Source organism: Bacillus sp. M6-12, from assembly GCF_002860285.1.
Classification (GTDB): domain Bacteria; phylum Bacillota; class Bacilli; order Bacillales; family DSM-1321; genus Peribacillus.
On record NZ_PGVF01000003.1, the window covers coordinates 230,686 to 288,356 of the forward strand.

Genomic DNA, 57,671 nt, shown 5'->3' on the forward strand with positions numbered 1-57,671 from the left:
TTTCGTATGCCCTTTTTCAGTTTTTATTTTCATGGGAGTTTAAGTTCACCTTTTCACATTTTTGTTTTTTAGTGAGGAATTTGGAGGTCTCCCGATGAAATATTGTTCAATTAGCGAAGCTGCAGCAAAATTCCATATTACAGAATCAACGTTACGTTATTATGAAAAAAAGGGACTGCTGCCACTAATTGAGCGGGATGAGGCAGTATTAACGATTTAACTGTTGTGGTTCACATTATAATCTCAATTTAAAGAAATGCTGTTTTCCTTTGATTTACCTTTTGTGACGAAATGTCTGAATTCATTAACTGGTACAGAATTTAAAATTTTTTAGTTTTTTTGTTGACTTAAACCACGGTTTAAGTTGTATCTTAATCCTGTCGACAAGGAAAGATAGTTTCGTTGGACCTTATCGTTAATCTCACGCAAAGAAACACCCATTAAGCTCCCTTTAGTCATTGATGCAGCGCATGCGCCAAGAATTTGTTGAAATATCTTCAGAGAATTCAACGTTTATTTCACGAATAAAAGATCGATTATTTTCCAAAAAGTTCTCAGGTAATTGTCTTTTCTTTTATGTATAATGAAAACTGTATTTATATTTACAACATGTGAAGGACGTATGGGACAAGAAGTTATAAGCTGAATATTACAGCTTTTTAGCAGTATTATTCTTACTTATTCTATCTGGATGTAATACGAAGCAGGTAAGTAGCGAGAAACCTAAAAAAAAGGGACTAGGGAAACCATCAACCACAAACAAGAAGTAATAGGATCGACGCATGAACACTTGTCACATAAATAGCGGGTAGCTGGAAAGCCCTAGAATATGGACGGAAATGCTTTAAAGCAGATGCACCTCCTGCTAATGATTCTGCGGAGTCAAACTGATGAACAAGTGCGGATCAGGGCCCGATAATTCCATATTTATCATGAATATCTATTAGTAAGTTAGTAACCAGATATTATTACTTAAGGAGTTGATATATTATGACATGGGCTATTGCAATTGCGATTATTGGAATTATTATTAAACTTTTAACGGCTCTTCCAAGTGTAGGTGTGGAATGGCTTGAAAGTAAATTTGCACTTCATCCTAAACTTAATCCAATTGATGTTACTGTAACGTTTAAGGGAAAGAGCTTAGAAGAAGAAGACAAACTAAGATTTATTGCCTATTTTAATGAAGCTTCATTTTTACAAAAATATTTTATGATTAAAGGTAATGAAAAATTTTTTCTAGAACCTGAGACTAATGTTATTCCATTTGTTATCAACCTAAAAAAAGGAAAAAAAGATGTAAATTTCTTTGTTTATAGTTATGATGACCACGTTGATGTAGTAAAGCAGTACAAGAAGAATGTTAATGCTTATAGTCTTAGTTCTGATTGTTTACAAAAATTCACTGTATCAACAAGGGATTTAGTATCAATGTAATAAAAGAACTGGCTTGATGATGTGAGAAAGGCTACTCTAATTTGGTCGGTAGTCTTCATTCCGCATTTGTGTGAAGGGATGTTTATTATACTAAATTGAGGGACACTTATTCTTATATATTTAGATGTAGGAGATGAAAGAAGGCTTTAAACGAAAAGGCAGCACTTTAAAAGGTTTTAATTGAAGTCGATGAAAATAGGAATATAGAACCCAGCAAAGAGGCATTTTCCTCCTACATTATGTATTAGTTTACATCACACTATCAAAAACGCCGCATCTCTCAGTTGATCGGCGATTGCTTCAATTCCCTTCGTTCGGCCCAAAACATGGTGTAACAACAAAACTTCTGCCATCGTTTTTCCCTCCAATTTAATGAATTTCATATATCTAAGTTTCGACAAGAAAGCCTGTTTCACCTGCCAGAACTTTACCATTTGGAAATGTCTACCTAATAAAACCTATCCCCCTTGTTTATTCACTAATCCTGCCCCGTTAGTTTAAACAATTCAAGGCCATCAGGGTCTTGAAACTGTACATAGGTTTCGCCAAAGCGTTGTAAGGATTTGAACTCCACTCCAAACTTTGCAAGACGTCTTTCCCAGAAAGGGCGGGAGCCAGGAGGAACCATATAACTTGTCACTCCTACCTGACCCCTGCCAATCCGGCCCTTTAGTTGTTTCGCCCATGGGAAGAACGTGATGACACTGCCAGGGTGTCCGGTGCCATTCCCAAAATAAAGATGGTATACTTCCGGACGGTCGAATTGATGGTTTTTTTTACCAACCGTTACCCCAGTACCCCTGCATAAAAGTCAATGTTTCTCTTTGCGTCATTCACCATCGAGGTAATATGATGGATGCCTGCTGTTTTCTGCATGTCTATCTCCCCTTTCCTGGACTAGTTATTTTGGTCGTTCGATGGCAAAAATGTCGCCTATTTTTGCATAATTCTGTCCTGCAAGCCTGCTTACGGCAGCTATTCCGTTCGGATCGATCCTTCCGTTTTCATATATGTCATCATCAATGTGGAAGTGGACAACCTTCCCTATCAACAGATCGCAGCCAGGTGAATCTGTGCCTCCCAGTTGAATGGCATGTTCCAGTGTACATTCCATCCGGATTTTCGCTTCTTTTACACCTGGGACGGAAACCTTTACGCTTTCTACCGGCGTCAAGTTTGCCTGTTCGACTTCACTTTGGTCCGGAGGCAGGGAAGCAGCTGTCTCATTTATTTTCTCGACATTCTGTTCATCGACGATATGGACGACAAATTCCTTTGTATCCAGGATGTTCTTCGCCGTATCCTTCATTGTTCCATTTTTCCGTTGGACCGATAAAGAAATCATCGGCGGATTGGACGAAACGATATTAAAATAACTAAAGGGGGCACCGTTCAGAACTCCTTCTTCAGAAAGCGATGTGACGAAAGCAATGGGCCTGGGTATGATGCTTCCTATCAGGAACTTATAATTTTCTCGTTCTGTATTGGTAGAAGGGTCAATGGAAAGCACAGACATCATTCCTTTTTTAGTTAGTCTAATTCCCTTACTTCAATCGGAATTAAAGTTCGTTCTAGACGCTCTCTGTATTGTTCAAAGGCGACTAATCCTTTCTGGATTGACGCACCCGTTACTTGAACTAATTTGTTTATATACTATTACTGTTGTTTACACTTGAAATTTTTAAGTGCTTGTATGAGTTCATTTATGTTATTTAACATTTGATCTGGTTGAACACCAAACTCTAATGTCTGATAATTTGGCAACCACTGTACTACGATAGTATGTACATTAGCTTGTTTACCAGCCAAAATGTCAGCGTCACTATCTCCTAAAAAATAGCACCGGTGTTTTTTATGTTAAGCTGTGCCAATGCCTTGTTCAATCCTTCTGGATGAGGTTTTGGTATAGAAACATCATCACCAGTGATTATCACATCAAATAAGTTATTCATACTAAGGCAATCTAAAGAGATAAGCAAACTTTTGCTAGCTTTTCCTGTTACAATCCCCAATTTATAACCTTCTCTTTTTAAAAACAGGAGTAAATCGTTAATCTCCTCATTCTCAAGAACAAGTTCTTGCTGTGTTTTTCACTATACTTCTCATAATATAATTCAATTGCTTTGTCATGATTTGAATCCATAAGTTTCTCTGATGATTCCAGTCTCAGATGGACCGAACATAGCCTTTATCTCATCTGGAGTAACCTCTTTGTTGTCAAAGTCCTTAAATACAGCTTGAAATGCATAAAAACAAACTGGCAAAGTATCAGCAAGAGTACCATCAAAATCAAAAATTACGGCTTTAATAGTAACACGACCTTTTCACTTTATTAAACCACAAATTACAATTAAAGGAGGAAATGCTAATATTCAATATTGATATATAGAGACTTCTCAACTTCTGGAAGGAATGTGTAGATACTCTTACCAAGTAATGTTTCTAATAGTTCCTGACCAAATCACTCTATTTATAAAATTTTTTCTCACTTAGCCTTCCGCTCAAAATGATAATGGAGCCTATACTCACATATCTCCCTTGTCCAGTCATACAAAATTTCCTCATCTTCCGGCATTACATCAAAATTCAATTCAAAGATCCCATTTTCAAATGTAACAAGGCCATTTGAACTGCCGCCCCATTTGCTCATCGGCATTTTTGAAATAAGTGAACTTACACCGTTTTCATCATAAGCCCATAACCTTCTTGACGTCTTGTCTGAGAAATCAATCCGCTTTCGAAACTCTTCTTCTGTTAAGTATTCGTGAAAAAACGGTGCCGCCTCAATTGGCGTTATCGGTTTATTCCAATCAGAGACTCCTCGGTTCAGCATCGCAAGCAAAACTACCATTTTATAGCTCTTTGCCATTCCGGTCTTTTCTACTTCCTCTAACCAGGCTCGATAACGATCAAAAACTTCCTGCTCTCTTTCTGAAAGCTCCCCCGCCCATTTAAGGAATCCCGTGTACGATTTAAATTCCTGGCGATATTGAATCGATTCCGACCGGCCTTTTAAGTGAAGCTCCAGATAGGATGGCCTTCTTCCCAGCTCCTGCTTTAGGAACAAATAATCACTCAGCAGTTTGTCTTTTCGGGGGTGCTTCTTTCTGGCCATTTCCTGCAGCAAATCTATAACCCGCAGTTCCAAATCAATTTCACAAGATGCTGGAACTGACGGCTCGATCTTTTTTGATCCGGAGGCATCTCGCATTGTATCAAACAGACTCAGCTTGATATCTGCATTCCGATAGTTCCCTATCAAGTCGATAATGGTGCAGTATTCTTTTTCGGGATAAAGCCTCAAACCACGCCCCACTTGCTGGGTAAAAACAGCCAGCGATTCTGTGGGTCGAACGAAAAGAAGCGTGTCGACGGGAGGTATATCAACACCCTCGTTAAAAAGATCCACTGTAAAAATAACATCAAGCTCACCTATTTCAAGCTGCTTGATCGCCTCGCTCCTGCTCACACCAACCTGCTTGGAATGCAGGCTGACCGTTTTATACCCATGCTCATTAAAGTAATCTGATAAGAAGATAGCTTGCCTGATCGACGAGCAGAAACCGATTGTGCGGGTTTGTTTTTTCTCTTTCCATGCCTGCAATATCCGTTCTGCCAAATCCTCGCGTAATTGCGCCTCCAGCAGTTCTGCTTCATCATATCTATTCCCCAGCCAGGTAATCTGGCTGTAGTCAGTCTCATCATAAACACCGTAGTACTTAAAAGGCGCCAGCCATTCTCTGCTGATAGCTTCCAGAAAATCCATCCTATAAGCTACATTTCCATCACAGATTGCATAAACATCCTTATTATCATTTCGGTCAGGTGTAGCCGTAATTCCCAATAAAAAAGCAGGATTAAAGTAATCGAGAACACGTTTATAAGAGTCTGCTGCTGCATGGTGGAATTCATCCACAATTATTAAATCGAAATCTGCAGGATCAAAAGAGTGCAGATGTCTTTGAGAGCTAAGGGTATATATGGATGCGAAAATAGTGTCCGCTTTTTCTTCCTTTACTTTCCCATTATATACACCGTAAGTTTTCTCGGCCATAATCATTTGAAAAGAACGCCTTGCCTGGTACAATATTTCTTCCCGATGGGCAATAAATAGTACTCGCTTGAACTTCTGTGCAAAGAAACCCGCTAAGTACGTTTTGCCAAGACCAGTTGCCATTACCACTAACGCTTTGCTGTAACCCTCTTCCAGTGTCTTATTCATTTCTTCCAATGCTTCCGGCTGGGCAAAACGAGGCTGGATAGATCCATACGGAAGCTTAAATTCCATTACTACACCTACTGAAGAATTGCTTTCCTCCTCAGAAGGCAGCATTAAATTTAGTTCTTCTGTTTCGGTCCAATTATGAACCAAGCCGGGGTTCTTCCTTTGACTCTCTTCATACCTGGCTTTGTATTCTTTAAGAGTTTCTTTATTTAAAGGAATAGTTTGAGAAGAATAAAAAGTCTCTAAGAAAAGTTGAAAACCCTCTTGAAAGACATCTTTCTCGTCACTTATACGGATATTCCATTCTACTCCATTACCCAATGCGGATCTTGATAGATTAGAAGAACCTACAAACAAACACTCGTGATCTTCCGATTCAAAGAGATAAGCCTTCGGGTGGAAGGATACTCCATTGCTCCTCCAAATCCTCACCTCTATCCGGCTGTCAATCTCTAAAAGCAATTCCAGCGCTTCAGGCTGGGTAACAAACAAATAATCTCCGGTACAAATCTTTATCTCAGCTCCACGATCGGCCGCTGCCTTTAAGGAACTCTTTAAATAATCAACACCAGACTTCATAACAAATGATATAAGAATGCAAATTGATGAAGCCGACTCAATCTGCTTTTTAATATGCTGGCCAAGCTGGTGTGTGACTAAGTGAATATTACTCATCTTCAACCTCTATTAAAAAAATCTTTTCTTTAAATCCGCCGCGTTCTGCTGCTTTCCTGCTGCGTACTTGTTCAACCTCTTGGATGGAAGAACCATGATATTCAGCAAATGCATGGATGATCTCCAGTAAATCTGCCAGTTCTTCAATTGCTTCATCCTTATTTGTAGTAGCCATATATTCCTCTAGTTCTTCATAACTCTTCTTTTTCAATTCTGATATGTATTCTTTCTCATCTAAGATTCTAGTAGTGAACCGCTTACCTGTATTTTCAATAACCTTTGGTATTAGATCTCGAACTAATTTGTTGTAAATTGGCATTCGTTTTCCTCCTGGTAAAGATTTTTTTATAGATAGCCGCTAAGAAATGTATAAGCACTTTAGACCGCATCCTCTATTTCTTTCATCTAACAAATGTTTTATATTTTCAATAAATATTCATCTACCGTTTGTAACACCATAAGAATGCTACAAAAAATATTAGCGCAATTAATTCTTAATTTAAAAAAGACTCTAAGACCTACCTTGTTTTTTCATAAATGATATTATAATTAATAGTACTATATTTATCGGAGGACAACATGAAAAAAACAGTAAAAGTTGTGGCAGCAATTATAGAAAATAAGCAAAAGGAAATCCTTTGTGCCTTGCGTTCACCGGAAATGGCGATTCCAAATATGTGGGAATTTCCAGGTGGGAAGGTGGAACCCGATGAGGATCTATATTCAGCTATAACAAGAGAGATAAAAGAAGAACTACATTGCCAAGTCGAACCTACAGAATTACATAACGACATCACTCATGAATATGAATCATTCATCATTAATCTCATATCCATAAAGTGCAGAATCATTCAAGGAACACCCATTCCTACCGAGCATTCTAAATTAATTTGGCTGAAGCGAGAAAATCTCAACTCCCTAGTATGGGCACCTGCAGATGTACCAGCAGTTGAAAAGTTGATAAAAGAAAAAGTATAGTCAGCAGAGACTATACTTTTTTTGTGAATTCGATATATAGGTTGTATGGAAGTTCATGTTCCAATTCCATTTGAACAGTGATTGGTTTGTTACCTTCAAAACTAATGCTGTGTCCTTTTCCGATATAGATAAACGGTTCGTTTTTGCCATCAATGACTTTATATTTCCTGATGAACAAGTGAAGGTTAATATCGCGAGCCTCGTTATAGATAATATTCTGCCCGGTATTCGTGTGCTGGGCCGTTGTGTGAGGAGTTTGCCACTGAAAATGCCGGGTGTCTTTGATCTCATCTTTATACGCGAGCCTTTCCTCAACGTCAGCCTCCTTGTGCAGATCAATATATAAGAAGTAGTCATTCCCGTTGGTAAGCAGACCTGAACCTCGAAAGGAACTATGACTTTTCCGAAAATTCGAAAGCAGGGCTGCGTCTGCCATTTTATACTGCTCATACAGTTTGAAATGAGGCACGCCGTAGTACTCATATTTAAATTCTTTTTCATATCGGAAAATACCGTACATGATAATGTCTTCGATGTACTTTCGGTATTCTTGATGAGAGAGTATCCTCTCGAAGACAGAAGTTTTAATAAGAATACCGTTTTGCAAATCGAACAACTTCACATTCCGACTCAATTCCCCGCTGTCGTAAAAATCTTGGTTTAAGGTTTGGAACGCATGAAGGACACTATCATCATCAACAAACTTAATACACTTCAAAATCTCATTTTTCGCCGATTCTAATGAAATATGATCATGTTCAAGCAAATACTTGATTACAACAAATTCATACACCCGTTTAAGAGGGAGTTTGTTTGAAAGTTCCTTCAGCGCCCTTTCAAAGATATCATCGCTCAATAAGGTTTTCAGCCGTTCCGTTTTCTCTACTTTGGCCACAAATTGTAAATATGTTTTCTCTTTGTCGATAAATTTTACCGGATCAGGCGCCCCATCATACTTTAAATAATCCAATAGGAAGTAAGGAATCCGCCCCTGATTAAGCTTTTTAAATTCAAAGTACTCTTCCTTTAAATACTTCATTGAATTGAAGTTTTCCTGGTCAATTTGCACGAGGATTCGTTCCTGCGAAATCTTGTCCATTTGGATATGGGTACTGCCAGGGATATTAGCAAAACCCGTTGCTACCGCAACCTTCAAGCTTTCCTTGTCATAATAGCGGCTGCCATTAAGAGCTAGGGCAATCAAGAACGTTTTATTATGATTGCCGATAAAATCTAGCACCGTTAAAAAGCTCTTATTGGCATGCTTCCGTAAGCCGCGTCCAAGCTGCTGGATAAAGATAATAGGCGAGTTTGTTGGCCTTAACATGAGAACTGAGTTCACTGAAGGAATGTCGACCCCTTCGTTAAAAATATCAACGGTAAAAATAAACTCCAGTTCATCATAGTCATTTTCCAAACGGTTAATCGCTTTTTCACGAGTATCTGCTGAATCTCCACCATGCAGGCAAATACTCTTGTAGCCCCTGATGTTAAACTCGGCAGCCATAAACTGGGCATGCTCAATGCTCGCGCAAAACCCGAGGCATTTGCGCTTCTCCCCGTCATGACCGTAAAACTCCATCTTCTCAATAATAAAATCGACACGCTCATTTACCTTAAGCCGCTTCGTCACTTCCGCAATGTCATCAAGCGAAACATCACTCAAATCAATTCCGTCAATATCGGTTATGCCAAAGTAATGAAACGGAATGACCAGCTCATCATCAAGCGCTTCATGCAGGCGAACCTCAAGAGCTACATTATTATCAAAAAGATCGAATACATTGTATCCGTCGCTCCGTTCAGGTGTAGCCGTCATTCCAAGCGTGAACTTAGGTTCAAAATAGTTTAAAACTGCTTGATAGGTTGAACTTGTTGCGTGATGGGCTTCGTCGATAATAATATAATCAAATTCATCTCTCTTAAATTCTTGATAGCAATTAGAGATTGTAAGGTTAGTAGTAAATATATAATCAGCGTTCTTCTCTTTGTGATTACCAGTTAATAAACCAAATGTAAACTTATCATTTGGCAGCAGCTTTTCAAAAGTTTCTTTCGCTTTTCTAAGAATCTCTTCCCTATGTACAATAAATAGAAGCCGCTTTGGCCGGAAGCTTTTCACATCAAATGCGGACATATACGTTTTTCCGGTTCCCGTTGCCGCGATTACAAGCGCTTTTTTTTCTCCAAAACCTCTGAGCCTGGCAAGATTATCAGTTGCCCGCCGTTGCATTCGGTTAGGTGTGATGTATTCCGGTTTTTCAAAGATCAGTTGCTGCTTTCGTTGGGTTGATTTAAGAGTTTTTAAGAATTCCTCATATTCAGCAATCAGTTTCTCATCTGCAATCTGAGATCTATCCCAGAGACTATCATATTCCTTTAAGACTTCCTTTATAAAAGAAGTATTACTCTTAGAAATGACCTCCACGTTCCATTCAACATTACTTTTCAGCGCACTCTGGGTAATATTGGATGAACCGATGATAACCTTATAACAATCTTCATACTCAAAAATATAAACCTTCGTATGAAAGCCAATCTCCTTATCCGTCACAAACACCTTTAAATCAACATTTTTGAACTCTGTGATTTTCTCCAATGCTTTCGCATCTGTAAAATTGAGATAAGTTGAGGTAATTATCTTCCCCGTTACCCCTTTTTTCTCCGCCTCACGTAACGGATCTAGCATCAGTTGAAGTCCACTGAAGTTAATGAATGCCACACTGAAATAAAACCGCCGGCATTCATTCATTGAATCTATTAACTCATTCAGCAAATTTCCTCTATCTGAATTTACAATTAACCTTTTTTCAACCTGCATTGATTCTTCCCCTGTCGACAATTCTTTGATGATAAAATCTTACTATATGAATAGATATTAAGGAAGATCAATTGCAAGAAAAAAAGGGTCAGTCCCCCCGGTAACGTAAGGCACCAAGGGACTGATAGGAATCCGTTAGCAAAATGTTAACATGATGTTAGTAGTCACCGATTTGCCAATAAATGGAAGTAAATTATAATAGAAGCGGTACATATTCTATTTGCATCGCTTTTAAACCGCTGTTTTACAATACACATATGCAGAGTTTTGGCTACACAAGGGCGCTGGTGGGCTTATTACAATCTTAAGACATTTTTCTTATAGATACAGACTTTATCAAAACAAAAGTTGCCGGCTACAAAAAAAGTACACATGAGTAGCTGTGATTTACATTTTCTTTAACTTTTTGAGAGTTACATCATTTTGCTGTCCCCGTCCCATCAACAGTCTTTTCCAAATTTATCAAGCAATGCACGCACTTCATCTTTTGATTTCGTTTTCATCAATTGATTTTTTATGCACCAGCTCCACGGAATCCTTTGACATAAATTTGAAAAAGCGATGAAGCCCTTTGATTAAGTTGCAATCCTTCTTGAATCCACGGCCGATTAGCTTTTTACAATACTATCGAAATGGGTATAATACTCAGGATAAAACTAAGTTTCTAAACTCCTCATTATCTTTCCTTTTGCATTGTTTTCTTTCACAAAACCTGATCTTTTTTTGAAGCAGTCAAGATTGATCGTAAACAGCTTTAATTGCACATATTGCTGTAAATTTTTTTACCATCTAAAACAAAAATGTAACTCTAAATTCCCTTATCTAACTTCTGTCTCAAAACAACTGGAGTGCCGCCCAAGGGGTTTGGGCGATAATTACATCATGCCGCCCAAATCAACAAAAAGTATCTTTTATATAAAAAGATAATAAGAGTTCAACTATTTATTTAATAAATCGAGTGTTATTTCCTGTCTCCCACTTGTTTGATAACTGCCTGATTTGGTGATAATCTAACTTTCAAGTATGCCATTAATATTTTCTTGTTCCCCTCCTCGTAAAGGGTATGCGATACCATAGTTAGCTTCAAGAGTTCTTCCACGATCGTCAAACACTAAAAACGAAGATTTTCTTTCGTTTAATGCCTTTAAATCTTGAATCAATCCATTGAATATTTTTGGTTGATTGCAAATTTCTTCTCGAAGTGTTTCCTTTGTTAGAGCGTTAATAAACATAACTTTATACATTATAAGCCCCCCTATCAAGTTAATTTTATGATAGCTTAAAAAAGATGCCCTACTACATGTTGCATGTGAACAAAGATTGAAGGTTCATGAGAATTTCCTTATTTTCTCTAAATTTATTATCCTAAGGATTAGGGACCAAAATGATAAGAATGAAAAGGTGTTACCTTTATGCGATTCTAAGATGTTTGATTTAAAGTTACACTTCTACCTCAGTTCCATCATTTTATTTCGTTACAACAAGGATGACTCCACTGTGCTTAGATAATCCCTTCAGCAACGTCTTCATTTCTTTTCTTTCAATTACCAGAAAGATGAATTTGCTGTGAACCTTTTAATTGCTTTATTTATTAAGAGGGATGATCCTTTTTGATGTAATAATCAAACTAACCAAATTTAAAACCGAATAGGGAAAGGGAATGGTGGACCTCTTATCGTAACTGAGAAGGAAAGTTATGTATTTCAATTAAATCATAGTAAAATATATTCATTTCAAAAACCTGAAATAAGGACAGGACCCAGCTGCTTGGCTTCAATGTTCTAGCGCTGCCTTGTCGTTCACCCTAAATCACACTTCACCAAACCTCCCATACTCCTTCTCAAATCCCAGCTTCACTGTCCCAATCGGGCCATTCCTTTGCTTGGCAACAATGATTTCTGTGATGTCCTTGTGTTCCGTGCCCTTTTGATAGTAATCCTCGCGGTACAGGAAGGCGATTACGTCTGCGTCCTGTTCGATTTGGCCGCTTTCACGCAGGTCAGAGAGAATCGGGCGTTTTTCCTGACGGACTTCCACTCCCCTGCTGAGCTGGGAGAGTGCCAGCACGACCACGTCCAGTTCTTTGGCCATTTGTTTTAGGGAGCGGCTGATTTCGCTGATTTCAGCGTAGCGGTTTGTGCATTGCTTTCCTTCTCCTGATATAAGCTGAAGATAGTCCAGCACAACCAGGATTCTTTTCTTCTCTCCGTATTCCCGCTTCACTTTTCTGACCTTTGCCCAGATATAGCTGACAGTGATTGCTGCCCGGTCGAACATGTGCAGATTTGCCTTTGATATTTTTCCCATTGCTTCGGTGAGCTTGGTCCAGTCCTCCTTGGACAGGTTCTTTTTTGGATTTCTTAATTTCAGGCCATTGATTTTGCCGGTTGCACTGATCGCCCGCTTCATTAATTGCTTCACCGGCATTTCCAGTGAGAAGAAGATTGCAATATCCTCCTTGGCCGCTGTAAGGGCAAGGTTCAATGCAAATGCAGTTTTCCCCATGCCTGGCCTTGCGCCAATGATCACCAAGTCTGACGCCTGAAACCCGCCTGTCAGTTTGTCCAGCTGGGTAAAACCGGACGGGATGCCGCTAAGTTCCCCGATATCGTTTTCACAATCATAATAGAAGTCGATCAGTGAAGCTTGTATTTCCCCGAGGCTGTCTTCTGTGCTTTGGTCTTCGATTTGCATCAGGCGATGGATTCCGTCGCGCAGCGTTTTCCGTATTTCGTTGGTTTTTGCCTCTTCCATAAGAAGAGTGGCTGCCTGGATGGTTTTTCTTTTTTGGTCATATTCCTTAACGATGTCCTGGTAATAATGAAAGTTGGCGGTGGTTGGCACGCTCCCGGCAAGGTCTGTTATGAAGCCAATACCCCCAATGTCTTTAAGATTATTGGGGCCGATTTGTTCGACAACAGAAATCACGTCTATTGGCTTTTCCATATCATGCAGCTGCTTCATCGCTTCCAGAAGCTTGCGCAGCTGCCAGGTGTATAATTGATTAGGCTGGATCGTACATTCCTGGATCAGCCCAACCTCCAGGAAAAGGGACCCAACCAGCGCCTGTTCCGCCTCGACATTGGCAAATTCGAATTGCATCCAATTAGTTCATCCTTATCCTTAATATTTGTCTCAGCCGCTGCAATTCCTCTTGAATGTCTTGTTCCACTGCCGGTTCCCATTCAAATTCCAATGGCTGTTGTTCGCCTGCCAGATTTTGCTTCACAAGGTCTGAAACCTTCGGTGGTGCCGGAGATTGGGTTACAAAGCAAACCAGATTTTGTTTTATCTGCTGAAAAGAGTATGTCTTCAATGCCTCATGCCAGGCATCCAATTTTTGCTGGTCAACAGTAAACTGCCCATAATATTCGCCAATCAATTTCAGGATTTCGAATGTTTCCCTCTTAGTCATCGAGATCAAAGTCCTCCTCGAGAACCTTGTTGCTCCCAAAGCCTCTCTGGTTTAAGTACGACTCAAACTTTGTCCCGAATAACGTTTCCGGCCTCAAGTACTTGCTCCATTGCGGATTTTTCCACTCTGTAGCCTTTAGGTCTATCACTCTCTTAAAATCCTCCAGTGTAAAACCTTCCTTCCATCTTTTCCGGATCAGATTTCTGGTTTGTTGTGTACTCGCCTTATAACAGGAATTTGTCTTTTCGTTCAGGTAAGCGATGATTTCGGCATAGGGGATTTTATTCTCTGCAGTAGTCTCTTGGGTAATCTCTGGTATTGCTTGGTCCAAGCCGGGCTCCTCCATGTCTGCATTTGGTGCGTTCAATGGCTCATTTTGGGCAGCTGGATGTCCCATTAGCTCCTCTTCCAAATTCATTAGCTTTTCATAATCGATTGTGTACCATTTCGTTTTATCCATCTTGGACCGGTTCCAATTACCCGAGATCAGGTAGCCATCCTTTTCAAGTTCCTTGATCGTTCGCTTAATCGTACTCTCCGACCAAAATGGCAGCTGGTTTTGCCAATTCTTATACGTATTGTAAATCCACTTTCTCCCGTCGAATTCATGCTTGCTTGATTTCAGCCAATAATGCACCTGCTGCAGAATAACCGCCTCACTCAACCCAATTTTCACAGCCAAAGAAGGAATGATCATTAATGGACTTTCCTTGATTAATAATCCGCTCATAAAACCTGCCTCCCATTCGTTCAATTTTTGTTGCATGTGCGAGCTGCCGCGTCAAAAATCCCTCTGCCGAAGCTTTAAACATTGCTTTCAACTTTTATATATATCGATTGGAGCAAAAAGGATCATCGAGGAGGCAAATTTTTATAATCGCGTGAAAAAAACTATCCTCTAATAAACCGCCCTAAGGGAAAAAAGCATCTCTAATCGTTTGAAAGTAAAAAGGGACGATCCAAAAGTCACATACAGTGAGTTATTGGATCGTCCCTATTTCTATATCAATTTAAGTTCTATTAATTTGAGAAGATACTGTTCAAAAATGTAGACTAGCAAAATAATGCCACTCCAGCGCTACTGACCATTTTAAAAGTGTTTACTGAGTCCTTAACAGAAACAGCTAGCATTTCACACCAAGAAGATTGAGCTTACAATTGCTTTTTTGAATTGTTGTAAATAAACCAACGTGTTACCAAGCATGCAAGAAGAAGCGGCAAATCAGATTGATGTTTTGTTCGCAAAATCTAATTAATTACTACGTCACAAAAATGACAGCACTCCCGCTTGATATGCCATTTTAAGTGCAGTCAGTAAAAAACAAAACCCTTTAACCAATAGGTCATCCGGGGGCAGCCAATTCCGGATGGAGAAAATGTAATCCCATCATATGTTCCCGTAAATCCTGTTCCAGTTTAGCCTTTTCCTGCCGCTCTGGTTCCTTTGCCTTCCACTTATAGTAACTTGATCGCTTAATACAAGCGATTTCCAATAACCAGGTGATTGGATAGGCACCTTTTAATTCTTCGATTATTTCATATTTGAGTGGCTGTGGGATATCGTCTCCTCCTTTACTAGATTTGGATATTGCTTTTTTAGATAATCAACCTGCGCTTTTAAATAATCTCTTTCTTCTTCTACTGACTTGAATTTAGTGCGCGGGCGCCCCATTAATGGATTGGATGCCCCTCCACTTCGTTTATCAAATGGCTGCCCGTTTTTTCATTTCCTTAACCATACTTTTAGTTGTCATTTGTGTAGCTTTGAAACGTTTGCCCCTTTATAGCCATAGAAAAATCCCCTTTAAGTAAAGTGTAATACCCACATACCACATGGGAGGTTTTTTACACTGTCTACTTAAAGGGGATAATATCAGATGTCCAGCTCTTTTTTATTATTGACCCTCTTCTTCAGTACCTTCTTCTTCAGTGCCTTCTTCATTGGTCTCTGTTTCTTCAGTGTTGGTATCATCTGTTCCATTATCTTCGTTGGTGCAACCTGTGGCAATACCTGTTAACATGAAAGCCGCCATTAATAATAAAAACCATTTTTTCATTTCTTTCATCCTCTTTGCCTCCATGATTGGTCCAATTTCGATTACAAGATAATCATACAGGCTTTTCAGAAAAAAAGAATATGGTTTCCCCATTCTGAACCTTTATTTACCTATTCTTAAATATCGCTTAATTATTTATCTAATTATTTAAAAAGTGTTAATTTTCCATTAATATAGAGGCAGCTTACGAATTTTGAAATGGTTACAGCAAACGATGACTTGCAAAACCATTTACACACCCTAATCGGTCAAGGTGCCGAAAGGTAAAAACAATAAAGTTTCGAAACATACTTACTCCTCTACTTAGAAGCGAATCATCATAGATTGCACTGTCATCCACTTTTTTACCTTGATCGATTCCTGCCTTTTTCCAGGCATCGCTGTTTGATGTTGCATAGGCTGTCGTTTCAGGCGTAGCGGCAAAAAATGTTACCGTCAGCAAGCAAGCAATAAGCCTTCATCAGCTGAAATCTTAGTAAACAATGCAACATCTTCTGCTGTGAAAGTCCGTTCAAATGTAATAATATCGCCTACTTTTAAAGACAATATCATTCCCCCCGATTTTTTTATTAAAGGGTTCTTTTATTAATCTCCACCGCCACCGCAGCTGGAGCAGGAACTATCGGACGAGCAAGAGCTACAGGAGCTAGCTGACCCGCAACTTGTACAACTTGATGAAGTTGCGCTCCTTATTTTCATGTAACTTGAAAATTCATCATAATGAAAATAAGAAACAGACAAAACAGGAATAAGCATTGCGTTGTATTTTTCCTCTCTTTTGCTTTTTTTCATTTTTTCGTTTATGACGCTTTTTTCATAATCCTTTACTTTATTTGCTGTTTTTTTCATGGAAGAGATGAGTGAGAGTACAGTAGTATTATATTTGGTATCACTTTTAAAATATTTAACTATAAGATCGTTTTCTGGTAAATTTTTAAACTCATCAATGATAGTTGGATGTACTGGGTACCGGAAAAACCCCTTATAAAGATGGATATTCTCTTTTTTTATGAGAAAAAGCTCAGCGTACACCCAATCAAAAAAACCTCGCAAATCAGGGTCAGCTGACCCTTTTACATTTGGACTGTGGTGAAGAATACTCCCTAAATATTTTTTTGAAAAATCATCATACTCTCGGGTAAACATGAGCATCTGATGCCACAGTTCATCAACTTTCTCGCTAAACATTGGAGACTCTTTTAAAAGAGAAGTCATAATAAAGTAACGTTTTAAATCTAGCAGACGCCACTTGTACTCATTTTCTTTTAATTTATTTTCTTTTTTCACCCTATCTTCTACGTTTTGCATATAACTTTCACTAAGGGATTTTTCCAGATCATCACTTAGTGTTTTAAGCCCTTTTATTCGTCTTATCTCTATTGTTTTTGGAGATAAACCAAATGTAAATGTGAGTTTTTTTCGTAAAAATAAAATTAACGCCATAACAACTGCTAGTAGTAGTAACCATTCCATTGTATCCCCTCCATTAACTTCTGATTATTAAGATTCGAACACTACATCATTTAATATCTTGTCAACGACATCTCATAAAGCATGAGATTTTTCCCCTCCCTTCGAATTTTCAATAGTGTCCGTCAAGATGTCTGTATGTTAAGGGTGTAAGGAAATTAATACATTTTTTCTGAGATAAGAAGATAAATACCTATACATCTTACCTGCAAATACATAATTATATAATGTAAGCCGAACAATAAGGAGGCCCATAATGAATCACGAATTACATGGTATTACTATTGATGAGAATGACATGAGACGGCCAATTGGTTTTGGAAGACCTTTTGGATATAGGAGGCCGTTTGGATTTGGTTATGGATTCGGATCACCATTTGTCGGCGGCCTTTTAGGGGGCCTTGCAGCGAGTACATTAATAGGACCATATTATGGTGGTTACGGATATGGCTATCCTTTTTATGGCGGTTACGGATATGGCTATCCTTTTTATGGAGGTTACCCATATTTTTATTAATATTTAAAACAAAATTGCCTGGGACCAAGCGTTCCGGCATTACATACGTGATTATTGGAGCGAGTTACTGTTACAATGCCTGTGTTTCGGCCTATAGATACAGAGCATTCTGTTAAATATTGAGGTGTGAAAATTACAAGTACATAACATCAAGTTCAAATCTTATTAATATCAAAGCGTTATTCTATGATTAGTGGGGATAGACCTTTTTCTCCCAAACGTACACCAATCCACAGGGCGAGGCAAAAATAAACATCGGCAAAGGGAGTCTATTAGGCTCTCTTTTTTTTGACATGAAAAACTCTAAACTGTCACCTGTTTGGTGTACCCAATTATCCTCACCAAGTCTTATCTTAGCAAACTATAGCCGGTTTGTTGAACAATCAATATAAACATTTTTGTAATTTAATACAACTTCTTTTTCTTTAAAGAAGTGAATAGATTGGTGAATGGTACAATTCACTTCTTCGTTATGCGTAAACGATTGTAAACTGAGAATTTTCAACTATAGCCAACCCGATAATAAAAAAAGATTTCAAAACTAACATTTATTTTTTTACACATTATTAATGTATTGCTCTGTGATTTTTTACGCTAAAGACTCATATCTTGTTAGTGCCGGTAAACCTAGGAGGGGAAACAATTGCATTTAAATGAAAAAACTTATCGAGAGTTATTATTGAATTGGTGTGAAGATATTGAAAAAACGTGGGAATCAGTTCGAGAACAGTTAACAAATATCGACGAACATATTCTACAGCAATGGGAAGACGCCTTCTTTTCATTAAAAAATGAAGTAATAACGGAAAATCGCATTCATGATCATCATGAATTAAGTAAGAAAGCAACATCCCTATATGACAAGCTTAATGGCTTCATTAACCAAGCTGAGCTTTTATCTGGTCATAACGAAAATGAAAGAATTCAAGTCGTTCCAATCGGGGGACATCGATTACCTCCTCTTCCTTATCCATATAATGCTTTAGAGCCTGTCATCTCAGAAGAAACGATGAGATTACATCATGATATACTTCATCAACGCTATGTGGATGGGCTTAATAAAGCAGAATTAGAAATGCAAAAAGCACGTGAAAGCGGAAATTTTAGCTTGATTAAGCATTGGGAAAGAGAAGCAGCGTTTCACGGTGCCGGTCACTATTTACACACAATTTTTTGGAATATTATGAGTCCGCGTGGCGGGGGTAAACCATCCGGTCAGCTAAATATAGCTATAAATAACGCATTTGGAAGCTTTGAAAAATTTAAGAAGCAATTCTCCGAAGCAGCAAAAAATGTTGAAGCTGTTGGTTGGGCGATTCTCGTTTGGGCCCCTCGAGCCCATCGCGTAGAGATTTTAACAGCTGAAAAGCATCAGAATCTGACCCAATGGGATGTCATTCCATTGCTTGTTCTGGATGTATGGGAACACGCCTACTACCTGCAATATAAAACCGATCGAGCTAAATATGTTGATAATTGGTGGAAATTAGTTAATTGGAGTGAAGTGGAACAACGATTTAAAAAAGCAAAAACTATTATGTGGCAACCATTTTAAAGCTATTACGGGTAAATGAACCACAACTCCTTTTTTATCTTAATTTCGATAAAAGTTAACCTTTAATGATTAAAGGGATAAAAGCAGTGCGATATCAATCATTTATATATTAAATATAAAGAAACTTGAAATTAAATGATTTACAAAAAGCCTGATTTATCGGGCTTTTTTTCTTTATAACAATAACTAGAAAAATATCATTATATATGTTTGGTGGTCAGAATGTGGTCAAAAATAACCTATGCTTGTTAAACATTTAATTCACTTTTTTTCTAATTAATCAGTTTCTTGTGAGTCATATACACGTTTTATCATATGTACAAGTCTGAACAACTGAAGGGCTATTGTTTACTTCAGATTAAAAAAATAAAAGGATTGCCTCTTTTTCGGGGAGGCAATCCAGGAGGCAAATATAAAAGACTGTTGGATGCGGGTTGATATATTATATGGAACCAATCGTTCACCCAGCTTGGCTATAAATAATTTAACTCTTATCAGCTTCGTTTTAATTAATACTCACCAAAACATACGCAACCAAGAATAATCAATAAAATGAACAATACGACTATCAACGCAAATCCTCCGCCACATCGACGTGGTTCTTCATATACAGGAGCTGTGTATCCACCACATCTACCAAAACCAAAGCAGCCCATAGATTCCCCTCCCTCCATTCAGCAATCAGAAATGGATTCTTATCATCCATACCATAAGAATATGTGGCCAAGAAAGCATTAGATTGGACATCCATCTCTATTTTCAGGAAAATGTGTTTTTTACATAGGAAGATCTTCAATTGTGTAAATGGAACGTAATGCTTTGGTATCAATAGTTAAATCTTTTGTACTTATAAAACTTCCGCTGTTGTTCTTGAATGCCAAATAATCTTCTCCGGATTCAACTGATGAAAATTCCTGCACGGATCGTTTTCCAGACTGCTTTGTCTACAACGCAGCAGCCATATACACTTTTATATATCGGATACCATATGATAATTGGTATAAAATAACTGGAGAAATTAAAATAAACTGCAAATTGACTCTTCTCGAATACAAGAAGGAGTGTTAGAAAAAGAAGATATATCCTAAATTTCCCCTTTAGGATTATGGGATTAATGGTATTACAGGTGTGAGAAACTATGGTTTCTATGACATATGCCACACAAAAGCACATAGACCTTTCCCTGAAAGTGGAAGTTATCTTATTCTAAGTTTTGAGAGATTTCTGGATTGTCAACACTAAACTAGACAACTTTTTTAAGGTGTTCAAGTTTGTACTCAATCGGGGTTAAATATCCTAGTGTCCCATGAATACGGATGTGATTAAACCAATGAACATAGTCGCGCAATTCTCTCGTCAGATCCTCCAGTGTATCGAAATGACGACCCTTCACAAACTCTGTTTTGATGATCTTGAATGTGGCTTCAGCTACGGCATTGTCGTAAGGACAACCCTTCATGCTTAGAGAACGCTGGATATTAAACGTCTCTAGTGCATCGTCAATCAGCCTATTTTTAAACTCACTCCCTCGGTCCGTATGGAAGAGCTGAATTTTGCGAAGATCCGCCTTAATGGATGAAAATGCCCGGTAAACCAGTGCAGCGTCTTTATTCGGTCCAGCGCTATACCCAATGATTTCTCTATTAAAGAGATCAACAACCACACATACGTAATGCCATTTTTGATTGACCCTTACATATGTTAAGTCGCTTACAATCGCTGTCAACTCATTTTCCTGATTAAATTCCCGGTCCAGTTCATTAGCTTGGTTTGATTTATTAACCTGCTTTGTATGAGGTTTAAATTGAGCCACTGTATAGGTGGAGACGAGACCTTGTTCTTTCATAATCCGACCAATTCGTCTTCTGGAGACAGTGGGTCCGCGTTTTTTTAATTCTACTTTGATTTTGCGAGTTCCATAGTTTTGGCGGCTCTCGTGAAAAATTTCGATTATGTCGGAAGTGATGTCATCTTCTGATTTTCTTTCTTTCGCTTCATAATAATAAGTGCTTCTAGGCAATTGAAGGACTTCACACATTGCTGATATCGAGTATTTGTGTTGGTTGTTCCGAATCACATTTACTTTCGTCCTAGTATCAGCGCAGCTTGCTTTAAAATATCATTCTCCATCTGTAACTGCTTGAGTTCCTTACGAAGCTTTACCAATTCTGATTCTTGTGGTGTTCGGTTATCAGCTTCTTTGAATGAGCCGGAGGCATTATGTTGAGAGATCCACTTATCAAGAGAAGATGGTGTTAGATCGTCACGGATGATATCCTTTCTTGGCTTGCCATTCTGATACAACTGCACCATTTGGTTTTTAAATTCATCTGTAAATGTTCTTCGCTCTCGTTTAGTCATTGTAGATTCTCCTCAACTAGTGTATTAGTAGTCTACTTGACCTTAATATCCTGTCCAACTAAGTGTAGCCTATCCAAACTTACTAATGTAAATAATGTGAAACATTGTGGGATAATCGGTGATTTCAAATCACTCATAATTGCTATTATGGGTGATTAAGTCTTGTTATAATTCTAGAAACAAATAAACATTAGGACCGGTTTATAGAGGTTAAGCTAAAAGTTAACCAGTTTAATGTTAGTTGGGGTGAACCGTATCATAAGTAAATGAGGTTTTTAGTGAATCATAAGAGGATGGTTACAGGTATTAACCACTTATAAAGTCTTACAAAGGTGCTTTTCGGTTAATAAATAAAAAAGCTGAAATATACAAGATATTGCATAAAAAAGTTGTATATTTCAGCTTTCTAAAAGGTTAAATTAGGTTTTCAAATAGGTATCCTCAGTAATCATAAACAATTCTTTAATATAGGTAGTCAATTCATCTCGAAGATCCTCATGCTGAAGTGCAAACTCAATTGTAGTTTTCACAAAACCAATCTTATCTCCAACATCATATCTTTTTCCATCAAAATCATATGCGAATACATTTTGAATTTGGTTTAATTTTTGAATTGCATCTGTTAACTGAATTTCTCCTTCAGCTCCAATTTCTTGCTGATTTAAAAACATGAAAATTTCTGGTGTAAGAATATAGCGACCCATTATGGCAAGATTTGAAGGAGCTGTTCCTGGGATTGGTTTTTCCACAAAGTTTTGGACCCGATATCGTCTTCCATCTTGTGAAGCTGGATCAATTATACCATAACGGTGTGTAACTTTATTCGGAACTGATTGAACCCCAATAACAGATGAGTGTGTTTCTTCATATATATCAATAAGTTGTCTTAAGCACGGTGTTTCACTTTGAACTATATCATCACCAAGAAGAACTGCAAAGGGTTCATTACCGATAAAATTACGTGCACACCAAACAGCATGTCCAAGTCCCTTCGGCTCTTTTTGACGAATATAGTGAATATCAGCAAGGTTTGTGGAGTAACGAACTTTTTCTAACAATTCTATTTTTCCTTTTTTTAATAGGTTTTGCTCAAGATCAGGAGCAAAATCAAAATGATTTTCAATAGCATGTTTTCCTTTTCCTGTAACTATAATAATTTCCTCAATTCCAGATGCGATAGCTTCCTCAACAATATATTGAATAGTTGGCTTATCGACTATCGGTAGCATTTCTTTTGGTTGAGCTTTTGTTGCAGGTAATAATCTAGTACCAAATCCAGCTGCGGGAACAATCGCTTTTTTAATCTTCATAACTACTCCTCCAATCTTAGTACTGCTTGAAAATCGATTTCTATAAACTATTAAGCCGCATGCCGACCTCTCAATTTCCAAATCTGGTATAACATTGCCAAGGATGAATAAACAGTTAAGTAAGTTAGCACTACCCAGCCTGTCTGTAAATAAGGCGTTACAGCTATCTGTACATTTTCGCTAGTTAAAAAATCTCTCTGATCAATACACAAGTAAGTTCCTAGTGCTATTATTAGTATAATAGCGATGATACCTTCAACAAGTTTGCTTCGTGTGTTGCCCCTCTCTGCATTATACTGGGTTGCCCAACCGTCTTTTTTAACAGAGGAAAATTTGCCTAACCAAACATTTCCAAACGTGATTAAATTAACCCATAAATATATCTCAGGACTAATCAGTAATGCGGCTAAAATCACATCTATGGGCCTGTGTAATGGAGTCTTAATTGCAAGAATAGTATTTAATATAGATGCTATTACGACTGGTGTAAGCCATATCCAGGACCAATAAAACTGGTCTGTAGCAAGAGCGACAGCTAATAGAAAGATCAATAAAACCCGTATCGATAAATCGATAAATGTTTTTATTTGTGACCTCCATATTTTTCCTTTATGTTTTGATTTAACTCCAATATCACTATTTGTAAGTAATTCAACCGTACCCGATTGCCATTTGTTACGCTGTTGTCGGAAGGTATGATATGATCTCATAGCATCAACAAAACAACGGGCCGTGGGGCTAATTAGTGTTTTCCATTTCTTCTGAATTTGCCAAGTTAAAAGCATGTCCTCTACATCACTTTCATCCTGCCAAGGGCCATCCAATTTGTTTTCATCTATAATATTTTGTAATGCTTCTGGTCTAAACAAAGACGCTTGGCCGCCAAGAACATATGTACTTCCTCCACTATATTGGAGATCTAACAACCAGCTGGCCATATCTTGTTTTTGCTGATGTGTCCACCAACGTGCAATTGGGCCCCCATACTCACCGCTTGCAATTTTTTCTTCGTAATGGACATCATCTTTTGAAATAAGACTTTTCTTTTTGGGCATTCTCATTGTGTACTTAGCCATTACTCCACCAATATTTCGCGAACTCATTAGTCCTTCCCACAATTGGAATAACGCATCAGGCGCAAGTCGACTATCTGCATCCATACCAAGTATTGCCTTGACTGAGTGTTTATAATACTCCTCAAATACAGTTAATTTTTTATCATATAAGTCTAGAGGATCTCCATAAATACTTTTCCAAGCTGAGTTTAAAGCCCCCACTTTTCGTTGTTTATTATTTTTTGTGGTAAGAACCTTCAATCTTAGGTTGAATTCTTGTCCTGCTTCTAATGCTACTTCTTCCGTCCGATCTGAACAGTTATCAGCAATCACAATAACATCAAGTTCCACGTCTTTTGGCAAGGATTGATCCCCTAAACCAGCTAAACAGTCACGGATTGACTTCTCTTCATTATGCGCTGGAATAAATGCAACAATTCTTGGCTTCATATACGTATTCCTAACTTTTGAGACTGGTGAATCATTAGGAATTTTTATAATACTAGTTACATCATTCATTCCTCATCCTCCAACTCGACAAAGATAATCCAAAAGCCTTATAGTTCAAGATTCTTTTTTGTAGGTTAGATACTCCTCGAAAGCAATTATTTATCACTCCTTCATCTAATAAAAAAACTTGATATGCTAAATGTATTAGTTCAAACTAAATTTAGAACCATAATTTGAGGATGAGGTAGGAAAAATATACTACTTCCTTAAGTTGTTTGAGAGTTGGATTGTCAACACTAAACTAGACAACTTTTTTAAGGTGTTCAAGTTTGTACTCAATCGGGGTTAAATATCCTAGTGTCCCATGAATACGGATGTGATTAAACCAATGAACATAGTCGCGCAATTCTCTCGTCAGATCCTCCAGTGTATCGAAATGACGACCCTTCACAAACTCTGTTTTGATGATTTTGAATGTGGCTTCAGCTACAGCATTGTCGTAAGGACAACCCTTCATGCTTAGAGAATGCTGGATATTAAAAGTCTCTAGTGCATCGTCAATCAGCCTATTTTTAAACTCACTCCCTCGGTCCTTATGGAAGAGCTGAATTTTGCGAAGATCCGCCTTAATGGATGAAAATGCCCGGTAAACCAGTGCAGCGTCTATATTCGGTCCAGCGCTATAACCAATGATTTCTCTATTAAAGAGATCAACAACCACACATACGTAATGCCATTTTTGATTGACCCTTCCATATGTTAAGTCGCTTACAATCGCTGTCAACTCATTTTCCTGATTAAATTCCCGGTCCAGTTCATTTGCTTGGTTAGATTTATTAACCTGCTTTGTATGAGGTTTAAATTGAGCCACTGTATAGGTGGAGACGAGACCTTGTTCTTTCATAATCCGACCAATTCGTCTTCTGGAGACAGTGGGTCCGCGTTTTTTTAATTCTACTTTGATTTTGAGAGTTCCATAGTTTTGGCGGCTCTCGTGAAAAATTTCGATGATGTCATCTTCTGATTTTCTTTCTTTCGCTTCATAATAATAAGTGCTTCTAGGCAATTGAAGGACTTCGCACATTGCTGATATCGAGTATTTGTGTTGGTTGTTCCGAATCACATTTACTTTCGTCCTAGTATCAGCGCAGCTTGCTTTAAAATATCATTCTCCATCTGTAACTGCTTGAGTTCCTTACGAAGCTTTACCAATTCTGATTCTTGTGGTGTTCGGTTATCAGCTTCTTTGAATGAGCCGGAGGCATTATGTTGAGAGATCCACTTATCAAGAGAAGATGGTGTTAGATCGTACTCACGAATGATATCCTTTCTTGGCTTGCCATTCTGATACAACTGCACCATTTGGTTTTTAAATTCATCTGTAAATGTTCTTCGCTCTCGTTTAGTCATTGTAGATTCTCCTCAACTAGTGTATTAGTAGTCTACTTGACCTTAAAATCCTGTCCAACTAAGTGTAGCCTATCCATTCTTTATTTTTGCAGTTAGATAATCTTCAATTAATGGACACCATTAAACGCAGATAATCTTTTTTTCTCTCCATGTTTTTTTATAAGGTGCTTCTGAAAGGCCTATTGATAAGAAATTAAGTGAAGATTAAAAAAGGAAAAACCGTGACTGGGATTAATCACCCTGTTCAAGGTTTTTCTTATTAATGTTTGTGTTACTTCTGTTGTATTTACTTTAGAATATCTTTTGCCGGTCCCGCTCTTCTTTTAAAATCTCTACCGCTTCCCTAAACCTTAACGAATGGACGATTTCCCGCTCCCTTAAAAATCTGAGCGAATCATTGATGTCCGAGTCATCAGAGATATCAATCAACCACTGGTAAGTTGCACGCGCTTTTTCCTCGGCGGCAATATCCTCATACAGGTCAGCAATCAGACCGCCTTTGGCTTGGATGTATGCAGCGGTAAAAGGAACACCAGAAGCGTTTTGATAGTACAATGCACTATCATGGTTAACATAATGGTCTACCAGTCCAGCATTCCTCAATTGCTGAGGGGGTGTGTCCTTTGTGAGCTTATATAACAAGCACCGAAATACGCACCTATCAGGAACCAAAGCAAATATAAATCCTTGTAGAAAAATTTTCTTCTAAAGACACTTTTCCGCTCCTACTTTGTGTATTCATCCACTCAAATAAAAAGTTTGGACATACCCTGTTAGTGAGTTTGAAATTCGGAGGTGTAGTGTAAATGTCAGTTTCACGTTATCACGGTATGTGCAGCCGCGGCATTGGAAGGGCTGTTGAAATTAAAATGCGTGACGGCCGTACGCATCGGGGAATCATCGATCGGGTTACTCGAGACAGAGTGTATCTCCGTCCATTTGGCAAAAACTATGGTGGATATGGATACGGATGGGGCTTTGGATTCGCTGCAGGATTTGCACTGGGAGCAATCGTCAGCCTGGCTTTTATTCCGTTTTTCTGGTAATGAATTTTTGTCCTAGAGTTGTCAAGGTACCGTTTTTGGCTGCGGTATCTTTTTTACTTATTTTAACTATTACATCAAGCAATCTTTATTAAATCTTGCTATCAAGACCTTTTTGAGGTTGGTTTCTTCAATAGGCGAATTTATTTTATCATCTCGATATCAAGCTGTTTCCAACAGTTGCATACGTTTTCCGCAAGGATTGTCTCTTTCAGGGAGAAAATCTTTTAATTTTTTTTATTCTGAAGTAAACAATAGCCCTTTCCATTCTTCAGGCTTGTACATATTATAAACCGAGTATAAAACTCAAAAGAAATAAAAGGAGTGGATTATTGTGGGAGAAAGCGTTGGAGGATACGGTTATGGCTGTGGGTTCGCCTTACTGGTTGTACTATTTATTTTGTTAATTATCATTGGCTGTTCATTTGGTAAAGGCTACGGCTACTAATAACCATAATTAATCGCAAAAGCCTTGTAATCGGCTCAAAGCCTTTTATGAGGCTTTTGCTATTTGTAGCAATATTTTTCTTCATGGGTACATTTTTAGTGAAAAAAAGCAGCCGAGGAATCCCGGCAGCACGTTTACTTCTATAATCAATCAGATTGGCATATTGTTTCAGGGTAAATCCTTCAATGCTCGAATAGCCCATAAACTTAGTGATATCCTGGATAGAATTATCGGTTTCTGGTGGGGTAAGTATAAATTAAAACACTAACAAAGACACATTTTTTGCTCCTGAATTGTCTCTTTTCGGAGAGGTAATCCTTTTATTTTTTATCTGAAACAAACAAAAGCCCTGCCGTTATTAACGGCTTTTACATATTGTAAAACGAGTAAATACACTCCCAAGAAAAAGGGCATCCAAATCTACTGTACTGGATACCCTTTTTTATTTCCTTTCGCTTGTTTCTTGCTACGGCTCATCCAGAGCCAGCCACTTGCGGTTGTCCTCAACCATAGCCAACAAACAATACTCGAATTAATTGCATGCGCCTCTTTAGCTTACAAATTCTCCTAGTGTCTTTTTAGAACATAACCAATAGATTTGAACTTGATAAAATATTAAAGACAAGTGTGGATTTCTGTTATTCATATAGTATTTGTCCAATCTAATCTTTAATAGTTACATATCCTGCAATAAAGGACAAGATTATCCCTTAATACTAGTCAGAGGAGGAAGCGTTATGTGCTTTGGATGTGGCGGATATCGTTACACATCTCCTGTAACTACCGCCCCAAGTTATGGCGTCGGTGAATTTGCATTAATCGTCGTACTGCTTATCCTATTAATTATCATCGGCTGCGTATTAAAGAAGGGCTTGTGCAAGGCTGATGGATATGGTGGCGGACACATGTTTGCCTTGATTGTTATGCTATTTCTCATAATTATTATCGGCTGCTTGTTCTTGAATGTATTAATTTAGAAACTGGGACGGGATTTTAATGAGAATTCTAGTAATCTATCCTTAATGAATTAATTTAAATTAAAGAATTTTTCGCTTCTAAAAGAAAGATTACTTTCGATTCTACTCAGAGCTTCTTATTTGCCGATTAATCACACATAGATTTTCAAATATTATATTTCAAAAATCCAAATGTGTTTTTTGGGCCGTTACCTTTCCTAAAAGATTCGCATTTTCATATAACTAATAAAGAAAAGATACCTAATCGAAGCAAAGGAGGTTTTTGATTTGTTTTCCAGAAGACCGGAAAGACGGCCGACGCCCTCCATTTTTTCTTTGGGCCCAGTTCGTCGTCGCCCAGTACAGCAGCCTACCAATTTCCTGTCCCAGTTTCGTACATCTGACGGTAGTTTTGATTTCATAAAGATTGCAGGGAGTGCTCAAGAAGCTATGAATATGTATAACCAAGTAAAACCCCTCGTAAGTCCCTTCATAGCCCCTTTTATTACAAAATTCCTTAAAAAGTAACCAGTAACAGATACTTCATCTCATTTTATTAGGTTACGAATGTATCGATTGGGGATTTAATTGAGAAGAGAGAACACTAAAGGGGCTGTTGACAAAAGGGTGAAAGGAGCCAAAATTCCTTTCACCCTTTGCTCATTTTGTCATGATTTACTTTTGAACCGGGTCACAGGCCCAAAACTTCCCCCAATTTATTGCCTTTACCATCCGTTTTAGATTTAAACAAAAAGTGTTGGCAGGTGTGAACATTAAGCTTGGTTCTGTTGTTTCAGATGTTCTCGGTGTATCGGCAAGAGACATGCTTGACGCCATCGCAGGTGGTGAAGAGGATCCTGAAAAACTAGCAAATTTTCGCTCGACGCACCATGAAAAAGAAGAAAGAAGAAATGGAACTCGCCTAAAAGGCTATATTAACCTGAAAACTGCGATTTTTAGAAGTTTTATTTAAAGCTTTACTTCTACCTCAATTCCATCATTCAATTTCGTTTCAACAAGGATAACTCCACTGTGCTTAGAAAATCCCTGCAGCAACGGTTTCAAATCTTTTCTTTCAATTTCCGGGAAGAAGAATTTGCTGCCATCCTTTTCAATTGCTTTATTTATTAAGCGGATAATCCTTTTTGATGTAATAATAAAACTGACCAAATTTAAAACCGGATAGGGAACGGGAATGGAGAATCGTTTATCCTTTACTTTCACCTTGACTTTTAACATAATCTACTCAATCACCACAAAAACTTTATCACCATTGGCCGAGGTGATGTCAACTATCTGTCCGTCCAATTCGTTTTCAATTGCTTCGATGAGCAGGTCAACGTTAATATCTTTTACATATTTTTCTGCCTCAGGTATTTTTTCAGCAATATTTGTACCTACTTTTAAAACAGCCTTTACCAGATTAATCGGTAAATTCACATTTACATTATCTCCTTCTTCGGAGGACACACGAATCTTTAACATTTTATTTCCATATGGGACTTCTTTTTTTGTTACAAGCTCTGGCTGATCTTTACCTTGTAAAATATGAATTAATTCACTTGCTTTTTCCTTATCAATCTTTCCTTCCTCCACCAGGGTTAAGACTCTCGAAATTTCGTCCTTCATTGTACTTCCCCCTCTTTTAATAACTGAATGGCTTTCTCTGCCGTAATTTCGCCTTTTTCCAATAAGGATACAATTTTTTTCTTATCCACTTCCGGTTTCTTTTGAGAGGAAAATCCCAGAGCAGTGATAATGTCATCTAATTTTCCTCTGACTGTCGGATAGGAAATTCCGAGCTCCTTCTCGACCTCTTTGATATTTCCACGGCATTTAAGAAAAATCTCAATAAAATGCAGCTGTTCCTGACCGAGAGCCGCCAGTCTTGAAACTTCAAATTCATTTTCTACCGTTGTCTGGCAATGGTTACACTGTAGCTTAGTAATTTTTAGCGCTTTGCTGCAAACAGGACAATTAGTGAGTAAAGGATATGCCATACTGTTCTCCTTTCTTTCAGTTAATCATATTCTACATCATATATTTTATTTTTCAAACATCTTTTTAAAATTATTTATAAAAACCTATGTTTTTATTCAATAAATTAAATTACATATTTAATTTATTAATTTATTGAACATTCAAGTTAAAGTAAAAAACAGACTCATTGGAGAGTCTGTCTGATTGTCGAGAAAGGGATATGAATCTATTTGACACTTAAAGGAAAATTCTTCGAAAAGTGGGTTCTTCAATTTAACGGTCCTTTAATGGAATAAGGCATTACTATTTGTTCCCTTCCGATAGTATTCTATATAATGATATTTCTTTAATTGGCCTTTAAATTTTCCTTAAAGTACTTTCGGTATCCTTTTTGGCAGCTTCTTTCTTACGTTTGATTCGTTCTTTTTATTACACACATCTCTTTGCTTCGGTCGATGTAAGTGTCAGGCCCTCGGTGCTTAAAGCAGCGGGGGCATGATCCTAAAATTGCTAATTTTCAAATCAATTCATTTACTTGGCCAATAGTAGATATATTCTTTTGTATTAGAAACAGAAATCGAAATTTCATTCGAAAATAATTCACCAATGACGTCCAGCAGTGAACTTAAGGTTATATATTCCATACTATTAACACCTCATTCACATCTTTATTTTCACTAAATTTCACTGATGCTTAGAAACGATAGGCTAATAGTAATTATTTTAAGCCATTACTAATAACGGGTATACTATTAAGGAAAGGATGTGGTTCATCATGAATACAATGAAGGCGGTAGGATTAACTCGTTACCTTCCAATTGACAATCCCCAAAGCCTGGTGGACGTAATTGTAGAAAAACCAAAAGCAACGGGTCGTGACATTTTGGTCAAAGTTGCGGCCATATCGGTCAACCCTGTTGATACAAAGGTACGAGCTCCTAAGGAAAGAGTTGAGGAAGTTCCTAAAATTCTAGGTTGGGATGTAGCAGGTGTCGTCGAAGAGACAGGACCGGACTGTTCATTGTTTCGTCCGGGAGATGAAGTTTTTTATGCTGGCAGTATTGCACGACAAGGCGGAAACAGTGAATACCATCTGGTCGATGAACGAATCGTTGGGCGCAAACCTGTTTCCTTAAGTTTTGTGGAAGCCGCAGCTCTTCCCCTAACCTCCATTACAGCTTGGGAAGCGTTATTTACCCGAATGTCTATTTCCCAAGATCCGGGCCCTAACAAAGGAAAGGCTCTGCTGATCATTGGTGCAGCCGGGGGTGTAGGTTCCATTGCCACTCAGCTTGCAAAACAAGCGGGGCTTACTGTAATCGGGACTGCTTCCCGATCGGAAACTGTTAGCTGGGTTAAATCAATGGGCGCGGACTATACCATTAATCACCATGACCCGCTCCTTCCACAACTTCAAGCAATTGGATTTGCAAACGTTCCGTACATTTTTTGCCTGAATGCTTTGGAAAAACACTGGGCCGGTATTAGCGAAGCTATTTCTCCGCAAGGAGTTGTGTGCGCAATTGATGATCCAACCTCTCCGCTGGACCTCAAATTGCTTAAGCAAAAAAGTGTCACCTTCGTGTGGGAGTTTATGTTTACTCGCCCTGTTTACGAAACAGATGATATGATTGAGCAGCATCTATTGCTTAATCGTATTGCTGATGCTGTGGACCAACAAAAATTAAAGACAACACTGGCTGAAGTCCTTGGACCAATCTCAGCAGAAAATCTCCGTCAAGCCCATAAATTTTTGGAGAGCAATAGGACGATTGGAAAAATTGTACTAGAAGGTTTTGTTTAAAAACCTGTTTGCAGAGATTTTAAAAAACAATGCCGTTTCCCGATAAATCGGTGATTCGATAATTGCAATAGGATATAAATATAAAGCCGACTGCTGATCGCAGCCGGCTTTAATTACACAAAGAAACTTTCTTTTACTTATGATATAGTTCTTCGTAATCTTCGTCGGAGTCAGACTAACGGATGGGCTAGTACCGCACTCGTTAGTTGAAGAAGAACATCTTGAATCAATCAAATGGTTCTCTTCAATTTTCTTTTCTTATTTGAATCTGTAATTAATATTAAAACTAAGATCTCTTAGGCTTATTCCAAGTATAATTGCACATACCCTACTTACTCCCATTCCTACAAACCCCCTAATTAACTTCAAACCAACAAAATGCGTTAAGATACATAAATTTACAAGAACCAATGGTGAAATATAAAATGGTAAGCTTGATTTGTATTAGAACATCAGTGTGACAAATCCCCGACGGAATAAAGCGAACTAAAACCTAAAACCTCACTTAGTTTAGGATCATCCATTGTAATTTCTGTGATTTGGAATGGTTCCCCTTCCCAAATGTAACTGCTGACCTTTTCTGTTGAATCCTTCCAAAACGACCTGCCCAGATTGTATTTTAAGTTTCTAGAAGCTTTCTATCCTACTTAGTTATTTTATGCTTAATATGAATGTACAAAAAGAGAAAAGGGATATATACATACACAAAGTAAAAAGCAATGTTTGAATACATTTCATTCAATCGATCTATCTGACTCCTCTCTTTGAGCACATTAGCTATAATAAAGAATAGGACCAGTACAATGAACAGACTTATACGTTGTTTCACATTTGCTACTTTCTTAATAGCACGACAACCTGCCCATATTTTCACACTGATATTGGGTAATATGAGAAGTAACCAAATCGAAACAACGATAAATTCGACTCTTTCAATTATAGGGAATTTCGCAATTTTCATTTGAGCTAATGTTGGCCATATTGTCTGGTTTAAGTGTCCTTCACTAAAGAAGACAAATGTGATGAGCGCTATAATTAGATAAAGTAAGCTTGAGAACAAAAGTCCAAAATGGGCCCATTTTTGTGATCTGTCTGGATTTTTTATGAATGGGTAGAACATGAATAAGGTCTCAAAGCCAACATACTGAAACAACATAGCTTTAGAGGATGATACGATTTCCTTAACAGAGTGGTTAAAGACAGGTAATAAATTGTCAAAATTGGCAAATTCCAACGAAAAAAAATTAAGGGGAAACAGGATAATAACAGGTATGATAGTTCCCCAGAAACACATTCCAGTTATCACGCGGAATCCACCGGATACAACGTAATAAATGAGGACTAGAAGAATGAAGCTTATTTGCCATGTCTTCATTAAGGGAAACAGCCAAACTTGAACAACTTCAATATAAACACGGAAAACAATTAAAGCTAGTATAAGAAAGTAGAAAATCACAAAAATGTTGAACAGTCCGCCAATCCATTTTCCAAAGTGAAAATTGTGAACATGTATGACATCATTATTAGCAATTCCAAGAATACGATAGATCATCCAAACTAGTATATGAATACTTATACCTGATAAAACGATGGACATCCATGCATCATAACCTGCGTCCTTCGTTATATCTCGTTGAAAACTCATGATTCCTATGCCTATAATATTCGTGTAGATCAGAAAGAAAACGTAAAAGGAAGATACTAAAAGTCGTTCGTCAAGTAATGATTTCACGTGGTTCCTCCTTTAATCATGCAGACTTACTCTTCAATACCTGTATTTAGGATGTAAATATTTGTGTTTACAGTGGTTTTTACTTCTGGATATATGTCCATAAACCGTTGATAGTCCCAATTTCTTGAGCTAGCTCTAACCTTTTCTCCCAACCCAATGGGATCTACATTGTATCCTTGTGCCAGTGAAATTAAACTTTGGACCTCTTTCTTAAAGTGTTCATTTAAAATTCCTTTCAATTTTACAATATCTTTATCTTGTTCCAAATCAAACCAGGATGATGCTTTTTCAATCTCTGCATGGATGGTTAAATCGATGAATATACTAGGGATGCCATCGCTATTCTCAACCGTATATGTAGTTTTTGCATCCAGGTTTTTCAAAAGAATAAAACCTTCCTTTTTATTATGTGTGATTTTGGTTTTATATTGCCCATTTTGAAACCCCTCAATTAATGTTTTTAGAATAAAGGACTTTCTTAAATTAATATGATTTATGTACTTCCCGTTCTTTAATAAGGCTAACCCGTCAATTTTAATTTGATCTTCCTCTAGGATAAAGTAAGGTAAAATTTGATCCCTCCCTTCTTGATGAAAATTGTTCAAAAACAAATGCAGATTCATTTTTGGCAAATTACCATTTTCAATGTTTTGATTAATTTTTTTACTTAAATGGAATGAAAGATTCACATGGTTACTGGATTGAAGTATTTCTTCGGCTGTGTTTTTAGCAATGCCCAACAGCATTCGACTCCCCGTATTTGGATTTCGGGCTAAATTAGTGATAACATCTTCGATCCCTTGTGTGGCATATTCCTTGCCGAACAATACAAAATCTAATTTTCCTGTCTCAATAGGATAGGCTGATTTTGCATTCATTCTCGGGAGTATGTCTTCATATGAATCAGACACCGTTTTATAAGTATTCAATTTGACTTTTCCTTTCTCTGCGAAAGTAGGATAAATAGCAATTCCTTTGACTTTGCCTTCTTCCCGATCATATCCCAGAGCTTCAATTATCTGAACTTCATCAATGATCCTTTCATGTATACCACACCCTGATAAAAAGAAAGTTAAGCTAAAAGTTAACAGAAAACATAATTTCATTTAATTCACCTTTATTTTCCTTTCCTGTTTATTCATCAAAATCACTTTTCTTTTTTTTCTTAGTATGTGGGTGGTATCTCCAAATTGATTTAGGACGTAAGTAATTGGGCCTTTTGGATGTTTTACTATAAGGGGAACGGATCAGGCTGTCCGTTAAATCCTCAGGCCTAAAAGGATAAAATGGAACGGTATAGGGTGTTCCTAAAGACTCTAACCGTGTAAGGTGAATGATTAAAAAGGCAATCCCTATAACGATACCTAGTCCCCCCCAAATAGATGCGAGTAAAATTAAAGGAAAACGTAAAAAACGTATAGTGTTCGACATTTTATAAATTGGGGTAGTAAATGAAGCTAAGGCAGATAAGGCGACTATAATGAGTAAGACATTACTTGTAAGGGACGCCTCAACTGACGCTTGGCCGATAACAATACCGCCCACTATTCCCAATGTTTGTCCTACCTTTGTAGGTAACCGGACTCCCGCTTCACGTAATAGTTCAATCGTGAATTCCAGAAACATCACCTCTAATACCGGTGGAAACGGGACATTATAACGAGAATTACTAAGTGAACCGAATAAATCGTTTGGAATCATCTCGTAATGGTAAGTGATAACGGCTATATAAATAGATGTTCCAAAAAGGGAGAAAAGCACACTGAATACCCGTATTAAACGAAAAAAAGATCCAAGAATCCATGGGAGAAAGTAATCTTCAGGTGAAATAAAATAATCAATTATCGTAGAAGGACCTGTAATGACATATGGCGACCCACTACTTAAAACAGCTACTTGTCCGTTAATAAGAGCTTGAACCACTCTATCCACACGTTCAGTTGGAAGAAGCAAAGGAAACGGTGTAAGGGAATCATCTTCTATAATTTGATGCAGCAGAGAAGTATCAAAAACGACATCAAAATCAATATCTTGAAGCCGTTGGGTCATGGTATTAACATGCTGCTCACTCGTAATCCCATCAATATGAGCAATAATAACTCGAGTATTTGAAATAGAACCAATGTTTATTTCCTTCGTAATTAGATCAGTTGTATTTATTTGTTGTCTTAATAAATGTAAATTTACATCAATATTCTCAAGAAACCCAATTTGTGGCCCCACCACACTAAACTCATTTTCAACGTTATTTTGTTCACGCAATCCAGCTTTATCATTAGATAAGAGAATTAAAGCAACCCTTTGATCATTTTCCTTCATTTGAAGTATCGCATACCCTTTAAGTAACTTTGATTCAGCTTCGTTCCGATTTTCCGTTATTACAATATCTTCTATTGCGATGATTTTCTTTATGTCATCAATTTTCTCTAGCCTGTCTAGTTCAAAAGGGGTCTCTCGGAAAATCATTAAAATTTTCAGTTGGAGTTGTTGTTGATCGATCAGTGTATTGTAGTAAGAAATGATTAAAAGTCCCGGTTCATCCGTAAGTGGAAATTGTTTAAAATCACTGGATTTTTTAACCTTAGCAAACAGCTGGCCAATATCTTGTGAATTCTCATTCACGGCCTGTTTGTCTTTATTATTTCTAATCTTTCTAATCTTTCGTTTTTTGAAGAACATCTAATCACCTCCCTATTACAAAGGAATTCATATCCTTCTATATTATTTAAAGGAATCCCCATATTTATGTAAATCCGTTTTATAAGAAGTGAAAACTTTATCCTCTCCAGTTTACATAATATTAATATAGTTTAGAGTAAGCAACGGACCATGATCCTAATAGAAATAATTCCTGTAGGGGTAGGATAGGGCAGCAAAAGTGGACTTTTTTTTTAACATTGTAGGTAGTCACCAAAAACGCTTAAGAGGCACATGCGTTCACAGGTAGGTTCGATTCCTGCTAGGTCTGCCGAAGAAACCCTGAGTTCTTACTCCTCTTATTTTTCAATCAAATCAAAAAAAATAACTTCTTACACCAATAAAAAAAGCACGTAAGCTATGGCTTATCGTGCGCGTCTATCTTATCCACCTATATGTGACATCTCCACTTTTTTCGGAAGAGGTTCTGTATTGCTTAGACGTATTTCTGAATACCGGTCCGTGCGTTTTTCCCAAACGGAATGGATAAGTTCCCGAAGCTCATCATCTGATGTACCTGCCCGCAAGGGGCCTAGGATATCTGTTCCTTCTGATGCAAATAAACACGTATACAACCTGCCTTCCGCTGATAAACGTGCTCGTGTACATGAAGAACAAAACGCTTGAGTAACCGATGAAATTAATCCTATTTCTGCATCAGATCCTACATATCGATAACGTTTTGCAACTTCCCCAAAATAATTTGAACTAACTGCTTCCAGCGGCATTTCTTTCCCTATCAGCTTAATAATTTCGCTATTCGGAACTACGCGGTCCAGCTTCCATCCATTTGAATTTCCTACATCCATATATTCAATAAAGCGAAGGGTATATCCCCGCCCCTTGAAGAAGCGTGCCATGGGAAGGATATCCTGATCATTTGACCCTTTTTGCACTACCATGTTAACTTTTACACCCAATCCTGCCTCAGCTGCTGCATCCATTCCGTCGATAATGGGTTGTACCTTAAAACCTCTGCCATTTAATTGTCCAAATCGTTCATCATCTAAACTATCTAAGCTTACAGTTACTCGATCTAGTCCTGCTGCCTTTAAATCCTTGGCGTACTTCTTTAAAAGTGTACCGTTCGTCGTCATCGCAATATCCTCGATTCCCTCAACAGAACGAACACGTTCAATGAATTTAGCTAAGTCACGGCGTAACAATGGTTCACCACCAGTAATACGCAGCTTTTTAACACCGAAAGAGGAAAAGATCCTGACTAATCGTTCCATCTCTTCGAAGCTTAACAGCCGCTCATCGGGGAGAAATTGATAATCAGGACCAAAGATTTCTGCAGGCATACAGTAACGGCATCTGAAGTTACATCGATCCGTTACTGATAACCTTAAATCACGGAGAGGACGACTGAGTTGATCTGAAACATGTGCATTTGTGTTGCTCACTATTCAAATCCTCCAATCTTCCAAAGTTAATTATTATCACTATCCTATAAAATCTAATTAGGAATCAGATTAGGCACCAATAATACGTTCTTGGTGTGTGTAAACATTAAATTCTTTACCACGAATAAATCCAACAGCTGTAATGCCTAATTCTTCAGCCAAATCAAGTGCTAGATTAGTAGGAGCTGATTTTGACAGTACAATTCCAACACCGATTTTAGCTGCCTTCAGCAATACTTCTGAAGAGATTCGCCCACTAAATACAATAACCTTGTCCCTCAGCGGAATGCGATTCATTAAGCAATAACCAAAGATTTTGTCTAAAGCATTGTGCCGACCAATATCCGTCCGTGCAACTACGATCCCTTCTTTTGTACACAAAGCCGAATTATGAACGCCGCCAGTGTGCTGAAAGTGTGATGAACTTTCTTGCATAAGCTTCATCAGCCTCTGGCAGTCTTGGCCGGTAATAGTTGTTTTACTCATTACCGTTTTTGCCGTTTTCATATCATTGTAAAAGTAAAACTGACGTCCTTTCCCACAGCATGAACCAATAAAGCGTTTGGAGTGAAGGTGGTTTTGCATCTCCTTCTTGGTAACTAGCTCAACATAAGCAAACCCTTTAGAGTCGTCAATTGTTAACGATTTAATTTCATCATACCTTCGAATCACACCTTCTGAAGCTAAAAAACCAACAACGAGTTCTTCCATATCAGCTGGGGTACAGACCATGGTGGCAAATTCCTGCCCATCTAACATCACCGTTAGCGGGAATTCAACAGCGATATCATCCTCTTTCTCAAAAAAATCCTGTCCATCAAATCTCATAATGCTCCTTGAGATAGTCACATCGTCAAATTCGTTTTCCATTTCTGTACCCTCCTAGAAATCAGCCAACTTCCGTTTCTAAATCCGGAATTGCTTTCTCGAGATATTGTGTATCTTTACGAGCATTATAGCGCTCTGCTTTCTCTACAGTTACCGCAATATTATAATCTGGAATGCCAGCAAACTTTTCATATTTTCCTTTTGGCAATAAAAAGTTTCCTTCTGGGAAGTGGACACCAAGATTACCAGGTGTAATATCAGCATACTTCGCACGTCCTTGAAACACTCCATGCTTGTTGTAAACAACAATCCCTTCTCCATCTGCAATACGATATAATCGAGCTTCATCTGCATTAATCAACACATCGTAACGGTCAGAACCATTTAAGGGGTCCTTTTCGCTAAACACCATTGAGTTGAATTGCTTTCCACGACGAGTAGTTAGCAGGAACTGACCTTCTTTTCTACCCATATCAGGAATATCTACATTAATTAATGTCCCTTTACCATCTGGAGTTGGACAAATCCCATCTTCACAAAGCCATGCGCCGCCCCATTGGAACACATCACCTTTTTTGTTAAGGTGCTGAATACCATCGTAATTTGGATTAGCTAACGCTATCTCGTCACGAATTGCCTGTGCGTCTCTGAAGTCCACCAAATGTGCCATATCAGGATTTACACGCTTGGCCAAGTCAATGTAAATTTTCCATTCCTCACGCGCTTCTTCAATACGATTCTTATTTCCTTCAATCTCTGGAGAGAAGTAGACCATTCTTTCCGTTGAAGTTGACGTTCCGCCGCCTTCTTGCTCGTATCTAGTCTTTGCTGGCAGAACAATCACCGCTTCTTTTGCATCTACTAGAGTAGAAGTGTTTAAGATAATATCTTGATGCACCCGAATCTCTAACTGAGAAAGTGCCTTTTCCACAAAAATTGGATCTGGCATGGTTTCCAGGAAGTTCCCGCCACTTAGGTAGTAGAGCTTCACTTTTCTTTCATGATTTTCTGGCAGCATGATATTCTCAAGCGTAACACCAACAATATCTCCTTGCCAACGTGGAAGTTTAAAGCCCCAAAGCTTTTCAATGCGCTCAATATTTTCACCGTAAAAGTCTCCACCTGGCAAGACAAATGGATCTGCCCCCATTTCTCCTGAACCTTGTACAGAGGAATGACCACGGAAAGGCATTAAACCAGAGTTCTTTCGACCCAGGAAGCCACGCAGCAGAGCTAAGTTAGCAACTTGTGAAATGTTATCAGTAGCAAAGGAATGCATCGTTAAACCAAGTGCCCATGCAAATACAGCATTTTTTGCTTTTGCTAAAATTTCCGCTAACTCGATGATACGTTCTTTTGGTACACCTGATGATTCTATGATTTGTTCCCAGGTTTGCTCTTGTACCTTTGCTTTTAGATCTTCATACCCGTTTACATGATCTTGTACAAACTGATGATTGATGGCAGAACCATGTTGCTTTGCTTCCATATCAAACCAATGCTTCATGATTCCATGCATAAAGGCAATATCACCACCGATATTTACCTGATAGAAATCATCTGCCAGCTTTGTTCCAAATAAAGCTGATTCTGGATTAGATGGAATCCAATAGTTTTCCATTGCTGGCTCACGGTATGGATTAATCACAATAATCTTTGTGCCTTTTTTCTTAGCTTCCAGCATGTATTTAGAAGAAACTGGTGATGCATTGGATGCAACACTGCCCCAGAAAAGAAGAACGTCTGTACCAATCCAATCCAAATAGTTCGCAGTGGATGCACCCACCCCAATGGAGCGCTTTAGTGCCGTTTTACTTGGAGAATGACAAATACGGGAAGCATTATCGATATTGTTTGCCCCTAAAAATCGTGACACTTTGGCAGCTACATAATAGTTTTCATTCGTAATTCCCCGAGAAGTTAAGTAGAACGCATATTGCTTAGGATTTAGGTTTTTCATCTTCCCAGCAATCATGTCCATGGCATCATCCCATGTAATACGAGAGAATTTACGTTCACCCTTACGACGAATCATTGGATACGGAATACGCCCCAGTTTACGAAGCTCCGTACTATCATACTTTTTAAGTTCGTCAATGTCAGCATGAAGAATTTCTGGTTTGATTGCTGGCATGGTGTTAAGTCTTAAAACATTTAAGCGAGTCGTACAAAGATGTGGACCTGTTAAGGTTTGGTCATATAAGCCAGATACGCCTAATGCACAGCCATCGCACACTCCCTCTGTAATGATACGAGTAGCATAACCTAAATTGTCTTTATTATCGTAAGCGATCTTCATCGTGTCGCGTATATGCTTTGGTTTAATTTTTCCTAATCCAAATGGAATGGGACTGACCCAGTACTTAGGTGCAGGTAATAATGCTTTCTTTTGCGGTCCTGGATGTTTTGTTTTCCCCATAATTATTTCCTCCATTTACAAGTTTTCTCAGTAAAAAACCACCAAAAGAATTCTTCCTGTGTAATTAGGATGAAAAACTTCAGGTGGTTAGTCTTTAACAGGTTCGCTGCCAAGTTCCAACAATATATAACTGATTCTAACAGTTACAATTTATCAAATATTAAATTTCTCTTCAAGGTTATCTTCAAACACGAAAATGGACATGCCAATATCTAACTCAATATCTATATCAACAAACACCCGGACGAATTTTGTTCCAAGCAACTCTTCCATCTCAACGGGGTGATTTTTTTTATAAATCTCCTTCACCATTTCTGTGCGGGCAGCGCGGAGCATTTGACGACCATCTTCCGCTGTCGCAATGAATTTTTCAATAGGGGACAGATTCCCCTCCAGTTCACAGATGGCCCAGTTTTTTGAGAAGGTGGTTCGAACTTGACTAGGACCTTTTCCCATATGTTTTTTGCGGAACGCTCGAACTATATTGCTAAATTCAGCTTCGTACTTGTTCACTCTTTTCAACTCACTTACCGTTTTTCCCTATCTTACACTAAATTTATTAAATATTATACAGCCTTTTTGGATTGGCCTAGATTCCCAGTCTTCTCTACTTTTAACTTTTTAATATCAAATCTTATTAATATGGAAATCAATAAAGCTACTACAAATAATCCTGAGAAGAAAGTTAAACTTCCTGCATAGCTGCCAGTAGTATCCTTAATCCATGCTGTGAATAGAGGACCAGCCAGCCCAGCGGCAGCCCAAGCCGTTAGAATATAGCCGTGGATGGCTCCAAGTTGTTTTGTACCGAACAAGTCTCCAATATATGCTGGAATAGATGCAAAACCTCCTCCATAGCAAGTATAAACGACAATAAGCATTGCCATGAATAACCATTGAATGGATACTTGCGGTAAAAAGAAGAACATGATGATTTGCAGAGCAAAAAATGCCGTATAGGTATTTGGTCGTCCAATATAATCAGATAAAGAAGCCCAGCCAATTCGACCTAAGCCATTAAAAATACCGATTGCACCAACTAATGCTGCTGCGGCTGCCATATCAATTCCGATACTTTCCATAGCTAGTGGTTTTGCAACTGCTAAGATGGCAATACCACAAGTGATATTGATAAATAACATGAACCATAAATACCAGAAGCGCTTTGTTTTTACTGCTTCATTCGCCATTAATTGTGACAATTCCATGGGTGGCTCTGCCTTACCGCTTTCAATTTTCGCTTTATACCCTTCTGGTAACCAACCTTCAGCAGGCCTCTCTAAATATAATGATGAAAGAGTCATTATAGCAAAATATGATATACCTAAAATATAAAATGTATTCGCTACACCTACAGATTCAATCAATGAGTTCATAACTGGGCTTGCAATGGCTGCCGCAAAACCAAATCCCATGATAGCAAGACCAGTTGCTAAACCTCTTCGATCAGGAAACCATTTTACTAAAGTAGAAACAGGTGCAATGTAACCAACTCCAAGTCCAATTCCGCCAAGTGCTCCATAAAACACATAAAGCATGTACTTTGAACCAATATCCACCGCTAAACCAGAACCAGCTATACCAATTCCAAAGAAAATTGCCGCTAGTAATCCTGCTTTTCTTGGACCATACTTTTCTACAAAGTGTCCCAAAAATGCAGCTGAGAGACCTAAAAATAGGATAGCAATACTAAAAGTAAGTGCTACCTCTGAATCCGACCACCCAAACATGTCCTTTAATGGAGCTGTAAAATTACTCCATGCATATACCGAACCAATGGAAATATGAATTCCAACTGCGGACAATGCAATAAGCCAACGATTTTTTGCTGCTTTCATTTGTTTTCCCCCTAGATTAATCGCATAGATACTCCAGAAAACAAAAAACCGTCGTAATCCAATATAAGGTTCCTTTGGAAGGATCCTTCATTGAATTATTACGACGGTTTGCCTTATACAGGTGCGCTGCTAAGTACCCACTGTCTTAAAAGGAATAAATACACATTATTTAACCGATCAACAGGGTCGCTGTTTTCGTATTAAAAATAGAATAAATTGGTTTCACAAATATGTCACATATTCGATTTTAAACTTAACACGAAAGCGTAACCAAGACAATAGTTTTTAGTTTTTTTGTTCAGATAACATTGATACACATCAGGACTACTTTTTTATTTCAGCTTATATACAACAATTAATACAGTAGCTGAGGGTTTCTAGTCTATTGACAAAAGTGTGGAGTCAGTCCCCTTGTACTTTACGTTAACGGGGGACTGATTTTTCTCACAGTGGAAACTTATTTTCATTTTAGGCGAGGATTATTTTTAATACTCTTTCAAACAGTGCCGAAATGCATGATATACTAGGAAGACAATAGAATATGGTTTCTCAAGGGTGGTCAGCATTCCCCTATAGAAAGGGGGTGATGCTGATGACGGTGTTTGAAGCTTTGATGTTTGCTTGTACTTTTACTAGCTTGATCCTGGCTGTTCTGTCATTTAACCACAAAAAAAATAATCCACCCTTGAGCCTGGAAGCATAAGGTGGATTATCCTGCTTTATAGCTGATCGCCCTTGAATGGGAACCGTCTATTGAATCGACCGTTTGGAGTTGCCGCTCCAACGGTCTTTTTTAATGTATGCTATTTCCTGTCCTTATTATACTCAAAATAATCCAACTAAATCAATGAACCTATTGAAATAATGGTCCCCTCTTTAAGACTCTTGCCAGTAGATGAGCCCTTAAAAAAATAAAGGACTGAATCATCTATTTGATTCAGTCCTTTTCTTCCACCCTACTCCCACTTAAACACGTAACTTGCCAATACAAACCCGCCGACTAACCAACAGCCTAATACAAGAGTTTCCGTCCCCAATTCAAGGAAGGATGTTCCAAGATTCATTGTTTCCCTCAGTGCAGAACTGAGATGAGAAATCGGGAGAACCTTCACAAATGGCTGAATGATATCCGGCATATTACTGATTGGGAAGAACACGCCGCCAAGAAACAGCATCGGAAACGTAACAAAACCGGCAATCGGGCCGGCACTTTCCGGATTTTTTGCGACTCCGGCAATGACAAACCCAAGTGACATAAATGCAAGCGTGCCAAGTATGATGAAAAAGAGTAAGGAAAGCCATGAACCAGCGACATCAATGCTAAAGACGAAATGTGCGATGAGCACCACTAGCAGAGCTTGCGTTCCATTGAGCAGTAAGCGAGCCGTGATTTGAGCGGCGATAAAAGTTGAGGCTTTCAGTCTCGTACCTTGCATTCTGCGCAAGATTCCTCTTTCTCGCCAGGCAGAGATTTGGCCGGCGACTCCGTTCATGTTGTTGCTCATGATCATCATGGCGACGATTCCTGGTACGAGAAAGTCGACATAACGAATATTCATGGCTTCAATGCCCACTTTTTCAACTGTTACCAAAGGCGTGTAGCCTACAAGATCTTTGCTGTATTGATCGATGATTCCGTTTACAACGGTTAGTCCAAGCTCCGAGGTTGCAAGGTTTTTCTCATTATAATAGACGGAAAGGGAAAATGCTTGCTTCTCATTTCTCACCTTTGCTTCGTATCCTTTTGGGATAACCACGAGAAGCTGGATGTCCCCATTTTTCACAGCTTCTTTTCCAGTTTTAATCTTTTCATATTCTATGGTTTTGAGTCCTTCATGCTTTTTAAACAATTCTTTTAAGTCCTTTGATGCTGCTGTTTGGTCAGAATCGATTACACCTAAGGTTAACGATAGATTGTTGCTTTTTCCGGCGAAGGAACCAAGCGCCAGCATTAAGATGATCGGGAACAGTAAAGTAAAGAATAAGACTTGTTTGTTGCGAGCAAAAATCCGTAATTGCGCTAGCGTTAATTGCCAATATGCCCTCATGATTCCCGGATGCTCCTTCCTGTCATATGAATGAAAACATCCTCTAATGTCGCGAAGCGTGTTTGCAGATCCTCAATTTTGAAGTGGTGTTCCTCAGAAGCCTGGATTAAGGAAGTTAAGGCCGACTGCAGGTCATCCGTATATAGCTGGACAAACGTATCCTTAATGGATACCTCCTTTACTCCCTCCATTTTTAAAAACCACTCTCGTTCAGGCGGATTGCTCAAATGAAATTCTACGGTGCTGGCAGACTGGAGTTTTTTTACTAAATTAGCGGGCGTATCGAGAGCAATCAGTTCGCCTTGATCCATGATTCCGACGCGGTCACAGAGTACATGGGCTTCGTCCATATAGTGCGTGGAGAGAATGATCGTTTTTCCCCTTTCCTTCAGACGTAAGACGATGTCCCAAAGGGTTCTTCTTGCTTGTGGATCGAGGCCAGTCGTTGGTTCATCGAGAAACACAATATCCGGATCATGGATAAGAGCCAGCGCAATCGCGAGACGCTGCTTTTGTCCGCCAGATAACCCTTTAATACGGTCGTTCCGTTTTTCCGTTAGGAGCATATCGCCAATCAATTCATCAATATTCACATGACTTGGATAAAAGCTTCCGTACAACTTTAAGATCTCTTCTACTTTTAATAACTCAAATAAAGAGGTAGACTGAAGCTGGACCCCGATGACCTCTTTGACTTTATTCACTTCTGTTTTCACATCAAAGCCTGCAAGTGTGGCCGTTCCTTCATCTGGCTTTCTTAGACCAACCAGCATTTCAATAGTAGTCGTTTTCCCAGCACCATTCGGGCCAAGCAAACCGAAAATTTCTCCTTTTTCCACCTGAAAGAAAACGCCATTTACAGCAGTGAACGAGCCATATCGCTTTCTTAACCCTTTAACATCTACAATTATGCTGTTATGCATCACAAGTCTCCTTTGAAGAGTAAAATACCTTGTATTCTAATAAATTTTATCCGAAAAAAGAAACAGCCATGAGGAAGCTGTTTCTTTTTCATTATACCCGATGGTGATCGGCTTTCCATTCCCGAATTGCTTTTTTAATGTCACCCGGAGACAGATTCTCTGACTTCGCCCGTTCAACTAACTCCAGGTACTCTTCATCTCCTGCAAATCTTAGTGCAATTACTTGCTTCGAGGAAAGCTTGGAGTCCAAAGTATTCCCCGTCAAACGATAATAACGGAAATTTTCTTCATTGAGGATGATGCGGTCCTGAAGCAGAAGCGCATACCCTCTAAGGTTCACTGCTATTAATAAAAACATCAGTGCAAACCCTAGCACAATCACACTCAGCAGCCACTGACTGCTAAGATGTTGAAAGAAAAACACAATCGATAAAATTAGCGAAATAAGTCCAAGAAAAACAATCCCGAAATGAAAGATCGGGTCCACTTTTCTATGATTTTCATAATTTTGCCCCAACACAACAACCTCCTATCATCTATTATTATTATTATTATTATATATATAATGAGAATAGTACATTTCTTCTTATTAAAAGCCGACCCCGGGCTCCCCACAATAATCTCCTGGACGCCGCCCAACTCCTCAACATTTTCGCTTCCTTCGAATCAAATACAATAAGTATCCTTAAGTTTCATATAGAAAACATAATCGCCGAACTCCGTATCAGCACGCTCAACCCGAAACATTCCGTTCTCCGAAACACCCACATCCCCGTTCAGCGGCACAGGTACAAGCGGGAGATTGCCGCCAAACCCCGTATCAACAAGATAAACCTCACCCTTATGCTCAACCAGAACCGCTACATGCGTCATCCCCGTCGCACTCCACCCCTCAGACAAGCGGTCATACACCGCCCCCCGAACCATCCAAACCTTCAAACCATTTTCCTTTAAAAAAAGAAAAAAGAGAGGATTCAGCTCATAACAAAGCCCGCCTTCGCTCAAGGTTAACAACGTATTTGCCAAAGATTCGGGCGTTAACTCACCCGTCCGCCCTTTGATGATCCTCATTTTTTCAAATGTTGAAGGTATTTCCAAAAAATTATTACGTACCCCCTAAACGATTTCAACCCTTTGTCTTGCAACAGTGGAGCAATTTCTAATTCTCTGGTAGTAATTCCATTTATAATTAAGTAGTTGAGCTCATTCCCTCTGATGTGCATAACAGCAAAAAACCTGCCCGGTAAGTTCCAGGCAGGTATTCCATCTTTAATTCTTTTCCAAAAACTGTTTCATAGCCTTTATTAACTCTTCCGGCTTTTCATACATACTCATATGCCCCGCACCATGGATGAGATGGTGCTCAATGTTTGGTTTTTCCACTGAAAAGGTTTTTTCAGGAGGGATTACCTGGTCATATTCACCTGCAACCAGAAGAACGGGAAGGTCAGTGTTCTCAAGGACATCGTTCCGTTCCCTCCGCTCTTTCATCGCCAAGAGTGCATTAACCGTACCTTTTATTGACGTGGAAAGGCCGATTTTCTTAACCTGATTAATTTCATCCTTGCACTGCTCCACATTGTCGGGAGCGAACAGTTTAGGGGCCAACCCGTGGATGAGAATGTCCAGCCCCTCTTCCACTACCTTCTTCGCATTGGATTCCCTGCCTGCTTTCGCCTCCCTTGAATCGCTGTTCGCGGTAGAGTGTACAAGGGAAAAGCCATCAAGCAATTCAGGGTATTTATCAGCAAAAGCCAGTGTGACATAGCCTCCCATCGAATGGCCGAACATCGTCACCTTTGAAACGCCTATGTATTCCAGCAGCTCTTTTATGATATCAGCCATTTCCTCAATCGAGTATTGTTCCTGTCCCATTCTAGAATCACCGTGACCTGGAAAGTCCGGAACGATCACTCTATGGCTGTCGTCAAATTCCGGGATCACCTTTTCCCAGTACAGCTTACTTCCAGCAAACCCGTGAAGAAGGACTATTGGCTTGCCCTCCCCGATATCGAAATAGGAAATTTCAGTGTTTCCGAGCTTTACCGATTTTGTGTTCATATCACCATCTCCATCCTTAATTGTATTAATCATATTCCCCCAGATAGTTTATTTAACCATGTCTTTAATCAGATCCCTTTCCATTTCTGTATATATAGGGTTAATCCTGCCGTTTATTTCAAAAAAAACACTGGGAAGGCCCAGTGTGGAATTAATTTTTGAATTTTGTTGGTTTTAGATTGACCGGCCGAGTCTGCCTGTCATTGTTTCTGGCTTTCAGATTGGATGCCCAGGCGATTTTGGACTCATATTTCTGCGTATGTTCTTTTGGAGTAGACACATGAGCCGGTCCCTGTTTTTGGTCAGCATATCTTCCATTATCTGGAGCCTCCTCGTTGGGAAACTTTGTCCTGAAAAAATGGTCGTGATGGATGTGTCTGATTCGGATATATAGGTCCCTTCAAATAATTCAATCGGTTCACCAACCCTCTCGAAAATCGATGGGAGATTGCTCAGCTTTGAATCATTCTCTGGTTCTTCGTAAATGAGCCCTGCACGAATGACTCCTTCCGATTCAACTGGGCAAAAAACCGAGTTTGCCCACGACTGCTGTATTCGGCGGGAAACTTCATCAGTCGTTTTGGCATCTGTTATAGTGCTGGTTGAGATGACGGTTACGCCTCTTGTACTCAGGATATTCAACAGATCTGTTTCATCAAAGTTGCCAAATAGAGAGCTTTTTTGAGTGATTTGCAGGATATGGTTGATGGCGTCAATCACCTGTTGGTTTGATTCCCGATAGATTTGCTGCTTGCTGGATTGAGGATTTTTCCGGCGCTGCTGGTCGTTGTCAACCAGGAACGTCGATGAGATTTCTTTGATGTTAGAGAGTTCTTCAAGACATTCCACCGCATTAATTCGGTTGCCTGCGAGTACATTCCGCTCTGGCACGACTGCATTGGCTCCTACCTTAAGTTATGGAAGCTGGTTAAGCAGGATATCGATCAGCAACGGACTCATTTCCTTCGTGCGGTGTTAAATCGAGGATGCAAATTCATCGTCCTGCGGGAGCAGTGGGCCAGGCGAGAACCAGCAGGAGCCTGCGGCGAGGAGGCTCACCGCCCGCCCCGCGGAAAGCGAGGCGCCTGGAACGGAAATCAGCCGCCCCCATTAACAGGCCAAATAATAAAATAACTTACATTTTTTAGAACAAATTAATATATTTTTAAATTCATATATAATAATGTTTCTTCTCCAGAAATTTTTAGGGGTTTTTTAATGAATTACCTAAAAAAACAAAATAGGGGAAGCTTTAGAAAGGTATTCTTTTTGAGGAAAGTCTAAGAAATCTCCTCATGGCAAACCTCGCCTCTGCAAATCGTGAGTATTATTTCCCCTGAGTCATTTACCATGATTATATCCGCATCTTTGCCTGGATGAATGGAGCCTTTCCGATCGTAAACCCCTATCTGTTTTGCTGGATTTACAGACGTAATCTTCGTTAATACGGAAAGGTCATTATCAATCCATTGAGCAAAGTTATTTCTTGCATCTTTCATTTTCAGAACGCTTCCGGCAAGGGATCCTTCTTGATTTTCTACCTTACCGTCTTTTAAGGTAGCTACCTGTCCGCCCAGATCATAAGTTCCATCTGCTAAACATTTGGCACGCATAGCATCAGTGATTAGAATTATTTTATCAGCAGTTTTTATACGGTATGTTAATTCAGCCATTTCCGGACGGACGTGAAATCCATCCAGAATAAGCTCTACACTTACATCATCTGAAAGCAGCGCTGCACCAGCTACGCCCGGTTCCCTATGGTGTAAGCCTGACATTCCATTATACAAGTGGGTAGCGTGGGTGACACCATGGGCAATTGCTTCTGACATTTCTTTGTATGTACCATTGGTATGTCCCATTGAAACGGTTACACCTAATTCTTTAAGGTATTTTATCAACTGAAATTCCTTATCTTTTTCAGGTGCAATAGTGATTAATTTTATAGACTCACCAGAAAGTGAATGCCATCGTTTAAACTTTTCAACATCCGGAGTTTGGATGTGTTCTGCCAGCTGTGCCCCTCTTTTCTCCGGATTAATAAATGGACCTTCAAGGTGGACGCCTATGATTTCCGCTCCATTTTTATTATCCTCGCTAAGGAAAGAAGAAATATTCACCAAAGCTTTTTCAATATTTGTTTCTGACTGTGTCATAGTCGTAGCTAAGAATGAAGTTGTTCCTTCTTTCGGCAGCAGCGTACATAGGCCAGATAAGGCCTTGGCTGTAGCATCCATTACATCATGCCCGCCTGCACCGTGAATATGGACATCTATCATCCCGGGAAGCAGCCACCCTTTATCCTTGCAATCAATAATTTGGCAATCTTCTATTTTCCCTATTAAATGATCATAGTCTCCGACTTCCACTATTTTTCCTTCTGAAATATAAATAGAAGCATGGAGCAGCTCTTCTTCACCTGTATGGATGTTTGCATTTTTTAATAATAAATTGCTCAAACATAATCAATCCTTCCTAAAAACATCCAGAAGCAGAATGGCCTCTGGATGTTCGAATGTTTTACAGACTATTTTTGGCTTTCATGGCTGCACCATATAACCCAGATTTCCCTTTTAACATACTTCTTTCTATTCTTGCAGTCCAGTTTTGCTGAATTGGATGAGTACAAAGTGCTTTATAGTGGCTTTTAATTAATTGATAGAATTCTAATTGGTTATTAATAACCCCGCCACCCAGCACAATATGATGGGGATCCAGCATAGCGGTTACATTAAATAGAGCCAAAGCAATCTGAGAGGCCTTTTCGTCAAAAAACTGTGCTAACTTTTGGTCTACCTTTTGCCATTTAGCCATTGCTTTAGCAAGTGAAGAATTCGGATCTTCTGCCTGTAACTCTTTCAGCATGGCAGACCCAGATGCATAGGTTTCAAGAGTTTTATCCTTTACCGGAAAAAAACCAATTTCACCGGCAAAACCAGTACCTCTTAATGGGGTACCTTTATTTATGATGCTAGCTGAAAGTCCCGTACTCACAGTAATATACACAAGTAATTTATCCGAGATATTTCTGATGGAATACTCTCCAAGTGCGGCAGCTACTACATCATGCTCAAAGGTTATCCTGCAATTTGGCATTTTTTCTCGTAATAAATCCCCTATTGGGTAGTTTCTCCAAGGCAGGTTATTTTGGTATATAGCTATTCCATTTTCCACATCTACTTGGCCAGGTATCGTAATACCGCAAAAATCAATTTGATTTATTGATAAATTTGCTTGTTCAATAGCTTGATAGATACTGGCTAATACGGAGTCAAACATGCTGTCAGAGGTCGATACATTACTTTCGAGTGTAAAATCAGAAACCCATACATTCTGTTCATTTAAGATTCCAGCTGCTATTTTCGTACCTCCAATATCTACCGCCAATGTATAACCCATAAGTAATTCCTCATTCCTGCCTTATATCATCTAAAAATTCAATTTCACTACCTGCGTTAAGTTTCTAGGCTCATCAGGATTTAGACCTAAGGAAACAGCTTTAAAGTATGCCAATAATTGAAGATGCGGCATGTATGCTGCCATTACTTCATCAGATCCTAACTTAGTTGGGATAGAGACTGTAATATCTCCTGTTACTGATGAACCTTCTTTTGCAAATACGACTACTTTGCCGCCTTTTTCCTGGATGTCTGTTACCAGGCTTCCATCAAATACTTCGGATGCGTCAGAGGACAATAATACTGCAACTGTGGATGTATCCACGATTGAAATAGGTCCATGCCGGAACTCAAGATTTGAATAGCTTTCACATTCAGTTTGAGTCATTTCCTTTAATTTCAATGTAGCTTCCTTTGCAATGCCATTAAAAACACTTGCACCCAAGAATACATATCTTGTATATTTGCTGTCGCCAGCTAAGGATTTAAGCTTATCTTTGTCTTCGAGCATATGTGAGGATAATTCTGGAACGTTGCCTAGAGCAAATTTTACATCTTCTGATTCTGCAACAATCGCTGCATATAGTTGAAGTGAGTAAAGCATATTTGTGAAGGATTGAGTCATTACCACGCTTTTTTCACTAATAAAATCTAAAACGATGCTCTTATCAGCCAGCTTTGCCGTTTCACTTGCTTCATTACAAGTGAGTGCCAGTGTTTCTATATTCCCGGCTTCTTTCACATAATCCAAAGCTTTTACAACCTCAGAGGTTGTTCCTGATCTCGAAATCGCAATAAGCTGATAAGTGTTATCTTTAGAAAACACACTGTTTTCGTCCATAAAGATTTCAGAAGCAGGAACGGCTGCTGCCGTTTTACCAGTTACTTTCTGAAAATACTTGGCGGCAGAATGTGCCAAATAGAATGAAGTTCCACATCCAGTAAAAACATGGACGTCGGTGGATTTACTATTATCCAATACAAAATTTCTCATTACACTCAATGTTTTTTGAAGTGCCTCATCTTGATTCGTAATTTCATTCCAAGTATGCGTGTTCATTATTTCCTCTCCTCCAGTAATTCTTCCTTTTTTTCTGAAATTGTGATGAAAAAACATATATTTGCTAAACATTTTCCGAACAGTATTTCAGACTATTAGGAAAATTCTTGACAGACTAATTAACGACAGCAATTTTTGATCTTTCTTTTTTAAAAAGGATGATCCAATAAATTATTAACAGATTTATATAATCGGTTTACACGGAACTTGCATTCGTTTTCACCGAATTAGTGCTCGTTTTAACGGGATTAGTATAGGTACTATCTTGATTACCTTACGCCGACCCGGCTTGGTGAACCTAAAAGTTCTATTTTACTTTCAACGATTTTAGAAACAGCTTCCATTGCCGGAACAAAGTATTTTCGCGGATCCTCAGCTTTTGGATTTTCTATTAAATATCTCCTTAACTCTTCAACAAAGGCAACCTTTAATTCGGTAGAAAAATTCACTTTGGCAACACCATATTGTAGCGCGCGCTTTAGGCTTTCGTCCGGAACGCCTGATGCACCATGCATGACAATCGGAATATCTACTCTTTCACGAATCTCTTCCAGTAAATCAAAACGCAATTTGGGCTCTTCTTTGTATAAACCATGCGCTGTACCAAAGGCAGGGGCAAAAAAATCGATTCCTGTTTGCTCAACAAATTCCTTGGCAACGGTTGGATCTGTTAATAACGCATTAGCTTCGTCTATCTCAAGATCATCTTCCACTCCCCCAATGGTTCCCAGCTCAGCTTCCACTGGTACTCCCATAGGTTTGGCAGCATCAACAACCCTTCTAACTAGTTTAATATTTTCTTCAAATGGCAAATGTGATCCATCAATCATGATGGATGTATATCCTGCATGAAGGCATTTCATTGCCGTTTCAAAAGAGTCTCCATGATCTAAATGGAGAGCGATCGGGATACTCGCCTTTTCAGCGGTAGCTTTAACTAAGCTTACTGTACGTTCTAATCCTAAATATTTCACTGTTCCTGGGGTTGTCTGAATTAATATTGGAGCTTGTAATTTTTCTGCACTGCTCACGACCGCTTTTAATATTTCTAGATTATGTGCTGCGAATGCACCTACAGCATAATTGTTTTTATAAGCATCATTCAAAATTTCCTTACTTGATACGAATGCCATCTAATTTTTCCTCCTTTTATGTATAACCCGTTGATGGGTCAACCCTTCTTAAAAATTAACACAAAGTTAAATTAACTCTGTGTAAAAGCGGCAGCGATCACCGCGAACGATTGATTTACAAAACTCCACTGGCTGCTTCATTCGGTCATAGGCTACTCTTTCCAGCAATAGAGCAGGATTTCCCTCTTTTATTCCTAAGTGGATTTCTTCATATTTCCGTATTAATACCGGTTCAAATGTTTCTTTTGCAGATCCAACAACAATGTTAAATTCATTTGCCAGAATTTCGTATAATGGAGTTTCCCCAACCATATACAGTTTTTCTATATCATTAATTTTATCTGCCGGTAAATAGGAGGACTCTAAAATAATTGGTTCCTCATTGGCACATCGGAGTCTTTGCAGCATTACTACTTGATCTCCTTTGTTTAGCTTGAGAGCATTTGCAATCTTCTTCGTGGCTGTTTCTTTTTTTATCTCGATAATAATATCCTTTGGCTTCAGTCCTTTTTCCTTAAGCACTTGGCTAAAACTGTAAAATCCCGATAAGGACTGTTCAATTTTAGGCATGCTTACAAAAGTGCCTGTGCCTTTCACCCGATAAAGAAAACCCTCTTGAACCAAATCTTCTATCGCTTTCTTTACTGTGTTTCGACTAACGTTATATTGATCACATAGTTGATGTTCAGAGGGGATTTTATCGCCTGGATTCAAAATGTTATTATCTATATCCTCAATTAAGATTTCCTTTAGCTGATGATATAGTGGTACAAAACCCGCTGTGTCTAACTTTTTCATGCTTTTTTCCTTTCACTAACAAACTTTTTCCTCTAAATAGGTTATATTATACTATTTACCGCTGCCTGCTGTCATTCCTGCGATAATTTTATCTGACAGCCATAGATAGAAAATTAATATCGGGAAAATTACAATAACAACACCGGCGAACAAACTGACCCAGTCAGAGTTATATTGCATCGATTGATAAAACTGATATAAACCGACGGACAATGTATATTTTTCATTCACATTAATATAAGCTTTCGCCAGCAAAAATTCATTCCATAGCCCCACAGCATTTAGAATTGCAACAGTTATTAAGCCTGGACGGGCCATTGGAAGCATAATTTTCCAGAAAATTGCATTTTCACTCGCTCCATCAATGATAGCTGCTTCTTCAACATCTGAAGGCAAGCTTTGAAAAAATCCTGTCAGAATAAAGATTGTAAAAGGCAGCGATAAAGCGATATAAACGATGATTAAACCTGTAAATGAATTAATTAATCCGATTTTCATCAATAATAAATAAATCGGGATTATTACAGCCTGATAGGGAATACCGATTCCCACAACAAATGCATTCGTTAAAAATTCTTTTCCGAAAAAATTAAATCTAGAAAGCACATAAGCAGCTGGCGCACTTACTGCGACGATTCCAATTACACTGACCGTTACAACAAGAAGGCTGTTAAAAAAATAAGATGCTAAATCGGATTGGACCCATGCAATATAATAGTTTCCCCATTGCAGTGTTTCAGGCAGACTCCAAAAACCTTTAAATAGTTCTTGATTGGTTTTTAACGAGGCCAATATGATCCAGCCTAAGATAAATAAAATAAACAGTGTCCACAGATATAAAAATAACTTCCCAAGGATGGACAAAGCACTAATTCTATTTGATATCACGACATTTACACTCCTTTCAAACTTGCAAGAATACAAGTTTTATAGCTCATATACTTCCCGTTTGAATACTTTTCTTCCCGTAACAACAAACAGCATTACTATTATTACCATAGATACAGCTATTGCACTGGAATATCCTAATTGATAAATGGGGGTTCGCTGTCCAAATCCAAGGATAAATTGGTACATGGCTGTGTTCCATATCCGTGTTGGCGGTTCTGGACCCCCAAATGCAAACAAGAAATCAAACAAACGGATAGCATTGATTCCCCAAAGGATAATTGCAATCGAGATTACATCCCATATTAGCGGAATGGTAATTTTCCTGAAGATTTGGAATGTGGATGCACCTTCTACACGTGCAGCTTCAAATATTGTATTAGGGATTTTATCGACTCCTGCTAAAAGGATGATCGCATAGAAACCTGTACTGTACCAAATAATTGAGATTAACGCTGAATTCATAATATTTTTAGGACCCGTCCAATTCACTGGATCCATCCCAATAGCCGTTAATATTGAATTGAAAAAGCCAATATCAAAACGATACAAATAATTCCAGACGACCGCCAGTGCTATAGGTGCGATGATCTGAGGGAAAAATATAATTGCACGTATGGCTTTTTTGGCTGCTACACCTTGGCTCATAAGAGCTGTAAATAAAAAACCTATTAAGAGAACAAAAATGCCTCCAACAAATAAAATGAGCATCATATTACCAAAAGACTGCCAATAAATAGGATCTCCAAATATTTTGATATAATTTTTCAGTCCGACAAAAGTCATGTTCTCAGTAAACCCATTCCATTCATTAAAGCTTATCCAAACACCGTAGATTGCAGGTCCGATGAAAAAGACAAGATATAAGGCTACTGCTGGCAGTATGTATGGTATGATTAGCTTTTTCTTCTCATTTCTCACAATTTTGCCCCCTCTTTCCCTTTAAAAGAAAACAGGAGAATTGAACTCCTGTTTCCCTCCAAAGTTATTGCTTATCCCAATAACTCTTTGTTTGTTTTTCCAGCTCTTGAACAAACTTTTCAGGTGTAATGTCACCAAATACTAACTTATCATCCAGAGGCAGAAATACAGTTTTCCACCATTCTGGATATTCAGCCTGTAAACCATCATATTCTTTATGGTAAGATGAAGCGTTTACAATCATTTCTCTAAAATCAGCTAATCCTTCAGGGGCATCTAAGTCTTTTCTGGCACTAATATTTTTTGTATCTTTGACTATTCCCTCTTGATACTTCTTTTGCATTGCAAATGCCAGGAAATCTTGAACTGCCTCTGTATTTGCACCTTTTGGAGCCACCCAGCCAATTAAGTAGAGTTCAGCTTGATCTGTTTTGGCTTTACCGCCTGTGATTTCTGGGAAAGGAAATGCTCTGTATACGAAATCTTTAGAAGAATATTTTGCTGTTTCACTAGAGAGCCAGCTTCCATTCAAAATCATTGCAGAGTCGCCGTTAGCCCAAGCTGTCTGAGCTGCAGGATATTGACTGCCTTTATAACCTTTTGCAAAGAAATCTTTATCTGTAAGATCTTTAATCTTTTTAGCTGCTTCTAAATAACCAGGTTCAGCCCAAGTCTTACCTGTTTTATCACCAGCAGCCTTTAATAGTGCACCTGGACCCATTAAACGTTCCGCTGTCCAGTAATAGTAGTAAGCGTTATAAAAATCAATATTGCCATCCAACGCCAGAGGGGCTACTCCTTCACTCTTTAGCTTTTCACTTACTGCCAGAAACTCATCCCATGTTTTTGGGGGCTCAACCCCAAACTTTTTGAATGCGGTTTCATTATAGTGAAAACCAGAACTAATAATTTCATAAGGAATGAAAAATGTGTTTTCTTCTTGTTTATAGAAAGATAGAGTGTTATCGATGAAGACATCTTGGAAGGTTTGATCTTCATTTGGAATCTTCTTTGAGAGTAATTCGTTTAACGGTTCTGCTAAATCATTTTTAAATAATGTCCCTTCAATCTCTGCTCCAGCCTGCTCTGTAAGATCAGGAGCAGTTCCGCCTAAAGCAGCATTTCGTACTTTAGACATAACTTGACGTCCCATCCACTGGACATCCACTTTAACATCTGGATTTGCGTCCTGATACTCGTCAATTATTCTTTGCAATACTACTTGCTGCGGTTCTCCTTTATTCCACATTGACCAATATTGAATTGTAGTACCTTTTTTTGAAGATGAAGATGTGTCTGAACTGCTGCATGAAGCTAATAGAAAAACTGCAACTAACATTAAAACAGCAAAACCCCGGAATTTCTTACTCAAAATATGTCCCCCTTTTTCAAAAATCTAAATTTGGAAAATTTTCTGACAACCAAAGTATATTATAAGTTGGGTTGATGGGTCAACCTGTTTTTTGTCTTATCCTAATATTTTTCACTATTTTCGACTTAGAAACTTTTTACTTAGCTTAATAATAGGATTTTCCCGAAATATTCGGGACAATG

The 57,671-nt window shown here is 38.5% G+C and carries 52 protein-coding genes and 7 pseudogenes (1 of these 59 running past the window's edge); 11 read left to right on the top strand and 48 right to left on the bottom strand.

What is annotated here, in order from left to right; all coding sequences use genetic code 11:
- Positions 1-94: 94 nt before the first annotated feature.
- A pseudogene (locus CVD28_RS06145) lies at positions 95-205 on the top strand (MerR family DNA-binding transcriptional regulator); the annotation flags it as partial.
- A gap of 785 nt (positions 206-990) precedes the next feature.
- The gene (locus tag CVD28_RS06150; RefSeq protein ID WP_101591488.1) at positions 991-1,437 is read left to right on the top strand and encodes a YfmQ family protein; all 447 of its coding nucleotides are present in this window, start codon (positions 991-993) and stop codon (positions 1,435-1,437) included.
- Positions 1,438-1,939: 502 nt separating this feature from the next.
- Here CVD28_RS06150 and CVD28_RS06160 read toward each other — a convergent pair.
- The 6 genes and pseudogenes from CVD28_RS06160 to CVD28_RS06185 all read right to left on the bottom strand — a co-directional run.
- Positions 1,940-2,313, bottom strand: a pseudogene (locus tag CVD28_RS06160) (VOC family protein); the annotation flags it as partial.
- Positions 2,314-2,338: 25 nt separating this feature from the next.
- Positions 2,339-2,947 (bottom strand): flavin reductase family protein, encoded by a 609-nt coding sequence (locus CVD28_RS06165; RefSeq protein ID WP_101591489.1) that lies wholly within the window; start codon positions 2,945-2,947, stop codon positions 2,339-2,341.
- A 146-nt stretch (positions 2,948-3,093) separates the two neighbouring features.
- Positions 3,094-3,252, bottom strand: a pseudogene (locus CVD28_RS29210) (HAD family hydrolase); the annotation flags it as partial.
- Between the two features lie 14 nt (positions 3,253-3,266).
- Positions 3,267-3,701 (bottom strand): annotated as a pseudogene (locus CVD28_RS06170) (HAD hydrolase-like protein).
- A gap of 221 nt (positions 3,702-3,922) precedes the next feature.
- Positions 3,923-6,337 (bottom strand): DEAD/DEAH box helicase family protein, encoded by a 2,415-nt coding sequence (locus CVD28_RS06180; RefSeq protein WP_101591490.1) that lies wholly within the window; start codon positions 6,335-6,337, stop codon positions 3,923-3,925.
- Positions 6,330-6,656: a nucleoside triphosphate pyrophosphohydrolase gene (locus CVD28_RS06185; protein WP_101591491.1), complete on the bottom strand. Its 327-nt coding sequence runs from the start codon at positions 6,654-6,656 to the stop codon at positions 6,330-6,332. Before CVD28_RS06185 ends, CVD28_RS06180 begins: the two co-directional genes overlap by 8 nt.
- Positions 6,657-6,916: 260 nt before the next feature.
- On the opposite strand from CVD28_RS06185, the gene CVD28_RS06190 reads away from it, so the two are divergent.
- Positions 6,917-7,315, top strand: coding sequence for a (deoxy)nucleoside triphosphate pyrophosphohydrolase (locus tag CVD28_RS06190; RefSeq protein ID WP_101591492.1), 399 nt, complete (start codon positions 6,917-6,919; stop codon positions 7,313-7,315).
- Between the two features lie 10 nt (positions 7,316-7,325).
- On the opposite strand, the gene CVD28_RS06195 is transcribed toward CVD28_RS06190, so the two are convergent.
- The 9 genes and pseudogenes from CVD28_RS06195 to CVD28_RS06240 all read right to left on the bottom strand — a co-directional run bounded on the left by CVD28_RS06195 (position 7,326) and on the right by CVD28_RS06240 (position 17,081).
- A complete protein-coding gene (locus CVD28_RS06195) occupies positions 7,326-10,136 on the bottom strand; it encodes a DEAD/DEAH box helicase (protein ID WP_101591493.1) in 2,811 nt (936 codons plus the stop codon).
- Between the two features lie 440 nt (positions 10,137-10,576).
- Positions 10,577-10,712: pseudogene (locus tag CVD28_RS06200) on the bottom strand (tRNA-dihydrouridine synthase); the annotation flags it as partial.
- A 434-nt stretch (positions 10,713-11,146) separates the two neighbouring features.
- Entirely contained in the window at positions 11,147-11,380 is a 234-nt protein-coding gene (locus tag CVD28_RS06205) for a hypothetical protein (RefSeq protein WP_101591494.1), read from the bottom strand.
- A gap of 565 nt (positions 11,381-11,945) precedes the next feature.
- Positions 11,946-13,238 carry a replicative DNA helicase gene (gene dnaB, locus CVD28_RS06215; RefSeq protein WP_101591495.1) on the bottom strand — a complete coding sequence of 431 codons (1,293 nt, stop codon included), beginning with the start codon at positions 13,236-13,238 and terminating at the stop codon, positions 11,946-11,948.
- A gap of 4 nt (positions 13,239-13,242) precedes the next feature.
- Positions 13,243-13,551, bottom strand: a complete 309-nt coding sequence (locus tag CVD28_RS06220; RefSeq protein WP_101591496.1) for a replicative helicase loader/inhibitor — start codon at positions 13,549-13,551, stop codon at positions 13,243-13,245.
- Entirely contained in the window at positions 13,544-14,281 is a 738-nt protein-coding gene (locus tag CVD28_RS06225) for a conserved phage C-terminal domain-containing protein (RefSeq protein ID WP_101591497.1), read from the bottom strand. The genes CVD28_RS06220 and CVD28_RS06225 overlap by 8 nt, the downstream gene beginning before the upstream one ends.
- A gap of 1,165 nt (positions 14,282-15,446) precedes the next feature.
- Complete coding sequence (locus tag CVD28_RS27925; protein ID WP_180953996.1) at positions 15,447-15,617, bottom strand: hypothetical protein; 171 nt, start codon at positions 15,615-15,617, stop codon at positions 15,447-15,449.
- A 193-nt stretch (positions 15,618-15,810) separates the two neighbouring features.
- The gene (locus CVD28_RS06235) at positions 15,811-16,050 is read right to left on the bottom strand and encodes a hypothetical protein (RefSeq protein WP_101591499.1); all 240 of its coding nucleotides are present in this window, start codon (positions 16,048-16,050) and stop codon (positions 15,811-15,813) included.
- A 143-nt stretch (positions 16,051-16,193) separates the two neighbouring features.
- The gene (locus CVD28_RS06240) at positions 16,194-17,081 is read right to left on the bottom strand and encodes a hypothetical protein (RefSeq protein WP_101591500.1); all 888 of its coding nucleotides are present in this window, start codon (positions 17,079-17,081) and stop codon (positions 16,194-16,196) included.
- Positions 17,082-17,334: 253 nt separating this feature from the next.
- Here CVD28_RS06240 and CVD28_RS06245 point away from each other — a divergent pair, with 253 nt between their 5' ends.
- Entirely contained in the window at positions 17,335-17,595 is a 261-nt protein-coding gene (locus tag CVD28_RS06245; protein ID WP_101591501.1) for a hypothetical protein, read from the top strand.
- Between the two features lie 643 nt (positions 17,596-18,238).
- Positions 18,239-19,150, top strand: coding sequence for a superoxide dismutase (locus tag CVD28_RS06250; RefSeq protein ID WP_180953998.1), 912 nt, complete (start codon positions 18,239-18,241; stop codon positions 19,148-19,150).
- Between the two features lie 509 nt (positions 19,151-19,659).
- Here CVD28_RS06250 and CVD28_RS28455 read toward each other — a convergent pair.
- The 6 genes and pseudogenes from CVD28_RS28455 to CVD28_RS06280 all read right to left on the bottom strand — a co-directional run.
- The gene (locus CVD28_RS28455) at positions 19,660-19,806 is read right to left on the bottom strand and encodes a YjcZ family sporulation protein (protein WP_101591502.1); all 147 of its coding nucleotides are present in this window, start codon (positions 19,804-19,806) and stop codon (positions 19,660-19,662) included.
- A gap of 587 nt (positions 19,807-20,393) precedes the next feature.
- Positions 20,394-21,511, bottom strand: a protein-coding gene (locus tag CVD28_RS06260; RefSeq protein WP_219621183.1) for an IS3 family transposase whose coding sequence is annotated in 2 segments (ribosomal slippage) — positions 20,394-21,265 and positions 21,265-21,511 — 1,119 coding nt in all. Because the reading frame shifts where the segments join, the coding sequence is not laid out codon by codon here.
- Positions 21,512-21,930: 419 nt separating this feature from the next.
- Entirely contained in the window at positions 21,931-22,821 is an 891-nt protein-coding gene (gene galU / locus CVD28_RS06265) for a UTP--glucose-1-phosphate uridylyltransferase GalU (protein WP_101591503.1), read from the bottom strand.
- Positions 22,822-22,871: 50 nt separating this feature from the next.
- The gene (locus CVD28_RS06270; RefSeq protein WP_374702507.1) at positions 22,872-24,326 is read right to left on the bottom strand and encodes a glycosyltransferase family 2 protein; all 1,455 of its coding nucleotides are present in this window, start codon (positions 24,324-24,326) and stop codon (positions 22,872-22,874) included.
- A 301-nt stretch (positions 24,327-24,627) separates the two neighbouring features.
- Positions 24,628-25,736 (bottom strand): IS3 family transposase gene (locus CVD28_RS06275; protein WP_101591505.1). Its coding sequence is split into 2 segments (ribosomal slippage): positions 24,628-25,487 and positions 25,487-25,736, totalling 1,110 coding nucleotides; the frame shifts between segments, so codons are not numbered across the junction.
- A gap of 291 nt (positions 25,737-26,027) precedes the next feature.
- Positions 26,028-26,378, bottom strand: a pseudogene (locus tag CVD28_RS06280) (manganese catalase family protein); the annotation flags it as partial.
- A 164-nt stretch (positions 26,379-26,542) separates the two neighbouring features.
- Between CVD28_RS06280 and CVD28_RS06285 the strand changes: the two are divergent.
- From CVD28_RS06285 to CVD28_RS06305, 5 genes are all read left to right on the top strand, one after another.
- A complete protein-coding gene (locus CVD28_RS06285; RefSeq protein ID WP_101591507.1) occupies positions 26,543-26,782 on the top strand; it encodes a hypothetical protein in 240 nt (79 codons plus the stop codon).
- Positions 26,783-27,113: 331 nt separating this feature from the next.
- The gene (locus tag CVD28_RS06290) at positions 27,114-27,227 is read left to right on the top strand and encodes a YjcZ family sporulation protein (protein ID WP_101591508.1); all 114 of its coding nucleotides are present in this window, start codon (positions 27,114-27,116) and stop codon (positions 27,225-27,227) included.
- Positions 27,228-27,964: 737 nt separating this feature from the next.
- Positions 27,965-28,204: a YjcZ family sporulation protein gene (locus CVD28_RS06295; RefSeq protein WP_101591509.1), complete on the top strand. Its 240-nt coding sequence runs from the start codon at positions 27,965-27,967 to the stop codon at positions 28,202-28,204.
- A gap of 315 nt (positions 28,205-28,519) precedes the next feature.
- Positions 28,520-28,711 (top strand): YppG family protein, encoded by a 192-nt coding sequence (locus tag CVD28_RS29215; protein ID WP_374702508.1) that lies wholly within the window; start codon positions 28,520-28,522, stop codon positions 28,709-28,711.
- A gap of 238 nt (positions 28,712-28,949) precedes the next feature.
- A complete protein-coding gene (locus CVD28_RS06305) occupies positions 28,950-29,156 on the top strand; it encodes a hypothetical protein (protein ID WP_180954002.1) in 207 nt (68 codons plus the stop codon).
- Here the strand turns inward: CVD28_RS06305 and CVD28_RS06310 are convergent.
- The 4 genes and pseudogenes from CVD28_RS06310 to CVD28_RS06325 form a co-directional block, all read right to left on the bottom strand.
- On the bottom strand, positions 29,153-29,422 hold the full coding sequence (locus tag CVD28_RS06310) for a hypothetical protein (RefSeq protein ID WP_101591511.1): 270 nt from the start codon (positions 29,420-29,422) through the stop codon (positions 29,153-29,155). The two genes, CVD28_RS06305 and CVD28_RS06310, sit on opposite strands and share 4 nt — an antisense overlap.
- Positions 29,423-29,425: 3 nt before the next feature.
- A complete protein-coding gene (locus CVD28_RS06315; RefSeq protein ID WP_101591512.1) occupies positions 29,426-29,812 on the bottom strand; it encodes an SHOCT-like domain-containing protein in 387 nt (128 codons plus the stop codon).
- Entirely contained in the window at positions 29,809-30,183 is a 375-nt protein-coding gene (locus CVD28_RS06320) for a DUF2089 domain-containing protein (protein WP_101591513.1), read from the bottom strand. Before CVD28_RS06320 ends, CVD28_RS06315 begins: the two co-directional genes overlap by 4 nt.
- A 510-nt stretch (positions 30,184-30,693) precedes the next feature.
- A pseudogene (locus tag CVD28_RS06325) lies at positions 30,694-30,807 on the bottom strand (LytTR family transcriptional regulator); the annotation flags it as partial.
- A 131-nt stretch (positions 30,808-30,938) separates the two neighbouring features.
- Here CVD28_RS06325 and CVD28_RS06330 point away from each other — a divergent pair.
- A complete protein-coding gene (locus CVD28_RS06330) occupies positions 30,939-31,967 on the top strand; it encodes a zinc-binding alcohol dehydrogenase family protein (RefSeq protein ID WP_257985775.1) in 1,029 nt (342 codons plus the stop codon).
- A 643-nt stretch (positions 31,968-32,610) separates the two neighbouring features.
- Here CVD28_RS06330 and CVD28_RS06335 read toward each other — a convergent pair.
- The 23 genes from CVD28_RS06335 to CVD28_RS06445 all read right to left on the bottom strand — a co-directional run.
- Positions 32,611-33,699 carry a GerAB/ArcD/ProY family transporter gene (locus tag CVD28_RS06335; protein WP_101591515.1) on the bottom strand — a complete coding sequence of 363 codons (1,089 nt, stop codon included), beginning with the start codon at positions 33,697-33,699 and terminating at the stop codon, positions 32,611-32,613.
- A gap of 26 nt (positions 33,700-33,725) precedes the next feature.
- On the bottom strand, positions 33,726-34,805 hold the full coding sequence (locus tag CVD28_RS06340) for a Ger(x)C family spore germination protein (RefSeq protein WP_101591516.1): 1,080 nt from the start codon (positions 34,803-34,805) through the stop codon (positions 33,726-33,728).
- 28 nt (positions 34,806-34,833) lie between these two features.
- On the bottom strand, positions 34,834-36,378 hold the full coding sequence (locus CVD28_RS06345) for a spore germination protein (RefSeq protein ID WP_101591517.1): 1,545 nt from the start codon (positions 36,376-36,378) through the stop codon (positions 34,834-34,836).
- A 401-nt stretch (positions 36,379-36,779) separates the two neighbouring features.
- Positions 36,780-37,802: a GTP 3',8-cyclase MoaA gene (gene moaA, locus CVD28_RS06350; RefSeq protein ID WP_101591518.1), complete on the bottom strand. Its 1,023-nt coding sequence runs from the start codon at positions 37,800-37,802 to the stop codon at positions 36,780-36,782.
- A 69-nt stretch (positions 37,803-37,871) separates the two neighbouring features.
- Positions 37,872-38,672: a formate dehydrogenase accessory sulfurtransferase FdhD gene (fdhD, locus tag CVD28_RS06355; protein ID WP_101591519.1), complete on the bottom strand. Its 801-nt coding sequence runs from the start codon at positions 38,670-38,672 to the stop codon at positions 37,872-37,874.
- A gap of 19 nt (positions 38,673-38,691) precedes the next feature.
- Positions 38,692-41,049 (bottom strand): FdhF/YdeP family oxidoreductase, encoded by a 2,358-nt coding sequence (locus CVD28_RS06360; protein WP_101591520.1) that lies wholly within the window; start codon positions 41,047-41,049, stop codon positions 38,692-38,694.
- A gap of 153 nt (positions 41,050-41,202) precedes the next feature.
- On the bottom strand, positions 41,203-41,562 hold the full coding sequence (locus CVD28_RS06365) for a DUF2294 domain-containing protein (protein ID WP_101591521.1): 360 nt from the start codon (positions 41,560-41,562) through the stop codon (positions 41,203-41,205).
- A gap of 53 nt (positions 41,563-41,615) precedes the next feature.
- Positions 41,616-42,887, bottom strand: a complete 1,272-nt coding sequence (locus CVD28_RS06370; RefSeq protein WP_101591522.1) for an L-lactate MFS transporter — start codon at positions 42,885-42,887, stop codon at positions 41,616-41,618.
- A 956-nt stretch (positions 42,888-43,843) separates the two neighbouring features.
- Positions 43,844-44,935, bottom strand: coding sequence for an ABC transporter permease (locus CVD28_RS06375; RefSeq protein WP_101591523.1), 1,092 nt, complete (start codon positions 44,933-44,935; stop codon positions 43,844-43,846).
- Positions 44,932-45,858: an ABC transporter ATP-binding protein gene (locus CVD28_RS06380; RefSeq protein ID WP_101591524.1), complete on the bottom strand. Its 927-nt coding sequence runs from the start codon at positions 45,856-45,858 to the stop codon at positions 44,932-44,934. Before CVD28_RS06380 ends, CVD28_RS06375 begins: the two co-directional genes overlap by 4 nt.
- A gap of 91 nt (positions 45,859-45,949) precedes the next feature.
- Positions 45,950-46,375 (bottom strand): DUF6526 family protein, encoded by a 426-nt coding sequence (locus tag CVD28_RS06385; RefSeq protein WP_257985776.1) that lies wholly within the window; start codon positions 46,373-46,375, stop codon positions 45,950-45,952.
- 149 nt (positions 46,376-46,524) lie between these two features.
- Positions 46,525-46,956 (bottom strand): arylamine N-acetyltransferase, encoded by a 432-nt coding sequence (locus CVD28_RS06390; protein ID WP_101591526.1) that lies wholly within the window; start codon positions 46,954-46,956, stop codon positions 46,525-46,527.
- Between the two features lie 171 nt (positions 46,957-47,127).
- Positions 47,128-47,952, bottom strand: a complete 825-nt coding sequence (locus tag CVD28_RS06395; RefSeq protein ID WP_257985777.1) for an alpha/beta fold hydrolase — start codon at positions 47,950-47,952, stop codon at positions 47,128-47,130.
- A gap of 183 nt (positions 47,953-48,135) precedes the next feature.
- On the bottom strand, positions 48,136-48,810 hold the full coding sequence (locus CVD28_RS06400; RefSeq protein ID WP_101591527.1) for a hypothetical protein: 675 nt from the start codon (positions 48,808-48,810) through the stop codon (positions 48,136-48,138).
- A gap of 389 nt (positions 48,811-49,199) precedes the next feature.
- Complete coding sequence (gene nagA / locus CVD28_RS06405) at positions 49,200-50,378, bottom strand: N-acetylglucosamine-6-phosphate deacetylase (RefSeq protein ID WP_101591528.1); 1,179 nt, start codon at positions 50,376-50,378, stop codon at positions 49,200-49,202.
- A 61-nt stretch (positions 50,379-50,439) separates the two neighbouring features.
- On the bottom strand, positions 50,440-51,318 hold the full coding sequence (locus CVD28_RS06410; protein ID WP_101591529.1) for an ROK family protein: 879 nt from the start codon (positions 51,316-51,318) through the stop codon (positions 50,440-50,442).
- Between the two features lie 30 nt (positions 51,319-51,348).
- Positions 51,349-52,377, bottom strand: a complete 1,029-nt coding sequence (locus tag CVD28_RS06415; RefSeq protein ID WP_180954004.1) for an SIS domain-containing protein — start codon at positions 52,375-52,377, stop codon at positions 51,349-51,351.
- Positions 52,378-52,646: 269 nt separating this feature from the next.
- Entirely contained in the window at positions 52,647-53,510 is an 864-nt protein-coding gene (gene fba / locus CVD28_RS06420; RefSeq protein ID WP_101591531.1) for a class II fructose-1,6-bisphosphate aldolase, read from the bottom strand.
- Positions 53,511-53,576: 66 nt separating this feature from the next.
- Positions 53,577-54,308, bottom strand: a complete 732-nt coding sequence (locus CVD28_RS06425) for a GntR family transcriptional regulator (protein WP_101591532.1) — start codon at positions 54,306-54,308, stop codon at positions 53,577-53,579.
- A 51-nt stretch (positions 54,309-54,359) separates the two neighbouring features.
- Positions 54,360-55,196 (bottom strand): carbohydrate ABC transporter permease, encoded by an 837-nt coding sequence (locus CVD28_RS06430; protein WP_101591533.1) that lies wholly within the window; start codon positions 55,194-55,196, stop codon positions 54,360-54,362.
- A 39-nt stretch (positions 55,197-55,235) separates the two neighbouring features.
- The gene (locus CVD28_RS06435; RefSeq protein ID WP_101591534.1) at positions 55,236-56,117 is read right to left on the bottom strand and encodes a carbohydrate ABC transporter permease; all 882 of its coding nucleotides are present in this window, start codon (positions 56,115-56,117) and stop codon (positions 55,236-55,238) included.
- Positions 56,118-56,181: 64 nt separating this feature from the next.
- Positions 56,182-57,456, bottom strand: coding sequence for an ABC transporter substrate-binding protein (locus CVD28_RS06440; protein WP_142384733.1), 1,275 nt, complete (start codon positions 57,454-57,456; stop codon positions 56,182-56,184).
- 173 nt (positions 57,457-57,629) lie between these two features.
- Positions 57,630-57,671 carry the final stretch of a carbohydrate-binding family 9-like protein gene (locus tag CVD28_RS06445; RefSeq protein WP_101591536.1) on the bottom strand. The gene runs 609 nt beyond the window's last position, so only the last 42 of its 651 coding nucleotides appear in the window; its start codon lies off the right edge, out of view; the stop codon is at positions 57,630-57,632.

Coding starts and splice junctions, on each gene's coding strand:
- CVD28_RS06245 (WP_101591501.1), top strand. CDS start 17,335: ATGAATCACGAATTACATGGTATTACTATTGATGAGAATGACATGAGA.
- CVD28_RS06315 (WP_101591512.1), bottom strand. CDS start 29,812: ATGAAGGACGAAATTTCGAGAGTCTTAACCCTGGTGGAGGAAGGAAAG.
- CVD28_RS06395 (WP_257985777.1), bottom strand. CDS start 47,952: ATGATTAATACAATTAAGGATGGAGATGGTGATATGAACACAAAATCG.
- CVD28_RS06295 (WP_101591509.1), top strand. CDS start 27,965: ATGTGCTTTGGATGTGGCGGATATCGTTACACATCTCCTGTAACTACC.
- CVD28_RS06345 (WP_101591517.1), bottom strand. CDS start 36,378: ATGTTCTTCAAAAAACGAAAGATTAGAAAGATTAGAAATAATAAAGAC.
- CVD28_RS06220 (WP_101591496.1), bottom strand. CDS start 13,551: ATGACTAAGAGGGAAACATTCGAAATCCTGAAATTGATTGGCGAATAT.
- CVD28_RS06370 (WP_101591522.1), bottom strand. CDS start 42,887: ATGAAAGCAGCAAAAAATCGTTGGCTTATTGCATTGTCCGCAGTTGGA.
- CVD28_RS06440 (WP_142384733.1), bottom strand. CDS start 57,456: ATGTTAGTTGCAGTTTTTCTATTAGCTTCATGCAGCAGTTCAGACACA.
- fba (WP_101591531.1), bottom strand. CDS start 53,510: ATGGCATTCGTATCAAGTAAGGAAATTTTGAATGATGCTTATAAAAAC.
- CVD28_RS06320 (WP_101591513.1), bottom strand. CDS start 30,183: ATGGCATATCCTTTACTCACTAATTGTCCTGTTTGCAGCAAAGCGCTA.
- CVD28_RS06425 (WP_101591532.1), bottom strand. CDS start 54,308: ATGAAAAAGTTAGACACAGCGGGTTTTGTACCACTATATCATCAGCTA.
- CVD28_RS06415 (WP_180954004.1), bottom strand. CDS start 52,377: ATGAACACGCATACTTGGAATGAAATTACGAATCAAGATGAGGCACTT.
- CVD28_RS06310 (WP_101591511.1), bottom strand. CDS start 29,422: ATGTTAAAAGTCAAGGTGAAAGTAAAGGATAAACGATTCTCCATTCCC.
- CVD28_RS06195 (WP_101591493.1), bottom strand. CDS start 10,136: ATGCAGGTTGAAAAAAGGTTAATTGTAAATTCAGATAGAGGAAATTTG.
- dnaB (WP_101591495.1), bottom strand. CDS start 13,238: ATGCAATTCGAATTTGCCAATGTCGAGGCGGAACAGGCGCTGGTTGGG.
- CVD28_RS06180 (WP_101591490.1), bottom strand. CDS start 6,337: ATGAGTAATATTCACTTAGTCACACACCAGCTTGGCCAGCATATTAAA.
- CVD28_RS06150 (WP_101591488.1), top strand. CDS start 991: ATGACATGGGCTATTGCAATTGCGATTATTGGAATTATTATTAAACTT.
- CVD28_RS06270 (WP_374702507.1), bottom strand. CDS start 24,326: ATGAAGCCAAGAATTGTTGCATTTATTCCAGCGCATAATGAAGAGAAG.
- CVD28_RS06285 (WP_101591507.1), top strand. CDS start 26,543: ATGTCAGTTTCACGTTATCACGGTATGTGCAGCCGCGGCATTGGAAGG.
- CVD28_RS06330 (WP_257985775.1), top strand. CDS start 30,939: ATGAATACAATGAAGGCGGTAGGATTAACTCGTTACCTTCCAATTGAC.
- CVD28_RS06205 (WP_101591494.1), bottom strand. CDS start 11,380: ATGTATAAAGTTATGTTTATTAACGCTCTAACAAAGGAAACACTTCGA.
- fdhD (WP_101591519.1), bottom strand. CDS start 38,672: ATGGAAAACGAATTTGACGATGTGACTATCTCAAGGAGCATTATGAGA.
- CVD28_RS06185 (WP_101591491.1), bottom strand. CDS start 6,656: ATGCCAATTTACAACAAATTAGTTCGAGATCTAATACCAAAGGTTATT.
- CVD28_RS06340 (WP_101591516.1), bottom strand. CDS start 34,805: ATGAAATTATGTTTTCTGTTAACTTTTAGCTTAACTTTCTTTTTATCA.
- CVD28_RS06240 (WP_101591500.1), bottom strand. CDS start 17,081: ATGGAATGGTTACTACTACTAGCAGTTGTTATGGCGTTAATTTTATTT.
- CVD28_RS27925 (WP_180953996.1), bottom strand. CDS start 15,617: ATGAAAGAAATGAAAAAATGGTTTTTATTATTAATGGCGGCTTTCATG.
- CVD28_RS28455 (WP_101591502.1), bottom strand. CDS start 19,806: ATGGGCTGCTTTGGTTTTGGTAGATGTGGTGGATACACAGCTCCTGTA.
- CVD28_RS06225 (WP_101591497.1), bottom strand. CDS start 14,281: ATGAGCGGATTATTAATCAAGGAAAGTCCATTAATGATCATTCCTTCT.
- galU (WP_101591503.1), bottom strand. CDS start 22,821: ATGAAGATTAAAAAAGCGATTGTTCCCGCAGCTGGATTTGGTACTAGA.
- CVD28_RS06380 (WP_101591524.1), bottom strand. CDS start 45,858: ATGCATAACAGCATAATTGTAGATGTTAAAGGGTTAAGAAAGCGATAT.
- CVD28_RS06360 (WP_101591520.1), bottom strand. CDS start 41,049: ATGGGGAAAACAAAACATCCAGGACCGCAAAAGAAAGCATTATTACCT.
- CVD28_RS06375 (WP_101591523.1), bottom strand. CDS start 44,935: ATGAGGGCATATTGGCAATTAACGCTAGCGCAATTACGGATTTTTGCT.
- CVD28_RS06190 (WP_101591492.1), top strand. CDS start 6,917: ATGAAAAAAACAGTAAAAGTTGTGGCAGCAATTATAGAAAATAAGCAA.
- CVD28_RS06410 (WP_101591529.1), bottom strand. CDS start 51,318: ATGGGTTATACATTGGCGGTAGATATTGGAGGTACGAAAATAGCAGCT.